We start from the raw sequence: 54037 nt of genomic DNA, 5'->3' as shown, positions 1-54037 counted from the left end.
CGGCAGATCGTCTTCGGCGAGTTCCAGCAGGGGGATGGCGCGGAGCTCCAGCAGGGGGCGCTGTTCCACGCGGCGCCGGCGGGCCAGTCCTCGTTCCTCACGGCGGCGCTGCGGGCGGGGAAGCTGGCCCGCGGCTGGGGCTTCAACTCGGCGGGCAACGCCACCGACCCGCTGGCCAGCTATCCGGCGACCGACCGCCCGTTCGACGGCTGGTACCGGGACCTTCTGACGCGGTCAGGCGCCGTGGAGTAGTCACACCAAAGAGCCGTCACGGACAGTATTCAGCGATTACGGAGCGTGCGCATAATGGAATCACGCCGACCAGAAAAGGCCCAAGCGCCACAGTAAGAGCGTCGACTCCACCAGCCTCGCCCTCCTGGCAGAGGTCATCCGCTCTCGTCGAGAGCACCTGTTGGAGCGGAGGATCCCCCATGCCCCGTGATGATCCGTTCGTCCTCCCCGTCCCGTACCAGCCCGCTCCTGCCCGCCTCAGCCCGCACGCCGACGCCGCGCACGCCCACTCCACGACCTGGGCCAGGACGACGGGCCTGCTCGACTTCGTGGACGGGCGAGGGGTGCGGGTCTGGGACGAGGACCGGTTCGTGTCCATGGCGATCCCGCTGCTGGCCGCGTACGGCCATCCGGACGCCGCCCCTGCGGAGCTGCGGCTGGCCTCCGACTGGTACGTCTGGGCGTGCTGGTTCGGCGACCACTTCACCCAGGTGTTCAGGCGGCCGGGCGCCTACCGGCAGGCGAAGGCGTACCTCCACCGGCTGCGTCGCTTCACCCCGCCGGGCTCCCCGCGCACGCCGCGCCCGGCGAACCCGGCCGAGCGCGGGCTCGCCGACCTCTGGCCCCGTACGTTCGCCGGGGCCTCCCCAGGATGGCGGCGCAGGTTCGCCGCCGGCACGCAGGGGCTCATGCAGGGCTGCCTGCGCGAGCTGGAGAACGCCAGGAACGGCCGTGTCCTCAAGCCCATCGAGCACATCCGCCTGCGCCGCGTCTGCGGGGGTGCCCCGTGGGTCGCGGATCTCGTCGAGCGGGTCGCCGGCGCCGAGGTGCCCGAGAAGGTCGCGGGCACGCGGCCGGTCAGGGTGCTGCGCGACACGTTCTCGGACGGGGTGCACCTGCTCAACGACCTCTACTCCTACCGGCGGGAGGCCGTCGAGGAAGGGGCGCACGACAACGGGGTGGTGGTGCTGCGGCGGTTCCTGGGCTGCGGGGCGCAGGAGGCCGCCGACCGGGTGAACGACCTGCGGACGTCCCGGTTGCGGCAGTTCGAGAGCGCGGTGCTGACGGAGCTGCCGCCGCTGGTGGAGGAGTGCGGGCTGGATCCGGAGGAACGGGGCAGGATCGCCCGGTACGTCCAGGGCCTGCGGGACTGGCAGGCCGGGGCGTGCGCATGGCATCGGCGCTCCGGCCGCTACCTCGGCCTCGGCCCCGCCTCCCGGGCGAGCTGGCGGATCGAGATGCCGGCGGGGCACGCCAGCGCGGCGCCCGCGCCCAGCGATCAGGGCGTGCAGCGCGAGCCCCTCTGAGCCGCCGGCGCGCCCGCCATCCTGTCCGGGCGGGCGTGAGAGCCGGCCGTGACGCTGGTCCGGGCGGGCGCGAGGGTCGGCCGTGACGCCGGCCCGGGCGGGCGCGAGGGCCGGCCGCGATCCTGGTGCGGACAGCGCGAGGCCCCGGTCCGACCAGGAATGGACCGGGGCCTCGTGGCGTCGTGCCGCCGGCTCGACCAGGATTCGGGCCAGGGCGCCGTAGCCCCCCTAAGGGGGCGTTTCAGCCCGGCCGCGAGGGAGGATGCGGCCGGGCTGCTTGTGGGCGGTCATGAGACGAGGAACCGGGCGAGGACCGAGCGGTTACGGCGCTCGGCCGGCCGGCTCTTGCTCGCCTCGCGTACGCGCCGCTGCTCGGCCGCGGCCTGGCGCAGCTCGGCCGCGTGGTGCTGCATCACGGAGTATTCGAGTTCGGCGTTCATCCGACTGCTCCCTTGTCTCGTTCCCTGCACTCTCAAGGTTCGTCCTAAGGCCCCCTCCGGCACATCGGGCGTATGCCTTATCTCTCGGCATAAGCGCAGATAGGGAGGTACTTAGGCGGGCGCACCGGATGACTAAGGCGCAGGTGAGGGTGCTTAGGGCTCGTCGGTGAACTTGACCGTGACCTTGGTGAAGCCGAGCGATTTCAGCATGCCCGACAGCATGGCCTTGGTGTTGGCGTCGGCCCTGGCCCGCAGGTCGCTGGCCACGGCGGCCTCGGTGATCTTCTTCTCGGCCAGGAGGTAGAGCTCCCGCTGGTCGGTGGGGGAGCCCGACAGGAAGTCGCTCACCCGGTCGAACAGGCCGCGCTGCTGGGCGAAGACGTAGGAGCGGCTGTTGTCGAGGTTCGGTTTCTCGAGCTGGGCGCGCGGCACCAGTACGGTCGCCTGGGTGCGGTCCTCCGAGACGGTCACACCGTTCGCCGCCAGACCGGAGAAGTCCACGTAGGCGTCCACCCCGCCCGCCCCCACGAACAGCGTGCGGGTGCCCTTGATCGCGTCGGGCAGGAAGTTGGCGTCCTTCTCCAGGTCCACGACCACCTGGAAGGTCCCCGTCGCGGCCTCGAACCGGCTCAGGTCCTTGATGGACTGCAGGAGCACCGGCTGGCTGCGGTCGATGCTCTGCTCGCCCAGCGGGTTGACCCAGGACCAGGCCAGCCGGCCGCCCACGACGAGCAGGACCGCCAGCACCAGGAGGCCCGCCAGATATCGCCACCGGCGGCGCCGCCCGGGGGTCACCTCGGGCGACGCCGTTTGGGAAGTCGTCATGCGAGCATGACTACCCGTCAGGCGATCATCAGTGCCAGCCCTTTGGTGACATCTTCGCTCCCCAACCGTGGCCGTTTCCTTGCGGACCGCGCGCCGGGTGCTCGTGGGAGGCGGGGGCCTGCTCGGCCGCCCCCGCGGTTTCGGGAGCCTGTGCCTGCTCGGAGTCCTGAGGCTCCGCCTGCGCCGGCCCTTGACCCGACTCCTGCGCGGGCCCCCGTGCCGGCGCCTGTTCCGGCGGGGCCTCCCCGGCGGCCTGCGCCGGGACGGCCTCCTGCGGCCCGGGATCGAACACCGGCCAGCTCACCCCCGACGTGTCGGGAGTCCACCGGTCGGCGGCGGCTTCCAGGGGCTGTGCCGGCGCGGAGCCCGACACCGGCGTGCCCGGCGCGGAGCTGACCGACGTGGTGCCACCGGGCCCCGGGTACACCGGGTAGACGTGGCTCTGCTCGGGCATGGACCGCGCCTGCGGCGCCACCTGCGCGTGCGAGGGGCCGCCGCCGAAGTGCGTGCTCGACAGCCGGCAACCCTGGAAGTCGCTGTAGAACATGCGCAGCCACTCCCTGCGCTGGTGCTCGCTCCACGAGGAGAACGACGTCGTCGCGTAGTGGTGCTCGGGCAGCGGCGTGCCGGGCAGCGGCTCACCGCGCAGCCAGGCCACCACGATCTGCCGGTAACCCTCCGTGACCGCGCTCTGGCACCTGGGGGCCAGCGCCTCGATGTACTCGTGCGCCGCCTCCTCCGCGAACCCGGCGGACAGGTCCGGCACGTGCACCGGCGCGAGCCCGTTCGACGGCTTCAGCGGGTCGTCCAGCGGGCGCTGCTCCACCCGCGTGAACGCGGCGGGGGTCCCGGCGAGCCGCGAGGCGATCTGTGTGAACGCCGCCCCCAGCTCGGTCAGCCCCGCCTGCATCCCCGGGTGCACGCAGACCGTGATCGGCCACTCCTGGCAGGTGTAGGCGATGTCCACGGCCGCGGCCGGCTTCGGCTGGGCCAGCACCCGCGACACGCCCATCCCCGCGGCCAGCACTGCCAGCAGCGCGCACGCCAGCACCAGGGCCTGCCTGGTGACCAGCGCCGCCCAGCCGAGCAGCAGCGCCGCCGTGATGCCGAGCAGCCAGATCGTCTGGTCGAAGAACGGCGCCCCGTTCAGCCCCTGGAACAGGTCGTACGGCTCCCCTGTGCCCGGCGCCAGCTTGTCGGCCCACCCGCGGTCGTCGGCCAGCCACGAGAACAGCCCGTAGCAGGCCAGCCCGGCCAGCGGCGGGGTGAACGGCCGCGGCAGCACCCAGCCGGCCACCCACCCGATCACCGAGTACAACGCCAGCCCCGCCATGCCCATGGCCAGCCCGGTCAGGCTCAGCCTGCCCGCCTGGTCGGTGAGCACCGTCTTGACGGCCAGCACCAGCACCGTGGCCCCGAACGAGCCCACGACCACCATCACGATCGCCAGCGGCGCCTTGAGCGCCCGCCACGTCGTGAGCGAGCGCCCGCGCAGCGCCCGGCGCTTGCGCAGCGCCACCCAGGCGGCGAAGGCCGCCGCCACCGGCCCGGTCAGCCGGAGCGATCCGATGACCGCGGCCACGATGTTCTCCCACGCGTCCACGCCTGGAATCAGGACGTTCCACGCCGCGAACAGGCCGACAGCCAGCAGCACGGCAACCGTGACGGCCGCGCTGTGCTTCAGCTCCTCTCGTGAAACGCCCGCGTGCTCACGCACCCTTTTCCCCGTTGAAGTTCATCAAGCGCACCCCCCGTGCCCCTCGGTGATGCGGAACACGCGCGGTCCCGGCCGTCCCCACGGCCGCTGGACTTGGCATCCGCGTCACCATACGTAGGAGAACCATAACTGAGCGTGATGATTGATGTCCGGATTCTTGGTCAAGCGAAGAAGCCTGTCGCAGAGAGTGACCAGACGAACCGGGACGAGAGGCGCGCTACCGTAGCGCTGTGTCGCAGCCGAAGCCGCTCAACCTGCCGTTCGACCCGATCGACCGCGCCGCGGAGAGCTGGCGTGCTCACTTCGGGCCCTCCGCCGCCATGGCGGCCGTTACCTCGATCATGAGAGCGCATCAGATCCTGCTGTCGCAACTTGACTCGCTCCTGAAGCCATACGACTTGACCTTCGCGAGATACGAGGGATTGGTCCTGTTGACCTTCAGTAAGACCGGCGCGCTGCCCCTGTCCAAGATCGGGGAACGTCTCATGGTTCACCCCACCAGCGTCACGAACACGGTGGACAGGCTGGAGAAGTCCGGGTTCGTCCGCCGGCTGCCCAATCCGCGCGACGGCCGCGGCGTGCTGGCCGAGATCACCGAGGCGGGCCGCGACGTCGTACGGCGGGCCACCGCCGACCTGATGGCCGCCGAGTTCGGCCTCACGATGTACGCCGAGGACGAACTCCACCAGATGTTCGACCAGTTGCGCACCCTCAGGGTGGCGGCGGGTGACTTCCCGGCCTCGTCCATGCGGCAAGATGAAGGGCATGGCGGACTTCTCTAGACCCGGGTCCCTCTACGGAGCGGTGGACCTGGGCGCGCGCAAGCAGGCTCTGGAGGCGCAGGCCCGGCGGGAGGCGGCAGGTCCCCAGGCGGCCTCGTCGGCCTCCGTCGTCGACGTGACCGAGGAGACGTTCACGACCGACGTCATCGACCGGTCCATGACCGTGCCGGTGGTTCTCGACCTCTGGTCGCCCAGGGCGCCCGGCAGCGCCCAGCTCAGCCCGGTGCTGGAGAAGGTCGTCGGCGACCTCGGCGGCAGGGTCGTCCTGGCCAAGGTCAACGTCGACGCCAGCCCGCAGATCGCGCAGGCGCTGCGCGTGCAGGCGGTGCCGACGGTGCTGGCGATCTTCCAGGGGCAGGCCGTCACCGGCTTCCAGCAGGTGCTGCCCGAGCAGGAGGTGCGCCGCTGGCTCGACGAGCTGATGGGCGCGGTCGAGCAGTTCTACCAGGCCAACCCGGGCGCCCGGCCGCCCGGCGCCGAGCAGGACGGGCAGGAGGAGCCCGCGGGGCCGCCGGCCGACCCCGACATGGTGGCGGCCGAGCAGGCCATCGACCGGGGCGACTTCGACGCGGCGATCGCGGCCTACCAGCGGCTGCTGGCCCGCGCGCCGGGCGACGAGGACGCCAAGATGGGGCTCGCGGGGGTCAACCTGATCAAGCGCACGGCCGAGGCCGACCCGGCCGACGTGCAGCGGCGCGCCCAGGACCCGTCCGACATCGACGCGCAGCTGCTCGCCGCCGACCTGGAGATGTTGTCCGGCGCGGTGGACGAGGCGTTCGCCCGCGTCATCGCCGTGGTCAAGCGCACCTCGGGCGACGATCGCGACAAGGCCAGGAAGCACCTGCTCGGCCTGTTCGAAGCGTTGCCCGCAGAAGACCCATCTTTGGCGAAAGCGCGCAGAGCTTTGGCCAGCGCTCTGTTCTAACCTGGAGATATGCGGGTCGTCACCATATCGGCGACATACGGCACGGCCGGCAGCCAGATTGGCCCGGCCGTCGCCGAGCGGCTCGGTGTGCCCTTCGTCGACCGCGCGATCCCCAGCGCCGTGGCCGAGGAGCTGGGCTGCTCACTGGAGGAGGCGCTGGCCTACGACGACCGGGCCGAGCACGGCCTGGCCCGGCTGTTCTCGGGCGCCGTGCGGCTGCCGACGGTCACGTTCGGCGGCGTGGACATGTACGTCCCGGGTGCGATGCCGCTCGCTCCCGAGGAGTTCGTCCGGCGCACGGAGCGCATGCTGACAGAGATGGCCCGCAACCAGGGCGGCGTGTTCCTGGGCAGGGCCGGCGCGGTGGTGCTGGCCGATCATCCGGGCGCGCTGCACGTCAGGCTCGACGCCCCGCTCCAGCGCCGCGTCCGGCAGACGGCCACGCTGGGCGAGCTCAGCGAGCGTGAGGCCCGCCGGATCATCGAGGACAACGACCGGGCCCGCAGCGCGTACGTGCGGCACTTCTACCGGGCCGATCCCGCTGATCCCTGTCGATATCACCTTGTTGTCGACAGCACGACGATCCCGGTGCCGGCGTGCGTCGAGCTGATCGTTCTGGCGGCCGAGGCGCTCGATTGACCGAGCGCCGAGTCAGGCCACGGTCAACAGCCCCTAACATGGATGCATTCTTGGTCAGTCCCGAAGGAGCGATTGACGTGGCGACCGTCCCGAGTGTGTCGTACTCCATCACCGTGCGTCTCGAGGTGCCGGCCGGCGGCAAGGCCGTCAGCCAGCTCACCCACGCCGTAGAGTCGGCAGGGGGCGTCGTGACCGCCCTAGACGTCACCAACGCGGGGCACGAGAAGCTCCGCATCGACGTCACCTGCGCGGCCAGGGACACCGACCACGCCCAGGCCATCGTCGACCAGCTCGAGGCCGTCGAGGGCGTCGTCATCCACAAGGTGTCCGACCGCACGTTCCTCATGCATCTCGGCGGCAAGATCGAGATGAAGTCCAAGGTGCCGCTGCGCAACCGCGACGAGCTGTCCATGGCGTACACGCCGGGCGTGGCGCGCGTGTCGATGGCGATCGCCCGCAACAAGGAGGACGCGCGGCGCCTGACCATCAAGCGCAACACCGTGGCCGTGGTCACCGACGGCTCGGCCGTCCTGGGGCTGGGCAACATCGGGCCGGAGGCGGCGCTGCCGGTCATGGAGGGCAAGGCGGCGCTGTTCAAGCGTTTCGCCGGCATCGACGCGTGGCCGATCTGCCTCGACACGCAGGACGTCGACGAGATCGTCCGTACCGTGCAGGTGATCGCGCCCGGCTTCGGCGGGATCAACCTGGAGGACATCGGCGCGCCGCGCTGCTTCGAGGTGGAGCGGCGGCTGCGCGAGCTGCTCGACATCCCGGTCTTCCACGACGACCAGCACGGCACGGCGATCTGCGTGCTGGCCGCGCTCACCAACGCGCTGCGCGTGGTGAACAAGAACATCGAGAACGTCAAGATCACCATGGCGGGCGCGGGCGCGGCGGGCAACGCCGTGCTGCGGCTGCTGCTGGCCGCCGGCGCCCGCAACGTCGTCGTCTGCGACTACCTCGGCGCCGTGCACAAGGGCCGCGACGACCTCGACGAGTCGCTGCGCTGGATCGCCGACCACACCAACGCCGAGGGTTACTCCGGCGACCTGCGCGGGGCGGTCAAGGGCGCCGACGTGTTCGTGGGGGTCTCCGCCCCGGGCATCCTGACCGGCGACGACATCGCCACGATGGCCACGGACGCGGTGGTGTTCGCGCTGGCCAACCCGGAGCCCGAGGTGTCGCCCGACGACGCCCGCGAGCACGCCGCCGTGGTCGCCACGGGCCGCTCCGACTACCCGAACCAGATCAACAACGTGCTGGCCTTCCCCGGCGTGTTCCGGGGGCTGCTCGACGCGCAGGCGAGCGGGGTGACGCAGGAGATGCTGCTGGCCGCCGCGAACGCCCTGGCCGCCGTGGTCACGCCCGAGGAGCTGGGCCCGAACTACATCATCCCGAGCGTCTTCCACCCGGATGTGGCCACCGCCGTGGCGGCGGCGGTCCGCGAGTCCGCCGGTGGCCGGGCGCGCGGGTTCACCGAGGCGTAGAGCCCTCAGGGCAGCAGAGCAGCAGGCCCCCGCCGGAACACCTCCGGCGGGGGCCTGCTGTGGTTTTGGGGTGTTCCGCCGCCGGACGGGGAGGTGAGAGCCCGGGCTACCACCCCCGGCGCTCTCACCTCCCGCGAGCTGACGGCTCAACATGCTCGGCAAAGAGGCTGGAGCATCAGCACTCCCATCGAACCCCATCGGCGGCGCGACCCGGGACGAGGGTCGAATCGGGGAGGGAAGACTCGTTCCCGAGTGGTAAGAAACACCCTCTGGGCGGAAGTTCGTTTTCTCCGGGTGGATGAATTTTCTCCTCCGGTGATTCTGTGCCATGGCGGATTTGCCGCGCCTTCCGGCTGGTCGGGGTTGATATTTCGGGACCGTCCTGTCGCAAACGACTGATTTCTGGCGTGAATCCCGCCCTGGCCTTAAGGTCTTCCTGTGCGGGCTCGCTACCAAGTCCAGAAAAAATGAAACATGCTCGGCAAAGAGGCGAAATGGAGGACAAATGCGAGATCAATTTACCATTGTCATCGGTGCTCTCGTGGCCGCAGCCCTCATGGGCGTCATCGGCCATGCCGCCGTACGTCTGGCGAAAGCGGCTCCAGGTGCCGTGGTGCGCGCGCTGCTCGCGCTCGCCGTCGCGCTCGGCGCCATCCCGGCGATCCTGTACGCCCTCTACGGCTCCTAGGCCATGTCCATGGATCGCCTTCCTCCCCAGCGTGCGGGCCAGGTCAACTTCTGGCGGCACCTGCCGAAACTCGAGCGGGACGCGCTCACGCGCGTAGGAACCGAGCGCTCCGTCGAAGCCGGCGAGGCCGTACCGGTGCGTGACGAACCCGGCATCACCGTCGTCACGGCAGGCGCCTGGATCCGGCTTCAGGCGGGAAGCGCACGCGCCAGCCGCAGCATCATCGACCTGGCCGCGCCGGGCGATCTCGTCAGCGCCCTGCACCCGACCGATCCGGCGGGCCCTCAATGGCTCGGTGAAATGGCCGACATTCATGGAGCCGTGCTCGCGCGGGGCAGAATTCTCGAGGTCGCCCAGGAGATGATCCCGATCGTTCTCGGGGATCTGCCTCATATCCAGAATCTCATCAGGACGATACAGGCCGAGCAACTGCACTTCGCCAGGCAGTTGCAGGCCGTGCGGCGGCTCAAGATAGACGTACGCCTTTCACGTCTGCTGCTGAGCCTGCTTCACCGGTTCGGCGAGCGGCCCGTGGCCAACCGCAACGTTCTCGCGCCGCCGCTGTCACAAGCGGATCTGGCGGCGTGGGTCGGGGCCAGCGAGACCTCCATCGGGCGGATCCTCCGGCAGTGGCGCGATGACGGCCTCGTGCGCAGCGGCTACTCGTGGGTCTCCATCGAGGACAGAAAGTCCCTGCGCGACCTCGCGAACTCCTCGGCCGTGCCCTACGCCAGGTATCCCGCGCCCGGGAGACGGAGGATGACGTCCGGCTCCGCCGCCTCCGCGCAGAGGAGGATCACGCCCCGGATGGCCGGCCTGGACCTCGCCGGCGACCTGCCGCCCGGGCTGCACGCCCCGGAGCGGGCCGAGGGGTATCGCGGGTGAACGGCGCGGGGCCGCCCACCTGTCATGCGGCGCCTACGACGTGACGTTCGACGCGGTGATCGCGGGCATCAGGCGGTAGCTCTCCTGGAAGACCAGGTTGTGCGCGTCGCCGGCCGCGATCACCCGCAGCGTGTCGAGCTGCCCGGCCGCGTCCGACTCGTCGAAGACGTTCAGCGGCCAGTCGCCGACCGTGTTGCCGCGCAGGTGCGGATGGTGGAAGTCGCAGCCGAAGTGGGCCACCACCGCGATCGGCTGGACGCCGCTCTCGCGCTGCTGCGGCCACGTGAGCGACCACATCGCGTTCAGGCCGCCCTCGCGCGACCGGGTGACCCCGCTGGCCACCACCTCCCCGGTGCCGAGCAGCAGGTCGGCGTTGGCCTCGTCGAGCGCCCGGCGCGCCACGGGGTCGAGGAGCTCGACGGCCCTGGCGAACACGCGTTCCTTGTCCTCCCGCGTGACGGCGTTGCCGTGGTCGCCGTCGCGCAGGTCCGTGAAGTGCCTGAGCAGGGCTTCGTTGATGGGAGTGCGCATGCCCACCCCCTGCCCAGGCTGAGCGCCTGGCCACCTCCCCACGCGAGTCAGGCCAGCAGCGCCGCGATCCTGGTGCGCACGTCCTGCGTGTCGAGGCCGCGCACGGTGAGCGTGGTGCGCCGGCGTACGACGTCGTCCACCGTGGCCGCCCACTCGTGGTCGCGGGCGTAGACCGCCTGGGCCCAGATGTCCGGCCCGCCGGGGTGGATGCGCTCGCCGAGCGCGGGGTCCTCCCTGATGAGCCGGGCCAGCTCGAACGCGATCGACCCGTAGTGCGTGGCCAGGTGCCTGGCCACCAGGGGGTCCATGCGCGTGCCCGGGTCGCGGTCGGTCCACAGCCGCATGGCGACCGCGTCGGGGCTGGCCAGGCCGGGCAGGGGTACGGCCGGCAGGATGTCGGCCAGGTCGTCGCCCAGGGGCCGCCCCGGCAGGTGGGCGAGGATGTCGAGCACGTGCTTGCCGATGTGCCGGTAGGTCGTCCACTTCCCGCCGGCCACCGACAACATGCCGCCCGAGCCGCGGCTCAGCACCGTCTCGCGCTTGGCCGCCGTCACCTGCCCGGGGCCGCCGGGCAGCACGCGCAGGCCGGCGAAGGCGTAGGTGATGTCCTCGCGCCGGAGCTGCTCGTCGCGTACGGAGTGGCCCGCCTCGTCGAGGATCTGCGCGAGGTCCGCGTCGGTCGGGCTCACGGCGCCGGGATCGCCCTCGTACGGCTCGTCCGTGGTGCCCAGCAGCAGGTGGTCCTCCCACGGGATCGCGAACGACACCCGGTACTTGTCGATCGGCGTGGTCAGCGCCGCCTTCCACGGCTCGTGCCGGCGCAGCACCAGGTGGGCGCCCTTGGACAGCCGGATGCTCGGCGCGGCGTCCGGGTCCTCCATCCGCCGCAGGTGGTCCACCCACGGGCCGGTGGCGTTCAGCACGAGCCGGGCGGACACGCCGAACTCCGCGCCGTCGAGCCTGTCGCGCAGCTCGGCGCCCGTCACGCTGCCGGACGTCTTGCGCAGCCCGACGACCTCGGCGTGGTTGAGCACGGTCGCGCCCGCGTCCACGGCCGCCCGCACGGTCATGACCGCGACGCGGCTGTCGTTCATCTGGTGGTCGCCGTAGACGGCGGCGGCCCGCAGACCCTCCGTACGCAGCGCGGGCACCTTGGCCAGCGCCTGATGCGGCGTGATCACCTTGCCCATGCCGTCGCCGAACACCGACAGCGCCGAGTACAGGAACACGCCCGCGCCCAGCTTGGCGGCCCCGTGCGGCCCGCCCTTGTAGATCGGGACCAGGAAGGTCAGCGGCTTGACCAGGTGCGGCGCGATGTCGGCGGCCAGGGCACGCCGCTCGCGGTGGTTCTCCGCCACCAGCTTGACGTTGCCGGTCTGCAGGTAGCGCAGGCCGCCGTGGACGAGCTTGGAGGAGGCGCTGGAGGTGGCCCCGGCGAAGTCGCCGGCGTCCACCATCGCCACCCGCAGTCCCGCCTGGGCGGCCATCCAGGTCACCGACGTGCCGAGGATGCCGCCCCCGATCACGAGCAGGTCGTAGGCGGTGGTGGACAGCTCCTGCCGGACCTCCGCCCGGTCGGTGCCGATCGCGGTCGTCATCGCTGTCATCCCTCCTGCTCGACCCAGCCCAGGGTGCGGGCCACGGCCTTCTTCCAGTTGCGGTACTCGCGTTCGCGAGCCGCCTCGTCGATCGTGGGCCGCCACTCGGCGGCCTTGTGCCAGTTGGCGCTCAGGGTGTCGAGGTCCGGCCAGTAGCCGGTGGCCAGGCCGGCGGCGTACGCGGCGCCGAGCGCGGTCGTCTCGGCCACCATGGGCCGGATCACCGGCACGGCCAGCACGTCGGCGAGCGTCTGCATGAGCAGGTTGTCGGCGGTCATGCCGCCGTCGGCCCGCAGGGTCGTCAGGTCGAGCCCCGAGTCGGCGTTCATGGCGTCCACGACCTCGCGCGTCTGCCACGCCGTGGCCTCCAGCACGGCCCGCGCGATGTGCCCCTTGTTCACGAACCCGGTCAGCCCCGCGATCACCCCGCGCGCGTCCGAGCGCCAGTGCGGCGCGAACAGCCCGGAGAAGGCCGGGACGAAGTAGCAGCCGCCGTTGTCGTCGACCGTCTTGGCCAGCGTCTCGATCTCGGCCGCGCTGGAGATCAGGCCCAGGTTGTCGCGCAGCCACTGCACGAGGGAGCCGGTGACCGCGATGGCGCCCTCCAGCGCGTACGTGGCGGGCCCGTCGCCGATCCGGTAGCCGACGGTGGTCAGCAGGCCGTGCTTGGAGACGACCGGCTGCCGGCCGGTGTTCATCAGCAGGAAGCTGCCCGAGCCGTAGGTGCTCTTGGTCTCGCCCGGCGCGAAGCAGGTCTGCCCGAACAGCGCCGCCTGCTGGTCGCCGAGCGCCGAGGCCACCGGGACGCCGGCCTCGGTGTGGCCGTAGACCTCGGCGGACGGGCGGATCTCCGGCAGCATCGCGCGCGGCACGCCCATCGCGGCGAGCAGCTCGTCGTCCCAGGCCAGGGTGTGGATGTTCATCAGCATCGTGCGGCTGGCGTTGGTCACGTCGGTGATGTGACGGCCCGTGAGGTTCCACAGCAGCCAGCTGTCCATCGTGCCGAACAGCACCTCGCCGCGCTCGGCCCGCTCCCGCAGCCCGTACGCGTCGAGCAGCCAGCGGATCTTCGGCCCGGCGAAGTAGGTGGCCAGCGGCAGCCCGGACCGGTCCTTGAACAGGCCCTCGTGCTCGGCCAGCGCGCGCGTGAGCGCGTCGGTGCGGGTGTCCTGCCAGACGACCGTGGGGCAGACGGGGCGGCCGGTGGCGCGGTCCCACAGGACGGTGGTCTCGCGCTGGTTGGTGATGCCGAGGGCGGCGATCTGGGTGTCCTCGATGCCGGCCCCGCCGACCGCCTCGGTCAGGACGGTCCGCACGTTCTGCCAGATCTCGTCCGCGTCGTGCTCGACCCAGCCCGGCTTGGGGAAGATCTGGCGGTGCTCGCGCTGGGCGACGGAGATGATGTTGCCGGCCTCGTCGAACACGATGCACCGGCTGGACGTGGTGCCCTGGTCGATGGCTGCGACGTAGTGCGGTCGAGGCACTGGGCTCCTCGCAAGGCTCATGGTTCGACAATGCCGAACGAATGGTATGTGGTCCGTCGAAGCTTGTTCAAGTGTCATCGGGCGAGGTCGCGGGTGATGGCCCGGGCGGCGTCGCGTACGTAGGAGACGAACTCCATGTTGAGCCGGCCGTCCGTGGCCAGCCGCTCGACCGCGCCGCGGATGCCGATGGCGCCCACCACGAGGCCGCGCGGGTCCTTGATCGGGGCGGCGATGGCCACCTCGCCCTCCGTCAGCTCCTCCATCTCGGCCGCCCAGCCCCGCGCCCTGACCTGGTCGAGCTCCGCCTCCAGGGCTGCCGGGTCGACGATCGTGCGCCTGGTGCAGGCCTCCAGCGGCGGCGTGCCCTCGCCGTACGGGTCGTGGGCCAGCAGGACCTTGCCCAGGGCGCTGGCGTGCGTCGGCAGATACGTGCCCACCTGCAGCGTCTGCATGCTGTCGTCGGGCCGGAAGACGTGGTGGATGACCAGGACGTGCCCCTCGTGCAGGGTGCCGATCCAGGCACTCTCCCTGCTGCGGCCCGCCAGCGCGTCGGCCCAGTTGATGGCGCGGGTGCGCAGCTCGTTGACGTCGAGGTAGCTGCTGCCCAGATGGAGCAGCGTGGCGCCGAGCCGGTACTTGCCCGTGGCCGCGTCCTGCTCGACGAAACCCACGTGGACCAGGGTGCGCAGGATGCCGTGCAGCGTCCCCTTCGGCAGGCCCAGAGCCCGGGCCAGCTCGGCCACCCCGAGTTGCCGTGGACCGGAGGCGAGCAGCCGTAGGATCGCGGCGGCGCGCTCCACCGATTGAATCGTCTCTCCCACAACGGGAACCCTAACGCAGTTCGGCAATGCCGAACACCTGCCTTAACGGGAAAAGTGTGCCGCTAATATGTCTGTTGCGAGAAGGAGACTTGATGGACCAACTTTCCCGCTCGGCGGGAACCGTGCGGCCGGGGGGCCGCACAGCCCGGGTGCGCGCGGCCGTCCTGGAGGCGACCCAGGACGAGCTGGTCGAGCGCGGCTTCCACGGCCTGACCATGGATCAGGTCGCGGCCAGGGCAGGCGTCGGCAAGACCACCGTCTACCGGCGCTGGGGGAGCACCCCCGGACTGGTGGCCGACCTCATGAACGAGCTGGCCAACCAGTCCTCCGACCACGCCGACACGGGGAGCGTCGAGGAGGACCTGCGCGCCAACGCGCTGGCCGTGCTCGACGCGCTCAACGACGGGCGGCTCGGGGTGACGTTCCAGGCGGTCATCGCCGCCGCCACCTCCGACGAGCAGGCGGCCCAGGCGTTGCGCGCCTTCTACCTGCGCCGCATCGAGGAGTGGGCCAAGGTCGTGGACCTGGCCGTGCGGCGGGGCGAGCTGCCCGAGGGCACCGACGGCGGTGAGGTGATCAGGGCCGTCTCGGCCCCGCTCTACTACCGGCTGGTGGTCACGAGGGAGCCGGTGACGCGGGTGGTCGCCGAGCAGTCCGTGGCCCGCACGCTGGCCGCCGCCAGGGCCGGCGCGTTCGTCGTGGCGGCCCCGCCAGGCTGAAGCGGAGCCTGAGGGGCCATGGCAGGACCGGCCTGGCCGTGCGCGACCCGCGCGACCTGCGTGACCTGTGCGGCGACCTGCGCGGCGACCTGCGCGGCCGGCGTCACATGCTCGATCGGGGCCAGATCGAGCCGTACCACCACAGGATCCCGCCCATCACCACGAGGCCGCCCGCCGTGGCCAGCTTTCCCATCAGGTCGGCGGGCGGGCCCGTGTAGGGCAGGTGGCCGTGGCGTCGATGGCCCCAGGGGCAGTCGTTGTGGACGTGGCTGGAGTCGATCAGTGTCTCCGGCTCGTGGTCGCTCACCGAGTACGCCTCGATCTCGGCGCCGCTGCCCCTGCCCACCGGCACGTGCCGGACGATGGTCTTGCGGGCCGGGATCGAGCCGCTCGCCACGCTGGTGCCGTCGGCCTTCAGGTCGAAGCGGGCGAGCTGGCGGGTCTGGTTGTGCAGCCGTACGGCCACCTTGCCCGAGCGGCAGCCCACGTCGTCCACGGTCATCGTGAACGGGTCGCCGCCGTCGTGCCGGGGCCAGGGCCAGTCGCGCGACTGGGCGTCGGAGACGGAGGGGAGCAGCGCGATGGCGCCCAGCGGCAGGGCGGCCAGGATGAGGCGAATACCGGTACGCATATGATCCCCCAAGCGCGATTTTCGCTACCTAAAGTTCCCAAGCGTGCACGAAAAGTAACATCGGCACGCTGGGGGAGCGCGCACCCCTGCAGGTACTTCATGATGGATGTATGGCGGAAGCGATCTACGTCGGCGGGTTGCTGGTGGCGACGCCACTTCTCGACGACCCCAACTTCCGGCGTAGCGTCGTGCTGATTCTCGAACACGACCACGACGGCGGCACCCTGGGCGTCGTGCTCAACCGGCCCAGTGACATCTCGGTGACGCAGGTGCTGCCTGTGTGGGATCCCCTCGTGACCGGCCCCTCGGTGCTCTTCGAGGGCGGGCCCGTGCAGACCGACAGCGCGCTGGCGCTGGCGGCGGTGCCGAGCGGGGAGGAGCCGCTGGGCTGGCGCCGGCTGCACGCCGGCACCGACGCCGTGGCCCGGCTGGGCACGGTCGACCTGGACGCGCCGCCGGAGATCCTGCAGGGGGAGATCGCGCAGATGCGCATCTTCGCGGGGTACGCGGGCTGGACGTCGGGCCAGCTCGAGAGCGAGATCGCCGAAGGCGCCTGGTACGTCGTCGACTCCGAGGTCGGCGACACCTTCCACGCCGACCCGGCCTCGCTGTGGCGGCAGGTGCTCCGGCGCCAGCGCGGCGAGCTGGCCTTCGTGGCGACCTGCCCCGACGACCCCACGATGAACTAGCTACAGGTCCCAGCCCGGCCGCAGGGAACGCTCGGCCAGGGCGATGCTCTCCGCCATCCGCTGCCGGACCTCCGTCATCGTGCCGTCGTTGCGCGGGCACTCGAACCCGACGCGCATGGTGGACATCGCGAACGCCACGATCAGGTGCGTGAGCTGATCCTGGTCGGGGTCGACGCCCCTGCGCGCGGCGATCACCTCGGCCAGGTGCCGCTCGGTCTGGGCGCCCCTGGCCGCCGACAGGCCGACCAGGCGCGGGTGTTCGTCGAGCAGCCGGCGCAGCTTCAGGAATCTCTCAGCGTCCTCGGGTGTCGCGCTCTCGAGGTCGGCCAGCACGGCGCGATTCGCCTGCATCAGGCAGGTGAAGGGCGGCTCGTCCGGCGGCCGGGCCGCCAGGGCCTCCAGCATGAGGTCCTCGGCGTGGTCGTGGAACAGCAGTACCAGGTGGTCCTTGCCGGTGAAGTAGCGGAAGAAGGTGCGCGGGGAGATCTCGACGGCCCCCGCTATCTGCTCGATCGTGGTCGACTCGTATCCTTGTTCGAGGAACAAGTCCAGCGCCGCGTCGAGGATTGCCAGGCGCGTCTTCTCCTTCTTGCGTTCCCGAAGACCCACTGCGGTCACTCCCTCGAAACCTTTCTGTCACAGTGTGCCATAAGTCATAGGACGACGAATAAAAGTCGTTTGTCACACGTCACAGGCTGACAGTAGATTACCCGAGGCTTACGAGATCTATGCCCCGGTGTGGGGCGATACGGGTACTTGAGGGGGATTCATGGCTGATACGAAGGCGGTGGCCGCACCGTCCTCGTCTGGCCCTGGCAAGCCGGGGACGGGGGGCAACCCGTGGCTTGTGCTGCTGGCGGTGAGCCTTGGTGTGATCATGGTGATGCTCGACGGCACGGTCGTCGGCATCGCCAACCCGGTCATCCAGGCCGACCTGAAGGCGACACTTTCCGACCTGCAGTGGGTGACCAGCGGTTACCTGCTCGCGCTCGCGGTCTTCCTGATCACCGCCGGCAAGCTCGGCGACCTGTTCGGGCACAAGCGGGTGTTCCTCATCGGTGTGGCGGGCTTCGCCCTGACGTCTGTGGGCATCGGGCTCAGCGCCGAGCTGGCCGCCATCATTCCCGGGGTCTCCCCGATCGGCGCGCTGATCGGGCTGCGCGTGCTGCAGGGCCTGTTCGGCGCGCTGCTCCAGCCTGCCGCGCTGGCGCTGCTGCGTGGCGCGTTCCCGGGCGAGAAGCTGAACCAGGCGATGGGGGCCTGGGGCGCGATCATCGGCCTGTCCAGCGCCGCCGGCCCGATCGTGGGTGGCGTGCTGGTCGAGAAGGTGAGCTGGGAGTCGGTCTTCTTCATCAACGCGCCCGTCGGCGTCATCGCCCTGATCATGGGCGTGCTGCTGATCAAGGAGAACCGCTCGCAGACGTTCGCGCGCATCGACTGGCTCGGCGTGGTGCTGCTGTCCGGCGCGATGTTCTCGCTGGTCTGGACGATCATCAAGGCCCCCGAGTGGGGCTGGGGCGACAGCACGACGCTGACCTTCGTCGGGGCGTTCGTGGTGCTCCTCGCCGCGTTCGTCTTCTGGCAGAGCAGGGCCAGGCAGCCGCTGGTGCCGCTGTCGCTGTTCGCGAACCCGTCCATCTCCATCGGCACCTTCCTGATGATGATGGTCGCGTTCGCGATGTTCGGCGCGATGTTCTTCCTGGGCTTCTTCTTCCAGGGCGTGCACGGGCTGTCCCCGTTGCAGGCCGGCCTCTACATGCTGCCGATGAGCGCGGGCATGATCGTCGCCTCGCCGCTGGCGGGCATGGCGCTCGGCAAGCTCGGGCCGAAGGTCACGATGGCCGCCGGTCTGCTGATCACCGCGCTCGCGATGTTCCTCATGTCCCGGCTCGGCATCGACGCCACGTTCATCGAGAGCGGCATCCCATTCGTGCTGCTGGCCTTCGGCCTCTCGCCGGTCTTCGTCGGCGCCACGGAGATCATCGTGGGTAACGCGCCGGTCGGGCTGAGCGGTGTCGCGGGCGGCCTGCAGCAGTCGGCCATGCAGGTCGGCGGCGCGCTCGGCACCGCGATCCTGGGCGCCGTGATGGCCGCCGAGATCTCCGGCACGCTGCCGGGCCACCTCGGCCCCGCCGCGGCGCAGATCCCGCCGGAGCAGCTGATGCTCCTGGAGAAGGCCGCCGCCTTCGGCCAGGCCCCTCCCGGGCTGCCCGAGCAGATCGGCAACGCCGTCCACCTGTCGTTCATGGACGGCATGCACCTCGCCTTCCTGGTGAGCACCGGCATCGCGGTGCTGACCGCCGCGCTGACGCTCTTCGTCAGGGCCGGCAGGAAGACCGAGGGCGCGCCGGTCCACATGGGCTGACAGGGCGCTTCCCGCACGGCCTCCGCTCATCCGGGCGGGGGCCGTACGGCGTTGCGGGGGGCGGTCGCGGGCGGGCATAAACTCAATGGGGTGAGCACGAAGATCCTCCCAGAGCAGGAGACCACTCCGCGGACGTCGCACGGCGACGGCGATCACGAGCGGTTCGCCCACTACGCGGACAAGCACAAGATCACCGAGAGCATGGTGACCGGCACGCCCATCCGCGCCCTCTGCGGCAAGGTCTGGGTGCCCAGCCGCGACCCGAAGAAGTACCCGGTCTGCCCGGAGTGCAAGGAGATCTACGAGGGTCTGCCCCAGGGTGGCGGCGAAGGCGACGGCGACAAGCAGTGAGTGTTGCTGTGCGGTAATCCTCCTGCGTGGAGCTACGGTCTGTAGCCAGACCAGCTCGTAACGTAGTGGGAGGACCGCACATGGTCCGGCGCGTGACCGCCGTCTCGTTGGCATGCCTGCTCGCGGCCGGGTTCGTCCCGCCGCTCCAGCCCGCCGCCCTGGCGGCCGGTTGCGAGGCGGTGACACCGCACCCTGCCGCCCGCGCGCACGGGCCCGTTCCCGCGGCTCGCACGCGGGGCCACGGGTCGTGGCAGGTGCCGGGAGGGCCGGGGCCGCGCTCGCCCAAGCCGCAGGACGTCGCCATGGTGATGGCCGAGCTGGGCAAGCGGTTGAGCGGGGTCACGCCGCCGAGCGAGATCACCGTGCCCACGCGGGTGCACGTCATCTCGCCCGGCCCCGACCGCCGGGTCTCCGACCAGGCGGTCCAGGCCCAGATCGACACGCTCAACTCCGCGTACGGCGGCAGGTTCGGCGGCGTGGACACCGGCGTGCGCTTCCGCCTCGACGGGATCTCGGTCAAGGAGCAGGCGGCCTGGTTCAGCGACCCCGTCGGCCATGAGAGAGCCATGAAGAGCACCCTGCACCAGGGCGGGGCCGACACGCTCAACCTCTACATCGCCCAGCTCAGCGAGCTCATGCTGGGCTTCGCCAGCTACCCCTACTGGTACGCGGGCGCCCCCGCGCTCGACGGCGTGGTGATCGACTGGCGCAGCCTGCCCGGCGGGGCGCTGAGCGACTACAACAAGGGCTTCACCGGCGTGCACGAGATCGGCCACTGGCTCGGCCTGTTCCACACCTTCGAGAACGGCTGCCAGGCGCCCGGCGACGGCATCGACGACACCTCGCCCGAGGCCAGGCCGACCGAGGCGTGCCCGCAGGGCAAGGACACCTGCCCCGGGCAACCGGGCCAGGACCCCGCGCACAACTACATGGACTACGCCCATGACCGGTGCATGTGGGAGTTCACGGTGGGGCAGGCGGACCGGATGCACGAGATGTGGGCGGCATACCGCAACACGCCCGCTGCCTGACATGTCGGGCCCGTCTACGATATGTAGGTGACAGCACCAAAGGCACTCGACGCTCCCCACAAGCCCCCGGGAATCCTCGGCCCCGAGTACCGCACCGCCACCTTAGGCATCCTGCTGGTCGTCACGCTGATCGCCTTCGAGGGCATGTCCGTCGGTGTCGTCATGCCCGCCATCGCCGAGGAGCTCGACGCCCTCGACCTGTACGGGCTCAGCTTCTCCGCCTTCCTCATCGCGAGCCTGTTCATGAACGTGGTGGCCGGGCTCTGGTCGGACCGCCGCGGCTACCGGGTGCCGTTCCTGGCGGGCGTGGTGCTCTTCGCGATCGGCATGGCGCTGGCCGGCGCGGCCGGCTCCGCCGAGCTGTTCCTCCTGGCGCGGGCCGTGCAGGGGCTGGGCGGCGGAGCCTCCATCGTGGCGCTGTACGTGATGATCGCCCGGGTGTACGCCATGGAGGTGCGGCCCAAGGCGTTCGCCGCCGTCTCGGCCGCCTGGGTGGTGCCCGCGATGGTGGGGCCGTCGGTGGCCGGGTTCGTCGGGGAGCAGTGGGGCTGGCGTTACGTCTTCTACGGGATCGTGCCGCTGGTCGTGCCCGCGCTGGTGATGCTCGTGCCGGCGCTGCGGATGGGCTCGGCCGCCGATGCCCAGCCCGGCAGCGGGCCGCGCTCCAGGCCGGTCGAGATGACGCTGGCCGCCACCGCGACGGCCGGCGGGGCGGGGCTGCTGCTGCACGGCGTGGACCGGCTGCAGGTCAAGGCCGGGGAGGCCGGCGTGGAGACCGTGGTGGGGCTGGCCCTGCTGGTCTACGGCCTGTACCGGCTGCTGCCGCCCGGCGCGCTGCGGTTCCGGCGCGGGCTGGCCACGACCGTCCTCATGCGGGGGCTCTTCTCTGCCGCCTTCTTCGGCGTGAACGCCTACATCCCGCTGGCGTTGCAGCACGTGAAGTCCTTCGACACCACGTCAGCCGGCATCGCGCTGACGACCGGGGCGCTCGGCTGGTCGGCGGGATCGTTCCTGCAGAGCAGGCGGGCCGGGGAGGCGCACACGCGGATCCGGCTCGGCGCCGGCTGCGTCACCGCCGCGATCCTGGTCTGCCTGCTCTCCGTCGTGCCCGGGGTGACGGGATGGATCTCCGTGCCCGCGTGGATCGTGGCGGGCTTCGGGATGGGGTTCGGCCTCACCACCATCAGCGTCACGGCCATGAGGCAGTCGCCGGTGAACGAGCAGGGGGCGAACTCGGCCGCGCTCTCCGTCACCGACCAGCTCGGCTCGGCGCTGTCGATCGGCATCGGCGGCGCGCTGGTGAACGTGATCGGGCACTCCTCCTCCCAGATCGCCACCGGGTTCCTGGTCATCTGCGGCCTCATGGCGGTCATCTCGCTGAGCGCGACCCTGCTCGCCGGCCGCGTCCGCTGAATTCCGTCCCTCCCGTCACAGCGATCACGGTTCTCCTGATCGTCGTGGCGAGGAGTGATAGGACAGCGGGCAAGGAGGTGCCATGGAGGGTGATCACCGGGTCTGGCCCCCTCAGCCGGGGCCCAGGCATCGCCGTACTCCTCCAGAGGACACGGAGCCCGCGTGGGGCGCGCGCCGTGACGAGGGGCCGCGACGGGAGGGCGCGAGCATCCCGGACGCGGAGCAGGACCCGACGCGCGGTTCAGCACGTTCCCCGGCGCCGGACCCGACGCGGGGTACAGCACGTTCCCCGGCGCCGGACCCGACGCGAGGTCCTGCACGTTCCCCCGCGCCGGACCCGCCGTGGGATCCGGCACGTTCCCCCGCGCCCGGCCCGCCTGGGGATCCGGCGCCGGATGCTGCGGAGCCCGGCTGGGGCCGCCCTCCCGAGCCGCCACCGGCGTGGGGGCGGCGCGGCCGGCCGTATGCGGAGGAGCCCGGCTGGGGACCACCGGCACCGCCTGGCCGGATCCCGCGGGGGCGGCGGCCGCATCCGCTGGACCTGGGGCCGGAGCCGAGGCCGGAGCTCGACGAGCCCGAGTGGAACCCCCGGATCCGCAGGGCCGCTCCCCGCGACCTCGGGCCCGCCGGAGGGCAGGAAGATCCGTGGGACGACGCGCTCCCCCCGTCCGCCCGCCTCCACGGCACTCCACGCGACCCCGGGGCGCGCAGGGGACAGCCCGGCGGGGGACGGCTGTGGCGGCGCGCGGGACTCGCGCTGGCGGCGCTGGCGGCCGGCGCGGGGCTGGTGGCCGGCGCGGCGGCGGTGGCACTGCGGCTCACCGCGCCGGCGGGCGACACGGGGACGCTGAGCGACGCGCTGGCCGGGGTGGCGGCGCCGCTGCCGCAGGGCTGGAGCGCGGGCGCGGTGCCGCCCGTCACGGGGTTCACCTCGGTCGTACGCGACGGCCACGGGGGGCTCGTGATGGCCAGGCCGGTGCCGGGGCCGGTGAAGGACGCCGAGCAGGCCACGGAGGAGGCGGCGGAGCTGTACTCCAGGCTCCTGCTCAGGGGCGACCGCGTGACGGTCGTCGAGGACCGGCGGCTGCCCGACGGGCACACCCGTGCGCTACGAGCGGAATACCAGGACGTGGTGAACCGCCCGGCGTACCTCAGAGTGATGCTGCTCACCCGGGAGGCCCGCCCCGTCCTGCTGGTCGGGCTGCTCCAACCCGAGGAAACCAGCCGCAGACAGGCGCTCGACGCGGTGATGACGAGCCTCCGATAAGCCGCATAGCACGTGAGGAAGACCTTGGCCAGAATCCTCGGCTCACGGCACGTCTTGTCGGTGGGCCCGATTACTCTTGGGTCACTGTGAGAGAGCGAAGCACACGAACCCCAGAGGTGATGCGGTGAGCACCTTCGCCGCGTCCCACCTTTCGCCTTCCTTTCCCGACCGGGCCGCGTGGGGCACCGCGCCCAAGTTGCGCGCCTGGCAGCAGGAGGCGTTCGACCTCTACTTCAGGCGCGAGCCGCGTGACTTCCTCACCGTGGCGACGCCGGGCGCGGGCAAGACGACCTACGCCCTGCGCATCGCCAGCGAGCTGCTCGCCAACGGGGTGATCAGGGCCGTCACGATCGTGACGCCCACCGAGCATCTCAAGCGCCAGTGGGCCGACGCGGCCGGGCGCGTGGGCATCGCCATCGACCCCGAGTTCAAGAACAGCCAGGGCGCCACCTCACGCGACTACACCGGGGTGGCGGTGACGTACGCGCAGGTCGCCATGCACCCCGCACTGCACAGGGCCCGCACGGAGAACCGCAAGACCCTGGTCATCTTCGACGAGATCCACCACGCGGGCGACGCCAAGTCGTGGGGCGACGGCGTGCGCGAGGCGTTCGAGCCCGCCACGCGCCGCCTCCAGCTCACCGGCACGCCGTTCAGGTCCGACGACAACCCGATCCCGTTCGTGGCCTACGAGGAGGACGCGGAGGGCTTCAAGCGCAGCGTCGCCGACTACTCCTACGGCTACGGCCCGGCGCTCGACGACAACGTCGTGCGGCCGGTCATCTTCCTGGCCTACTCCGGCGAGATGAAGTGGCGCACGCGGGCCGGCGACGAGATCGCCGCCACGCTCGGCACCCCGCTCACCAAGGACCAGCTCTCCCAGGCGTGGCGGGCCGCGCTCGACCCGAAGGGCGACTGGATCCGCCAGGTCATGCAGGCCGCCGACCGCCGGCTCACCGAGGTACGCAGGGGCGTGCCCGACGCGGGTGGCCTGGTCATCGCCACCGACCACGAGACCGCCCGCGCCTACGCCCGCCACCTGCGCAACATCACCGGCGAGGGCGCCACGGTGGTGCTGTCCGACGATCCCGGCGCGTCCAAGAAGATCAAGCAGTTCGCGGCGTCCGAGGACCGCTGGCTGGTGGCCGTGCGCATGGTGTCGGAAGGCGTCGACATCCCCCGCCTGTGCGTCGGGGTCTACGCCACCTCCACCTCGACCCCGCTCTTCTTCGCCCAGGCCGTGGGCCGCTTCGTGCGCGCCCGCAAGCGCGGCGAGACCGCCTCGGTCTTCCTCCCCTCGGTGCCCACGCTCATGGGCCTGGCCAACGAGATGGAGGTCGAGCGCGACCACGTGCTCAACAAGCGGCCTCCGGAGGACGGCCTCGACGACTCGCTGCTGGAGCAGGCCAACCGTAAGCAGGACAATCCAGACGTCCTGGGTGACGAGCTCCCGTTCGAGACGATGGAGACCTCGGCCACGTTCGACCGGGTGCTGTTCGACGGGGGTGAGTTCGGCACCGGCGCGGAGATCGGCTCCGCCGAGGAGGAGGACTTCATCGGCCTGCCCGGCCTGCTGGAGCCCGACCAGGTGGCCCAGCTGCTGCGCAAGCGGCAGTCCGACCAGCAGGCGGCCAAGCGCAAGCAGCAGGTGGAGGCGCCCAAGCAGGAGCTGGCGCCGCACGAGCAGATCGCGGAGCTGCGGCGCGAGCTCAACGGCCTGGTCGGCGCGTGGAACCACCGCACCGGCCAGCCGCACGGGGTGATCCACTCGGAGCTGCGGCGCGCGTGCGGCGGCCCGCCGATCGCCCAGGCGACGGCGGAGCAGATCCAGGAACGCATCGCCACGATCCGCCGCTGGGCCACGCAGCGCCGCTGAGCGAGAACGCGAGCACGCCCCCGGGCCCGGCGCGGCCGGCCCGGGGGCGTAATTCCGTGCGCTGAACTTCGCCTGGATTCGGTGAATGAGGGTAGAGAGGGGCCCATTCAGCTTCATTTCCCGGAAAAAGGTACGCGCTTGCTCGCTCGATCCATTGATACGCAAGGAATCGGGCCATGGGCGCGGCCGGCAGGAGGAAGAAAATGCAGGCGCTGTCCCTCGCATTCGCGGCGGGGATCTTCACGGCCATCGACTCCAGACAGGTGTCCCTCGTCATCCTGACCGTCCTGATCGGACTGACGGTGGCCGCGATGCGCAAGATGTTCCGCCATACGCATGTGGTGATGGTGGTCGGCGGCACGAGCGTCCTGCTCGGCGTCCTCGCCGTCCTTACCCTCGCGTACTTGGTCACCTATCGGGCGGTATGACGGCGCAGGCCCGGTGACGTGCGTTTCCCCAGGTCAAAGCGTATGAAACGGTCGCCGGGCCGGTGATTACGATGCGTGACTCTGCGCATTTGGACACAGAGCAGTGGCCTTCTGTTAGAAGCTCGACGGGAGTGGCAACAACCACTCTTGGCTGTCTTGCGGATATGCAGAAGGACTTTGCCCATGTCGTCTGAGGCCACCGGAAAGTCGACGCTCGCCGTCACTTCCGGCCTCTCTCGAAACGCCATCATCATCAGGCTCGAGGGCGAGCTCGACGTCGACGCGCTGCCGATCCTGCGGGAGCACCTGCAGCGCATCTGGGAGCTGCCGCCCAAACCCTTCCTGATCCTGGATCTCGGCGAGGTCTCGTTCTGCGACTCCATGGGGATGAACGAACTCGTCGACATCATGCAGCGGTGCGAGTCCAGGGATACGAGGCTGCTGCTCGGCGGGGTCCAGGGGGTGATGGCCCGGGTCTTGTCGATCACCGGATTGCGGCACGCGTTCGAGGTGTTCGCCCTGTTCGACGACGCGCTGCGGATGGCCATCGCCCACCCCTGAACTCCTCTCGTCCCCTCTTACGTGGCTGATCCCGGGATGGGCCGGCCGCTGCGCCCGTCCGCCGGGACGTAGCGGGCCTTGCCGTGGAACGGGACCTTCAGCGACGCCGTGCCGTCCTGGACGCGGACGGGCAGCGTGAGCACGCCCCCGCGGGCCTCGTGCTCCCCGGTGCGCTGAACCGTGCGCAGCCAGATGAGCAGCTTTCCGTCCCGGGCGAGGAGCGTGACCTCGGCGCGGTCGCACTCGCGCGATGCCGCCGGCCAGCTCAGCAGCAACTCCCCGCCGGCCTTCGCCTCGGCGGTGCGGGGCACCTGGGCCCGCTCGTCACAGGAGGCGGGCATCGGGGCGCCGCCGGCGGTGCGGGCGGGCGGGGCCGGCAGGATGTGGGCGGCGGCGGGCTGGACGGGGACGGCGGGGTGGAGGAGGGCGTTCATCGCGATCGTCCCGGCCTCCAGCAGGGCTAACGTCACGATCGCGCCCGCGCGCTCGGTGTTGCTGCCCCTGATCAGCAGCCACAGGCAGAGGGGGGCGAGAAGGAGCCAGGCCATGCCGAGGGAGAGGGGCAGCATGAGGAACCTCCACTGATGGGAAGAGTTGTCACTCTCCGTGTTACTCCGCCTTCGGAGTGAGTTCGCCCTCTTCGATATCACATGACCTGAGCGTTGCCCAGTGTGCACACTTCGTGATCGGCTGCCCTCAGCCCAGGGCAGGCGCTCCCCGAAGGACGGCGCCTGCCTCGCGCAGCTCCGCCAGCGCCGCCTCCGTGGTCGTCGGGGCGACGCCGGCCGTCAGGTCCAGCAGCACCCGCACCGCCAGCCCGTGCTTGACCGCGTCGAGGGCCGTGGCGCGCACGCAGTGGTCGGTGGCGATGCCCACCACGTCGACCTCGCGCACCCCGCGCTCCCGCAGCCAGTCGGCCAGCGGCACCCCGTCGCCGGACGTGCCCTCGAAGCCGCTGTACGCCGCCTCGTACGCCCCCTTGCTGAAGACCTCCTCCACCGCCGACACGTCGAACGACGGGTGGAAGTCGGCTCCGGGCGTGCCGGCGACGCAGTGGGCGGGCCAGGTGGAGACGTAGTCGGGGGCGTCGGCGAAGTGGGTGCCGGGGGAGATGTGGTAGTCGCGGGTCGCCACGACGTGGTCGTAGCCGTGGTCGGCCACGTGGCGGGTGATCCCCGCGGCCACCTCCGAGCCCCCGGCCACGGCCAGGCTGCCGCCCTCGCAGAAGTCGTTCTGCACATCGACGATGATCAACGCGGTGCCCATAGGTAGCACGATACGTCAGGAGAATTCGGTGGGGATCGCCGCGTACCCGCGGCCGAGGTGGAGGGCCTCCTGGGGAAGGGTGGCGACGGCGGCGGCGTGCCGGTCGCGGGCGGCGGTCAGGGGTTCGCGGCCGACGACCTCGCCGTCGCGCACCAGCTCGTGCAGCAGGGGGATACCGCCCTCGGGGACGAGGCCGCCGGTGGTGATCAGCTCGGTCTCGGCGTGGCCCTGGTCGTCGAGCAGCCGGTACGCCTCCTTGCGGCCCCCGCGCGACGGCTTGCCCACCGACCGCTTGGCCACGGCCTCCAGCTTGCCGGTGGCCGTCTCCCGCGCCACCAGCTTGTACACCAGGGCCGCCGTCGGCACGCCCGAGCCGGTCACCAGGGAGGTGCCGACGCCGTAGCCGTCCACGGGGGCGGCGGCGAGCGCGGCGATGGCGTACTCGTCGAGGTCGGAGGTGACCAGGATGCGGGTGTCGAAGGCGCCGAGCGAGTCGAGCTGCTCGCGCACCTCCTGCGCCGCGGCGGCCAGGTCGCCGGAGTCGATGCGGACCGCGCCCAGCTTGGTGCCGGCCAGCTCCACGGCCGTCCGTACGGCTGCGGGCACGTCGTAGGTGTCCACCAGCAGCGTGGTCTCCGGCCCCAGCGAGGCGATCTGGGCCTCGAACGCCGCCCGCTCGGAGTCGTGCAGCAGCGTGAACGCGTGCGCCGCCGTACCGGCCGTGGGAACCCCGTACAGGCGCCCGGCCATCAGGTTGGAGGTCGAGGCGAACCCGGCGATGTACGCGGCCCTGGCGGCGGCCACCGCGGCGGCCTCGTGCGTGCGGCGGGATCCCATCTCGATGAGCGGCCGCTTGCCGGCGGCGTTGGTCATGCGGGAGGCGGCGGAGGCGATCGCGCAGTCGTGGTTCAGTATGGACAGCGCGACGGTCTCCAGCAGCACGGCCTCGGCGAACGTGCCCTCCACCACCATGATCGGGGAGGCGGGGAAGTAGAGGTCGCCCTCGCGGTAGCCGTAGATGTTCCCGGAGAAGCGGTAATCGGCCAGAAACGCCAGAGTGGTCTCGTCCACGACTCCGCGCTCGCGCAGATAGGTGAGTTCATCGTCACCGAAACGGAAGCGTTCAAGCTCGTCCAGGACACGTCCGGTACCGGCGACAACCCCGTAGCGGCGGCCACCTGGCAGGTGGCGGGCGAACACCTCGAAAACCGCGCGCCGGTGGGCCGCGCCGCTTCGCAGAGCGGCCTGCAGCATCGTCAGCTCATAGTGATCTGTGAGCAACGCAGTGCTCATGGTCATTGTCACGACTCGAAGACTACGGCCCAGATAGGGCAGACTCGGGGATGTGGGTAGCACCGCTCCAATCACCGTCGAGCGTCCGTCATCGGACGTCCGGCCCGATCTGCCATGGGTGACCATCGTCTGGAATGACCCGGTCAACCTCATGTCCTACGTGACCTATGTCTTCCAAACGGTCTTCGGCTACACCCGGGAGAAGGCCGAGAAGCTGATGATGGACGTGCACCACAAGGGCAAGGCTGTCGTGTCCAGTGGCACGCGCGAGGAGATGGAAAGGGATGTGCAGATTCTCCACTCCTACGGCCTGTGGGCGACGCTCCAGCCGGACTCGGTCAAGTGAATCGCATGAGGTCAGTGAGGCGGCACCGGTGAGCTCGGGGTTCTCGCGGGGCAGGAACGGCGGCGTCGTGGCGGTGTTCGAGGCCGCCGAGGTCTCGCTGCTGCGCTCGCTCGTCTCCATGATGCTGGGCATCGTCTCGCCGGGGCAGACCAGCGACGACCCGCTGGAGCGGGCGCTGGGCATCGGTGACGGGGCGGCGCCGTCGGATCCGGTGCTGGCCAGGCTGTTCCCCTCGGCGTACGAGGACGAGAAGGAGTCGGTGGAGTTCCGCCGCTACACCGAGGCCACGCTGCGCGACGGCAAGCGGGCCGACGCGCAGACCGTGCACGAGACCGCGCGGTCGGGGCGCTTCGAGCTGTCGCCCGAGGAGGCCCAGGCGTGGCTGCGCTCGCTCAACGACCTGCGCCTGACGCTCGGCACCAAGCTCGACGTGACCGAAGAGGTGCACGACGAGATCGCGATGATGTCCGAGGACGACCCCCGTTACCCGGCCTACGTGACCTACGACTGGTTGACCTACCTCCAGGACAGCCTGGTCCGGGCGCTCTGGTAATTTCCGGGCATGCTGTCGATCTCGCAGGAACTGGTGGACAAGATCGTCGCCCATGCCCGGGCTGATCACCCGGACGAGGCGTGCGGCGTCATCGCGGGGAAGAACGGCGTGCCCGAGCGGTTCATCCCCATGGAGAACGCCGAGCGTTCCCCGACCTTCTACCGCTTCGACTCGATGGAGCAGTTCCGGGTGTGGCGGGAGATGGACGACCTGGACGAGGAGCCGGTCGTGATCTACCACTCCCACACCGCCACCGAGGCGTACCCGTCGCGCACCGACATCTCCTACGCCTCCGAGCCCGGCGCCCACTACGTCTTGGTCTCCACCAGGGACGAGAACGAGGTGGAGTTCCGCTCCTACCGCATCCTCGACGGTGTGGTCACGGAGGAAGAGGTAAGGTTTCTCCCATGATGGTCAGGCCGGTGCAGAGCTTCCTCTTCGCCCACACTCCTGCTGTCGTCGTCTACGACTGTCGCTGACTCGGAATCCGCATCCAGCCATCGGCGTTGCATGCCGATGGGACGACGACCTGACCTGAGGAGACTGACCGCGATGGCCATCGAGGTTCGCATTCCGACCATCCTGCGCAACTACACCGACGGCGCCAAGGCCGTGAGCGCCGAGGGCGCCACGCTCGAAGAGCTGATCAGCAATCTCGAGGCCGCTCACCCCGGCATCAAGGAGCGCCTGGTCGACGACGGCAGCCTGCGCCGCTTCGTCAACGTCTACCTGAACGACGAGGACGTGCGCTTCCTCGGCGGTCTGGGCACGCCGGTGTCCGACGGTGACACGGTGACCGTGCTCCCCGCAGTCGCCGGCGGGTGACATGCGTTTCGATTCACTGATCGACTCGGTCGGCCGCACCCCCCTGGTGGGGTTGCCGAGGTTGTCGCCCTCTGCCGACGTGCGGATCTGGGCCAAGCTGGAGGACCGCAACCCCACCGGCTCGATCAAGGACCGGCCGGCCCTCTGGATGATCCAGGAGGCCGAGAAGGACGGGCTGCTCACGCCGGGTTGCACGATCCTCGAGCCGACCAGCGGCAACACCGGCATCTCGCTGGCCATGTCGGCCAAGCTCAAGGGCTACCGGCTGATCTGCGTGATGCCGGAGAACACCTCCGAGGAGCGCCGCCAGCTCCTGCGCATGTGGGGCGCCGAGATCATCTCCTCGCCCGCCGCCGGCGGCTCCAACGAGGCCGTGCGGGTGGCCAAGGGGCTGGCCGCCGAGCACCCCGACTGGGTGATGCTCTACCAGTACGGCAACCCGGCCAACTGGCGCTCCCACTACGAGACCACGGGCCCCGAGATCCTGGAGGACCTGCCCACGGTCACCCACTTCGTGGCCGGGCTCGGCACGACCGGCACGCTGATGGGCGTCGGGCGGTTCCTGCGCGAGCGGGTGCCGGGCGTGCAGATCGTCGCCGCCGAGCCGCGTTACGGCGAGCTGGTGTACGGGCTGCGCAACGTGGACGAGGGGTTCATCCCCGAGCTCTACGACGAGTCGGTGCTGACCACCCGCTTCTCGGTGGGCTCGGCCGACGCGCTGCGCCGCACCCGCGAGCTGCTGGCCTCCGAGGGCATCTTCGCCGGCGTCTCGACCGGGGCCGCGCTGCACGCCGCGCTGGGCGTGGCCAGGAAGGCGGCCAAGGCGGGCGAGCGCGCCGACGTCGTGTTCGTGGTGGCCGACGGCGGCTGGAAGTACCTGTCCACGGGCGCCTACGAGGGCACCCTGGAAGAGGCCGAAGAGCGCCTGGAAGGCCAGCTCTGGGCCTAGCGGGCATGAGGGCGGAACATGAAGGAAGGGCGGCCGGTCCTCGTCGACCGGCCGCCCTTTCGTTCTACCGCCCTCAGTTGAACAGCAGCCGCAGCGAGAACGTCGCCTCGGTGTCGGTCTGCGTGCCGCTCAGCCCGACGGCGCGCAGCACCTGGGCGTTGGCCTTGTCGTCGCCCTCCATGGAGGCCAGGTAGAGCTTCTCGACCTTGTCGAGGTCCACGAAGAGCGCGTAGTTCACGTCGGCCGCGTTGGGGATCGCGGTCTGGAACGTCTCGGAGTCGCCGAGCGTGCCCTCCTCGGCCAGCTTCTTGGCGTACTCGTCGGTCGTCGCCACCGTGAAGACGCCGTCACCGGAGACCTTGGCGATCTGCGGGGCGGTCCCGCCGTTCTGCGTGAGCGCCGCCTGGACCTTGTCCAGGACCGCCTGCGCCTTGGCCGGGTCGGTCATCACGCGCACGCCGCCCTTGACCTGGTCGCTGTCCAGGCCCTCGCTGTCGAGGGCGACCGTGAAGTTCTTGCCGAAGACCGTGGCCAGGTCGCCGGGCAGCTCCAGGCCGAACTGGGTCTTGGCCTGCTGGAGCATCTGGCTGATCTCGGTGCCGCCGGCCGCCGTGGCCTGCTTCTCGATCTCGGCCCACTGCTTGGTGACCACCTGGTCGAGGCCGGAGATCGACAGCGCGCCGGCCGTGGAGGCGGGCAGGGTGCCGAGGTCGGCCTTGGGCAGGTCGCCCTGCGGGGCCATGCCCTTGGCGCCGCGCACGATGCCGGCGAGCTCGACGTAGGCGCTGTCGAAGCGCAGCGCGCCGGCGAACCTGGCATCCTTGACCTGCTCGACGGCCGCCTGCTGGTCGGCCGGGATCTGCTTCTTGGCCAGCTCCATCAGGCCGCCCATGTCGGCCCAGAACGACAGCACGCCCTGCTCGCCGACCGCGCCCATGTCCTCGCTGAACTCGGCGTTGTCGGTCAGGCTGCCCTCGCCCTGGGCGTACTTGTCGGCCAGGGCCTGGGTGGAGCTCAGCAGCGCGTAGTCCTCGCGGAAGGCCAGGCCGTACTTGTCGCCCTCCATGAGCTTGGCGATGCCGGCCTTGGCCAGCTCCTGGTCCTTGACCTGCACCGCCACCGCGAAGTCGGGCTCCTCCTTGCCGGAGGGGACGGCGGCGAAGCCGACCCGGCTGCCCAGCCACGGGTCGACGTCCTTGGCGAAGTCCAGCTTGCTGTCGGAGTCCTGCTCGTTGACCAGGTCGAACAGCGCCTTGCGCGGGTCCTCGCCGGAGAAGGAGTCCTTGGTGACCGTGAACTTCCTGGCGAGCTGGAACAGCGCCAGCTTCTGGTTCGCGGCCGGGTCCAGGTCGAGGCGGGCGTAGGCGATCGAGTCGGCGGGGAGCACGTCGTTCGGCTGCGTGCCGCCGCCGCCGAAGGCGCCCACGGCCCAGACCGCGCCGCCGCCGAGCAGGACCACGGCGAGTGCCGCCGCGATGGCGATCACCCAGCTCTTGCGGCCCTTCTTCGGCGGCTCCTGCTGGCCGAAGCCGTCGGGGCCCTGGTGCTGCCAGCCGACCTGCTCCTGCTGCCAGCCCTGCTGGGGCTGCTGTTGCTGCTGCCAGCCGCCTTGGTCCTGTTGCCAGCCCTGCTGGGCCTGCTGGCCGCCGTACTGGGGCGCGCCGCCGTAGGAGGGCTGCTGCTGCCCGTGCTGGGGGCCGTAGTCGGGCTGCTGGCCGTAGGACGCCTGCTGACCGTAGGCACCCTGACCTTGAGCGTCGTACTGCGGCTGGCCGTACTGCTGCTGCTGGTACGGCTGCTGCGGTGGGTAGGGCGGGCCCGGATACTGAGCCGTCGGCTGCTGCTCCGGCTGCTGCCCCTGGTTCCAGTTGTACGCCGTGGTCCGGTCAGGATCCTGGCCATAGGGGGGATTGTTCGCAGACATCACTCAACTCACAATGTGGACTTTTGACCACAGAGAAAGTATCTGATGTTGCTAGACGGGCGCTTGCAATGTGCTGAAGTTGGAATTAGACGCGGTTCAGCTCTTTTCTCAGGACATCGATGTGGACCTCCCCGTCTCCGTAGTCCAGGACGTGCTCCCACGGCACGAACGTGCACCCGGCGTAGACCATCCGCGCCAGCGTCCGCGAGACCCAGGCCGATCGGCCCTGGCGATCACGGGTGAGGCCGAGCAGGAGCGGAGCGCGGCGGCTGGAGACGACGAGGCCGTAGACCGTGTGGCTCTGCTGGAGCTCGCCCCTGTGCTTGACCACCCGGATGTCCACCACGAAACCGACCCACACCCCGTTGGAGTCCCAAACGGACTGACCGATGAGTTCGGTGACACTTGCCATGATCAAACGTTGTCAGCCGAATCACGTTTTCGCAGGTAGGCGCGCTGAGGGAAGAATGCTCTAGAGTGTCTAGAACATAGTTCCAGATGTGAGGCAGGGCGGATGACCAAGTTCGACGAGGCCACGCAGGCGATCAGGGTGGACGAGAACACCTATGACGTGTGTCTCGACCCTGGATACGCGATCGGCGGCCCGCTCAACGGCGGCTACCTGATGGCCGTGATCCTGCGCGCGGCGGTGGACGCCTCGCCGTTCGAGCATCCCGTGAGCCAGACGGCGCAGTTCCTGAAGGCGCCGGTCGCCGGGCCCGCGCAGGTCAGGATCGAGCCGCTGAAGGCGGGCAGGACGGCCGCGTTCGCCAGGGCGACGCTGGTGCAGGACGGCGTGGCGCAGATCGAGGGCCTGATCACCACGGCCACGCTGCAGGACGTCGAGCCGGTCTACACCGATGAAGCAGCACACGGCATGCCGCCGATCGAGGACTGCGCCAAGCTCCCCGACCCCAAGCCAGAGTCGGGCATGACCCTGAACGCCCAGATGGACCTGCTCTTCGACCCGCCCACGATCGGCTGGCTGAAGGGCCAGCCCACCGGCAGGCCGGAGTCGCGGGCGTACTTCAGGATGGCCGAGCCCCAGGACCCCGACCCGTACGTGCTGGCGCTGGCCGTGGACGCGCTGCCGCCCGTGGTGTTCTCCGCCGGAGGGCGCGGCTGGGCGCCGACCGTGGACCTCACCTGGCACCTGCGCGCCCTGCCCGCGCCCGGCTGGCTCACGCTGCTCGGCAGCGGCCGGCTGGTCTCCGACGGCTGGTTCGACGAGGAGGTCGAGGTGCGCGACTCCACCGGCCGCCTCGTCGCCCAGTCACGCCAGCTCGCCCGCGTCGGAAGAGGCTGAAATATCGCGCTAAATGCGCGCCTTCTGTGAGCAAGGCAACAACGTTTCCCGCTCCACGTGTCGCAGTGTGAGCATTCTTACGCAGTGTTGATCGTGCAGGTCGCCTACCCTCTAGAGCGTGCCGGACGCGAGTATTGGGATCTTCGACAGCGGGGTCGGCGGCCTGACGGTCGCACGCGCGATCATCGATCAGCTGCCCCAGGAATCCATCACCTACGTGGCCGACACGGCCCATCAGCCGTACGGGCCCAAGCGCCTCGCGGAGCTGCGCGCCTACGCCCTGGAGGTCATGGACCACCTGGTCGAGCAGGACGTCAAGATGCTCGTGATCGCGTGCAACAGCGCCAGCTCCGCCGTGCTGCGCGACGCCCGCGAGCGCTACGACGTGCCCGTCGTCGAGGTGATCATGCCGGCCACCAGGCGCGCGGTGCGCGCCACCCGCAACGGCAGGGTCGGGGTGATCGCCACCAGGGCCACCATCGACTCCATGGCCTATCACGACGCCTTCACCGCGGCGCCCGACGTGCAGCTCACCGGCGTGGCCGCCCCACGCCTGGTGGAGTACGTCGAGCGTGGAGAGACGATGAGCGACGAGCTCATCGAGGTCGTGCGCGAGTACCTGGAGCCCATCAGGGCCGCCGGGTGCGACACGCTCATCCTGGGCTGCACGCACTACCCGCTGCTCACCGGCGCGATCTCCTACGTCGCCGGTGAAGGGGTCACGCTCATCTCCAGCGCCGACGAGACGGCCAAGGACGTCTACCGGATCCTGCACGACCGCGATCTGGCGGCGGGAAGCGAGGCCACCCCCCGGCACCGCTTCCGCGCCACCGGCGACTCCCTGCTCTTCGCCCGGCTCGGGCGACGGTTCCTGGGCCCGGAGATCGATGTGGTCGAAGTCGCACCAGCGGGGGGTACTACCTATAACGGGAGGCCCACATGAAGGTGACCATCGTCGGCTGTTCCGGGAGCTACCCCGGGCCCGACAGCCCCGCATCCTGCTACCTCCTCGAAGCCGACGGGTTCAGGCTGCTGCTCGACCTCGGCAGCGGGTCGCTGGGTGCGCTGCAACGCCACATCGGCCTGTACGACGTGGACGCCATCTGCCTATCGCACCTGCACGCCGATCATTGTCTCGACATCTGCGGCTACCACGTGGCGCGGACGTACGGGCCCGCGGCGCCGTACCCCGTCGTGCCGGTCTACGCGCCCGCCGACGCGCCCGCCCGGCTGGCGGCCGCGTACGGCATGCCGGAGGAGCCGGGGCTGGAGACCGCCTTCGAGTTCGTGGCGCTGACGCCGGGCTCGTACGAGATCGGGCCGTTCACGCTCACCGCCGGCCTGGTCAACCACCCGGTCGAGGCGTACGGGTTCCGGGTCGCCAACGGCGGCAGGAGCATCGCCTACTCGGGTGACACCGGGGAGTCGAACGAGCTGGTCAAGCTGGCCGCGGGCACCGACCTGCTGCTGTGCGAGGCGTCGTTCGTCGAGGGCCCCGACCTGCCCCCCGACCTGCACCTCACCGGCCGCCAGGCGGCCGAGCACGCCGCCAAGGCCGACGTGGGCAGGCTCGTGCTGACCCACCTCGTCCCGTGGAACGACCAGGCCACCGTGCTGGAGGAGGCCTCGGGCGGCGGTTACGCGGGGCCGGTGGAGCTGGCCCGCAGCGGCGCCGTGTACGACCTGGCCTGACGCGGTGTCAGGCGTTGGCCTGGAGCTCGGTGTAGTCGCGTACGCGCGGCAGCGGCGAGAACAGCAGCGGCACGAACGCCCCCATCCGGCCGATCATCAGCAGCCACAGCGCCTCCCGCACCCCGATCTGCTGCGCGACGAGCCCGCCGACCAGCGCGCCGACCGGCATCACGCCCCACGTCACGAAGCGCACCGACGCGTTGACCCGGCCGAGCAGGTGGTCGGGCGTGACGGTCTGCCGGTAGGTGGTCTGGCCGACGTTCGACATGGTGGCGGCCCAGGAGATCATGATCGAGGTGATGACGAAGCACACCACCCGCCAGTCGGCCTGCGTCAAGGGCAGGAGCAGGCCGGACGGGGCGCCGACGATGATGGCCAGCAGGGTCGCCCTGGCGCTGCCGAGCCGCCTGGACAGCCAGCCGCCGGTCAGCCCGCCCAGGATCCCCCCGATCCCGCCGGACATGAGCAGCGCGCCGACCGCGCCCGGCGACAGCTTGACGGTCTCGGCCAGGAACAGCACCGACAGGCCCAGCACGCCGCTCACACACAGGTTGTTGATGCCCGACGAGGCCACGAACGCCCGTAACAGGCGGTCGCGCCACACGTACGCCAGGCCCTCGCGGATCTCCCGCAGCAGCGGGCCGCGCCGGACGTCGGCGGGCGGCTTGTCGGGCACCTTGATGGACAGCAGCAGGAACACCGAGGCCAGCGCGCCGAGCGCGGTGGCGACGACCGTGCGCGGCGCGCCGAACAGTTGCACCAGCGCGCCCCCCACCCCCGGCCCCGCCAGGAACGCTCCCGACCGCACCACCTCCAGCTTGGCGTTGCCGTCGCTGAGCAGCGGCGTGCTGATCAGTTGGGGCAGGTACGTCTGGTCGGCCACGTCGTTGAAGACCTGCGACATCCCGACCAGCAGCGCCACCGCGAACATCATCTCGATCGTCAGCACGTCGAACGCGACCGCCACCGGGATGCTCCCCAGCATCACGAACTTGATCACATCGGACGCCATCATCACCCGGCGCTTGCGCATCCGGTCGACCCACACCCCCGTGGGCAGGCCGATCAGCAGGAACGCCGCCGTCTGCAACGACGACAGCACCCCCACTTCCGCGGGCCCCGCGTGCAGCACCAGCACGGCTACCAGCGGGAGGGCCACGCGTGAGATATTCGCCCCAAGTTCGTTCGCCACATGCGAACTGAGGAACCGGAGGAAGTCAGGGTTTCGCAACACCCCCGTTGTCATTGCGTAAGGATCCATGTGGCGGACACAGTTGGTCAAGAGTGTCGCGGCTCGGAGATAGGGTGATCTGCATGTCCCGACAGGATGGCCGCAACCCTGACCAGCTACGTCCCATCACCATCACCCGGCGATGGCTGACGCATGCGGAAGGGTCCGTGCTGGTCGAGTTCGGCGGCACGCGCGTGTTGTGCGCCGCGTCGGTGCAGGACAGCGTGCCCCGCTGGCGCAGGGGCAGCGGCCAGGGCTGGGTCACGGCCGAATATGCCATGCTGCCGCGAGCGACCAATACACGTAACGATCGTGAATCGGTCCGCGGCAAAATCGGCGGCCGCACTCACGAGATTTCCCGGTTGATCGGGCGTTCGCTGCGCGCCTGCGTCGATTACAAGGCGTTGGGCGAAAACTCCATTCTGCTCGACTGCGACGTGCTGCAGGCCGACGGCGGCACCAGGACCGCCGCCATCACCGGCGCCTACGTCGCGCTGGCCGACGCGGTCGCCTGGATGCGCGAGCGCCGCATGTGCCCCGGCGACCCGCTCATCGGCTCGGTCTCGGCCGTCTCCGTCGGCGTGGTCGGCTCGGTGCCGATGCTCGACCTCTGCTACACCGAAGACGTCGCCGCCGAGACCGACATGAACGTCGTGATGACCGGCGAGGGCACGTTCGTCGAGGTCCAGGGCACGGCCGAGGGCGCGCCGTTCGACCGCGGGGCGCTCGACCAGCTCCTCGACCTGGCCGTGGCCGGCTGCGAGGAGCTGACGCTGATCCAGCAGGAGGCCCTGGAGTCATGAAGATCGTGCTGGCCACCCGCAACGCGGGCAAGATCGCAGAGCTGCGCCGCATCCTCGCCGGGTTCGACATCGTCGGGCTCGAGGAGTTCCCCTCGATCGGCGAGATCGCCGAGACCGGGGTCACGTTCGAGGAGAACGCCCTGCTCAAGGCGCACGCGGTCGCCCAGGGTTCGGGGCTGCCCGCCGTGGCCGACGACTCGGGGCTCTGCGTCGACGTGCTCAACGGCATGCCGGGCGTCTTCTCGGCCCGCTGGGCGGGCCGGCACGGCGACGACAGCGCCAACCTGGAGCTGCTGCTCGCCCAGGTCGCCGACGTGCCCGCCGAGAAGCTCACCGCCCACTTCGCCTGCGCCGCCGCGCTGGCGCTGCCGTCCGGGCAGTTCCGGGTGGTGGAGGGCACGCTGCCGGGCAGCCTCGTCCGTACGCCCCGGGGGTCCGGAGGGTTCGGGTACGACCCGATCTTCGTGCCCGAGGGCGAGTCGCGCACCACGGCCGAGCTGGCTCCCGAGGAGAAGGACGCCATCAGCCACCGCGGGCGGGCCTTCCGGGCGCTGGCGCCCGCCGTGCGCGAGCTGCTCGGGTCGTAACCCCCGCGTAAGAATTGCGCTGCTCGGGGGACGTAGCGTCGTTCTTGTGCAGAGGAATACAACGGTCCCCGCGTGGGCGGGGGCTCTGGCGGGATTGACCTGCGGGGGCGTCGCCCTCGGGGTCGCGCAGCTTGTCGCCGGGGTCGTCGGGCCCACGACGTTTCCCGTGGTGGCCGTCGGCGACGCGACCGTCGATCTGACGCCCGCCCCGGTCAAGGACTTCGCCATCAGGGCGTTCGGCGAGAACGACAAGGCCGTCCTGCTGGGCGGCGTGCTCGTGGTGCTCGCCGCCGTGGCCGCCCTCATCGGGCTGCTGTCCCGCCGCCGGCTCCTGTTCGGTCATCTCGGGTTCGTGCTGTTCGGGGTGATCGGCGTGCTGGCGGTGGTCACGCGACCGGACGCCAGGGCTCTGGACGTGGTGCCGACCGTGGTGGGGGTGGCCGCCGGGGCCTGGGCGCTGGGCTGGCTGCTACGGCGTGCGACCGGCGGCACCGCGTCGCGCACGCCTGCCGCCGCGCCTGCCGAGCCCGCCCCCTCCGGCGCGCCGCGACATGACGGCGCCGCTCAAGGGCATACGGGCGCTCAAGGGCCTACGGCCGCTGGAGAGCCGGAGGGCGCTGGGAAGCCGGATGCCGAGGCTGGTGCTGGGGTGACGCAAAACCGGGGTGCGGTGGAGCGGCCCGCGGTGATGCAGGCAGGCGGCGAGGCGCCGGCGTTCGACCGGAGGCGCCTGCTGACCGGCGTCGCCGGAGGTGTGGTCGTGGCCGGGGCGGGAGCGGTGCTGGGGCAGCAGCTCGGCGGGCGGCGGGCCGTGGACGCGGCGCGGGGCGGGGTGACGCTGCCCAGGGCGGCGACCCCCGCCAGGCCCGTCCCGGCCGGCGCGGACCTGCGGATCGGCGGCCTGTCGCCGTTCGTCACCCCGAACAGGGACTTCTACCGCGTGGACACCGCCCTCGTCGTCCCCCAGGTGGACCCGGCCGACTGGACGCTGCGCATCCACGGCATGGTCGACCGCCCCGTCGAGCTCACCTTCGCCGACCTGCTGAAGCTGCCGCTCACCGAGGCGGACGTCACGCTGACCTGCGTCTCCAACGAGGTCGGCGGCCCCTACGTGGGCAACGCCCGCTGGCTGGGCGCGCGGATGGCCGACGTGCTGCGCCGGGCCGGGCTGCGGGCCGACGCCGACATGCTGCTGTCCACCTCGGCCGACGGCTTCACCTGCGGCACCCCGGTGGACGTGGTGATGGACGGCCGCGACGCGCTGTTCGCGGTGGCGATGAACGGAGAAGTGCTTCCGGTCGATCACGGCTTCCCCGTGCGGCAGGTGGTGCCCGGCCTGTACGGATACGTCTCGGCCACCAAGTGGGTCGTGGACATCAAGGTGACCAGGTTCGACCGGGACCAGGCGTACTGGACCCCGCGCGGCTGGTCCGCCATGGGCCCGATCAAGACGCAGTCGCGCATCGACGTGCCGAAGCAGGGCGGCTCACTGAAGGCGGGCCCCGCCACGATCGCCGGGGTGGCCTGGGCGCAGCACACCGGCGTGGACGCGGTGGAGGTGCGGGTGGACCGCGGGCAGTGGCGGGAGGCGAGGCTGGCCGAGGTGCACGGGCCCGACACGTGGCGGCAGTGGGCGATCGACTGGGCGGCGACCCCCGGCGAGCACACGATCGAGGTGCGGGCGACCGATGCCTCCGGGCGTACCCAGACCGAGCAGTCCGCCCCGCCCGCGCCCGACGGCGCGAGCGGCTGGCACACCGTCACCGTGCAGGTGGCCTGAGCCCTGGTTTGAGGCATTTTCGCAGGTAAAGGCCCCGGCGAGCGCGGAGAATCTCCGCCGAGTTCGCCCCTTTGACACGGCGTCGCCTCTACGATCGTTCGTCGAGCATGACAGGAGGCAGGCCGTGTTCCGCGAGCGCAAGCCGAGTGTCCGATGGGCCCTTCAGAATGGGCACTACAACCCCGTGGTGGCCGACGGCGTGCGGTGGCTCGATTACGAGCTGGCCGCCGATCCGGCGCGGGCCGGTGACGTGCCCGACGCCGGCCGGGCGCGGGACGGTGGCCCGGAGCTCGGCGTGCCTGCTGCCGAGGAGGACTGGTTCGACGGGCCGCGGCGGCCGCCCAGGCTCGCCGACAGCCGCCCGTACGGGGTGCCCGGCGGGCTGGCCCAGCCGGACCCGCAGGTGGAGCGGGACCTCGCCGAGGCGTTGCGGCCCGGCGCCCGCTTCCCCGACCCGCGTGGCACCTGGGTGCGCCTGGTCAACGGCGGCGGCCCGGCCGACGACCCGTTCCGGTCGTCCAACGCCGCCGACTGCGCGCTGGCCGTGCTGTCCACCTGGCACGGCGAGCCCGCGACGGCCGCGCCGAGACTCCCCGAGTACGACCGGATCGGCCGGCCGGTGCTGACCGGCGAGGAGGGGAGCGTGGCCAGGATCGAGCGGTGGGCAGGGCATCGCCTGCAGTACGCCGGTCAGGGCCGGCACGCCTACCCGCTGATCGCGCGGCGGCTGCTCGACGCCGGGCACGGCGCCGCGGCCGTCATCGTGGTGCGCTGGCCCGGCGGCGGCTCCCACGCCTGGAACGCGGTCAACTTCGACGGCGAGGTCATCTGGATCGACGCCCAGCGGGGGCACATGTCGGTCGAGCCGCCGTACCGGACCGTGACCGGGGTGTTCTGCGTGATACTCGATCGCCGGGGGCGGCCGCGATGAACCTGGAGGAGGCCAGGGCGCTGGCCGAGGAGTACTACAACGGGGTGCGGGCGCCGGAGGAGGCGCTGCCGGTGGGGGTGTTCGGGTTCGACGGCGGGTACGTGGCGTGGATCCGCGACCTGGAGCCCGACGATCCGGCCAGGCTGCCGGAGACGGCGGGGGGCGGATGCGTGGTGATCGACCGGGCGACGGGCGAGGTGGTGGCCCGGCCGCTGCTCGACCCGGAGACCGTGGCCGAGCTGTGGCCCGGCCGCACGCCCCGCTGAGCGCTGGGCGCGTGGGGCCGGCCGCACGCCCCGCTGACCGCTGGAGGGGCCGGCCGCACGCCGCGTTGTACCGCAGGGGCTGTGGGCCCGGCCGCACGCCCCGGTGACCGTCGGAGCGAGGGCCGGGCCGTGTGCTCTGCCGGCCGCCGGAGCGGAGTCTGGCCGAACGCCCCGCTGGCGCGCGGCAGAGCAAGGCCGGGCGCCGCCCCCATAAGACGCCCGACCCACAGATACCCTCTATCCGGGTTTTCCGGATTTATTCGACTTCGGGGCGTCTGTCCGGGGTCACCCCGTGGCCAGGGAACCGACGATCGAGGCCCGCGCGGCCCGCCGGGCAGGCAGCACCGCCGCCAGCACCCCAGCCAGCCCCGACAGCACCACGTACAGCGCGATCTGTGCCACCGGCGCCGCGAACAGGGCCCCGCTCAGCATCGCCCGCATCGCGGCCCAGCCGAAGACGACACCCAGCACCACCCCGACCAGCGCCCCGATCAGCCCGAGGACCAGCGCCTCGACCGACAGCATGCGCCGGAGCTGCGGCCGGGTGAGGCCGAGCGCCCGCAGCAGCGCGGACTCCCTGGTCCGTTCGTGGACGGAGAGCGAGAGCGTGTTCGCGATGCCCAGCAGCGAGATCAGGATCGCCAGCCCGAGCAGCCCGGTGATGATCATGAGCAACATGTCGAGGGTCTCGTCGAACTGCCCGCGTACCTCTGTCGAGCTGGTCACCTGCACGTTCGGGTAGGGCGCCGCGGCGGCGTCCACGACCGCGCGTGCCTTGTCCGGGGGCACGCCGTCCGCGATGGTCACCATCACGCGCGAGTCGGGCACAGCGCCGAAGTACGACTCGAACGGCTGCTCCGCGACCGTGACCGGCGGCAGCGTCGACTCCGTGCTGTCGAGCACCGCGACCACCTTCAGCGACACGGTGCCCGCGTGCTCCGTCCGCATCGAGACCGTGTCGCCGACCCGGGCGCCGAGCCGCTCGGCCGTGACGTCGTCCAGCGCCACCTGTCCCGCGCCGAAGCCCCGCATGGAGCCGGCGGCGACCTGCGGCTCCATGCCGCCGCTGAACGTCCCCGCGTCCACGCGCCTGCCGTCGACCGTGGTCTTGACTTCGCGGATCTGCGCCACCGACGCCAGCTCAGGCCGGCCGCGCAGCTCCCCGGCCACGGACCTGGGGATGACGGAGTCGCGCTCCTGGCTGGCCAGCAGGTAGTCGACGGGGAACTGCTCGTCCAGCTTGACCGTCATCGTCAGCCTGGTGGACGCGGTGACCACCGTGATCAGCGTCATCAGCGTCACCCCGATCGTCAGCGCGACCGTGGTGGTGGCGGCCCGCTTGGGGTTGCGTCCCGAGTTGTCCACCGCCAGGCGGCCGGGCACTCCGAACAGCCGCCGCGGGACCCAGCCCACCAGCGCACTCAGCGGCCTGACCAGCACCGGGCCCAGGATGAGCACCGCCAGGAAGGTCAGCGCGCCCCCGGCCATGACGACGAAGAGCGAGGTTTCGCCGGGTTCGAGCGCGAACGCGCCGGCGCCCGTCGTGCCCAGGCCCGCCACCAGGAACAGCGCCGCGAAGCCGGCGCGCACCAGTCCCGCGCGGAACGTCTGCTCCTCCGCCTGGCTGCGCAGTGCCGCGATCGGCGGCACGCGGGTGGCGGAGCGGGCGGGCAGCAGGGCCGCGCACACCGTGACGACCAGCCCCACGGCCAGCCCGATGGCGATCGTGGGCGGGGTGAGCGAGACCGCCGCGTCCGTGGGCAGCGGGGCGTCGAGCGCGCCGAGCACGGTCAGTGTGAGCGCCGCCAGGCCGTACCCCATGAGCAGGCCCAGCGCGGAGGCCAGCAGGCCCACGACGGCCGACTCCAGCACGATCGAGCCGAACACCTGCCCGCGCGTGGCCCCGATGCAGCGCAGCAGCGCCATCTCGCGCGTGCGCTGGGCGACGAGGATGTTGAAGGTGTTGTAGATGACCAGCGCGGCCACCATCATCGCCACGACGCCGAACAGCAGCAGGCCCAGCGTGAACATCTGGGTCTCGACGCCGGCCGCGGCGGCCAGGTCGTCGGCCAGCTCGGCGCCGGTCTTGACGGTGTACGAGCCGCCGGCGGCCGCCGCGACGGCCTGCTTCGACACGGTGCCCGCCACGTCGATCTCGGCGTACCCCTTCGCGCCCGTCATGCGCTGGGCGACGGCGGGGGTGAAGCCGACCGCGCCGGTGTAGGCGAGCATCTGGTCCACGCCGGTGTCGATCAGGCCGACCAGCCTGAACTGGTGCCGCCGCTGGTCGTGGTCGAGCACGGTGATCGTGTCGCCGAGCCGGAAGCCCTGGGCCCTGGCGGTGTTCTCGTCCAGGACGGCGGCGCCGTCGTCGGTGCCGGGGCCGGTGCCGGAGACGACGGCGGTGCGGTCGAGCGGGCCTCGGGTGACCGACAGGGCGGTGGTGGGGAAGTTGCCGACGACCTTGCCCTGCTTGCCGAGGACGGGCGCGCTCGCCCTGATCAGGCCCTGGGCCTCGGTCACGCCGGGGAGCGCGCGCACGCGCTCCAGCACCTCCTCGGGCACCGTCCCGTCGGGCTCGGCCGGCAGCACGGCCACGTCCACCTTGCCCGCGTCGGCCGTGACCCGCTGGGCGAAGCCGGCCTGGACGGTGTCGTTGAGCACGAACGTGCCCGCGATGAACCCCACCCCGAGCATGATCGCCAGCGAGGTGAGCAGCAGCCTGAGCCGGTGCGCGCGCAGCCCGGCCAGCGCGGTCCTGAGCACCTCACGCCTCCAGCCGGACGAGGGTGTCCAGCACGCTCTGCGGCGTCGGCGCGGCGAGCTCGGTGACCAGCTCGCCGTCACGCAGGAACACCACGCGGTCGGCGTACGAGGCCGCCACCGGGTCGTGCGTGACCATGACGATGGTCTGGTCCAGCTCGCGCACGGAGATGCGCAGGAAGGACAGGACCTCGGCCCCGCTGCGGGAGTCCAGGTTGCCCGTGGGCTCGTCGGCGAAGATCACCTGCGGCTTGCTGATGAGCGCCCTGGCCACCGCCACCCGCTGCTGCTGGCCGCCGGACAGCTCGGTCGGCCGGTGCGAGAGCCGGTCGCGCAGCCCGACGGTCTCGATCACCCGGTCGAAGAGCACCTGGTCGGCCTGGCGGCCGGCGATGTCGAGGGGCAGGCGGATGTTCTGCTCGGCGGTGAGCGTGGGCAGCAGGTTGAAGGCCTGGAAGATGAAGCCGATCCGCTCCCGGCGCAGCAGCGTGAGCTGCTTGTCGGTCAGCCCGGTCAGCTCCACGTCGCCGATGTGCACCGTGCCGGAGGTGGCGGCGTCGAGGCCGGCCAGGCAGTGCATGAGCGTGGACTTGCCGGAGCCCGACGGGCCCATGATGGCGGTGAACGCCCCGGTGGCGAACGACACGTTCACCCCGCGCAGGGCGTGCACCTGGGCGTCGCCCTGGCCGTACACCTTGGTCAGATCGGTGGCCACGACGGCGGGCGGGGCCTGGCGCCGGGTCTCAGTGAGCGTCACTTTCACTCCTTGTCGCGATTTACAGCCGCGACTCACGCTAGGAGTGGAAATTTCGGATTTTGTGGGCCTTGAGGAGGGACTTCGCGTGCGCCGGTGGATGACCCCCGTCAGACTTTCGGCCGATGCGAGGGCACGACCAGCCCGGCCTCGTACGCGAAGACCACCACCTGCGCCCGGTCCCGCAGCCCCAGCTTGGCCAGCACCCGTCCCAGATGCGTCTTCACCGTCGCCTCCGCCACCTCCAGGCGCGCCGCGATCTCCATGTTGGACAGGCCGCGCGCCACCATGAGCAGCACCTCCCGCTCGCGCGGCGTCAGCTCGCCCGCCGCCGACGCCAGCGGGGCGTCGGCCGGGAGCTGCGCGGCGAAGCGGTCCAGCATCCGCCGCAGCGTGGCCGGCGAGACCACGGAGTCGCCCGCGTGCACCACCTTGATCGCGTTGACCAGGTCGGCCGGCGGCACGTCCTTCAGCAGGAACCCGGCCGCACCCGCCCTGACCGCCGCGAAGGCGTACTCGTCGAGGTCGAACGTGGTCAGGATGAGCACCTTCGGCCCGTCGACGTGCCTGGTGGCCTCCACGCCGTCCATGCCGGGCATGCGGACGTCCATCAGCACCACGTCCACCTCGGTGGTCTTCAGGATCTCCAGCGCCGCGGCGCCGTCTCCCGCCTCCGCCACCACCTCGATGTCCGGCTGCGCGCCGAGCACCATCCTGAACCCGGCCCGCAGCAGCTCCTGGTCGTCGACCAGCATCACCCGGATCATCTACGCCGCCTTCGCCATCGGCAACCTGGCCAGCACCTCGAAGCCGCCGCCCTGCCGGGGGCCCGCCGACACGGCGCCGCCGTACATGCCGACGCGCTCGCGCATGCCGATCAGGCCGTGCCCGTCAGGACTTTCCTGGGCCGCCGCGCCCCGGCCGTTGTCGGTCACGCGGACGACCAGCTCGGCGCCCAGGTAGTCGATCTCCACGGCGGCCTCCACGCCGGGGCCGCCGTGCTTGAGCGCGTTCGTCAGCGCCTCCTGGACGATGCGGTAGACCGTGAGCTGCTGCCCCTCGGGCAGCTCGGCCGGCGCGCCGCCGACCCGCAGGCTGGCCGGCACGGCGGAGCCGCGTACGAGCTCCTCAAGCTGGCCCAGGCCCGGCTGGGGCGTGTAGTCGGTGCTCGCGGCCTCGTTCTCGCGCAGGACGCCCACCAGCCTGCGCATCTCGGCGAGCGCGGCGCGGCCGGTCTTGGAGATGTTCTTGACGGCCAGGCGGGCCTGGTCGAGGTCGCTGTCCAGGGCGTAGCCGGCGCCGTCGGCCTGCACCACCATGACGCTGACGTTGTGGGCCACGACGTCGTGCAGCTCCCTGGCGATCCTGGCCCGCTCGGCCGCCGCCGCCATCCTGGCCTGCTGGTCCCGCTCGCGCTCGGCCCGCTCGGCGCGCTCCTCCAGGCCCTCCAGGTAGCGGCGGCGCGTGTTGGCGTACAGGCCGGTCAGCCAGACCGTCACCACGAAGATCGTGCCGCTGAAGAACATCCCGAACGTGGCCAGCTCCCAGTTGAGCAGCGCCAGGAACACCCCCAGCTCCGCCACCAGGCACGCGGCCAGCGCCCACCGGAACGAGCACTGGTAGGCCACCCCCCACAGCGCGACCAGCACCGCGATGTTGGCGGGCTGCAGATCGACCTGCGCCAGCCACTGCCCGAAGCTGACCAGCGACACCACGGCGAATGAGGTCAGCGGCCGGTCCCGCCACCACAGCGGCACGATCAGCGCCGCCGCGAGCCCCAGGTAACCGGCCAGGTGGAGGAGGACGCTCGCGTCCGGTGGGGCCGTCGACGCGTACGGCACCACTGTGAGGGCGCACAACAACGTCAGGGGGCCCACCCGGAGGACGCCCGCCAGCTTCGTGTGGCGCCTGGACCACGCCCGTACCCTGCCGAACACATCATCACGATATGCAGCCCAAGCGGGACATTGGTCCGCCTGGAGGCGGAAGTGGGAGTACGACCCAGGTCTTACATGGATTTGCTCTTACATGGGGCTTACGGTGGCTTTGGCATCCTCTATGACTGGGAGCGCCCCCGGTGGGGGCGAGTAAAGGGAGATCGTGATGGCGGATCATGATCGCGACGCCGGGTCGCGCGGCGAAGAGGAAGCGCCGCGCGACCCGACCCCGTCGCCGGAGCCGACCCGGGAGCTGCCCGAGCCGGGCCCACTCAAGTACGGCGAGCAGGCCGGCCGCGCCTACGCCTACATCCCGCCCACGCAGCCGAACCCCGCCTCATGGGAGCGCGGGTCGTCCCCCTTCGGCGACTTCCTGCGCCGCAGGCGGACCCAGGTCATGAGCGCCGGGATGGTCGGGCTCCTCGTCGGCGGCCTGCTCGGCGGCGTCACCGTGGCGGCCTTCAACGACCTCGCCCACGACCACGACAGCCATGAGATGTGGATGCGGGCTCCGGACCGGTGGCAGCAGCATCGCGGCTGGGAACCCCGGCTGCGAGGGCCGGGGTGCTACACAGGTGAGGACCACGGCTACTGCGTGCTGCCGCCGCCTGCCGAGAGGATCCCCGGCGGATCGGCGGAGTATCGGGAACCGGAGCCGGCCTACAGGGGCTGACAGGTGTGCGGGCGGGGGGACTCGAACCCCCACAGTGTCTCCACCAACAGGACCTAAACCTGCCGCGTATGCCATTTCGCCACGCCCGCGCCTTCCCCGCCGCAGCGGGCCGCACACAAGTTTAGCGCTCCGCATGCGAGCCGGAAGCGTTTGCGCGCACGAGAAGACGATCGTCCGGGCCCTCCTGGACGGAGGGCCCACCGGCGGTCAGGACAGGCCGAGCTTCTTCTTCAGCGAGGCCACGTGTCCCGTCGCCTTCACGTTGTAGAGCGCCTGCTCCACCTTCCCGTCGCCGTCGATGACGAACGTCGACCGGATCACCCCCACGACTTCCTTCCCGTACAGCTTCTTCGTGCCGTACGCCCCGTACGCCTGGTGCACGGCCAGGTCGGGGTCGGACAGCAGCGGGAAGGTCAGGGCGTCACGCTCGGCGAACTTGGCGAGCTTCTCCGGCTTGTCCTTCGACACGCCGAGGACGGCGAAACCCTCGGCCGTGAGCTGGCCGAGGTTGTCGCGGAAGTCGCAGGCCTGCTTGGTGCAGCCCGGAGTCATCGCGGCAGGGTAGAAATAGAGGATCACCCGCTTGCCGCGAAAGGTGTCGAGCGAGATGGTGCCGCCGTCGGCGGTGGGTAGCGTGAACTCCGGCGCGGCGTCGCCGGGCGTGAGTCTGGTCTCGGTCAATGGGCCCTCCTACGTTCTTCCCGCCAACCTACCGGCCCGGCCGTTGTGCCGTCCGGCGCGCCGACCTGACAGACTGATCACGACCAGAACGGACGGAGCCCGCTCGGAACGCGGCGCGGGGCACGCGTACGGTCGAAAGGAGAGCCATGGCTGACACCGATCCCGACGAGCTGGAGCGGCGGATCGCGCGGACGCGCGCGGAGTTGGCGCAGACGGTCGACGCCATTGCCGACCGGGTGAGCCCCAAGCGGGTTGCCGAGCGTACGGTGGCCGACGTCAAGAGCAGGGCCGGTCACTTCGTGGCGTCCGTGGGCGACGCGCTGGGGGTGACCCCGCGGCCGGTCGAGTACGGGGACGATCCCGAGCAGGTCTGGGAGGACGAGCGGCCTGAGCTGGGGGCGCTGCTGATCGGGGTCGGCGCGGTGCTGGTCGTGGGGGCGGCCGTCGTGCTGTGGCGCCGCCGCAGGCGCCGCTAGAGGCCCTGGTCCCTAGAGGAACGTGCGGCCCTCGCCCCGGTACGTCGGGACCGGCTCCACCACGGTGTCGCCGTCGACGAGGTGGAGCGCGTCGAAGTGCTCGCACAGCTCGCCCGCCTTGGCGTGCCTGAACCACACCCGGTCGCCGAGCCGCAGGTCCTCGGCCGCCTGGCCGAGCAGCGGCGTCTGCACCTCGCCCGCGCCCTCCTCGGGCGCGTAACGCAGGCCGGCGGGCAGGTACGGCTGCGGCGCGCGGGCCGGGCCCGCGGGGCCGGAGGCGAGGTAGCCGCCGCCGAGCACGGTCACCGTGCCGGGGCCCGGGCGGCGCACCACCGGCAGGGCGAACAGCGCGGCCGGCCGCCCGGTGAAGCGGCGGTAGAAGTCGAACAGCCGCGGATGGAAGAAGCCGGAGCCCGCCGCCAGCTCCGTGACGGCCTTCTCGCGCGTGGTGAGCTCCACGGAGCCGGTGCCGCCGCCGTTGACGAACTCGAGGTCGGCGAGCCGGCGCACGGCGTTCACGACGCGGCCGCGGCGCAGGATGAGCTCCCGGGCCGAGAGGGCCTGCATGAGCCGGATGAGGCGGGCGCGGGCGGCGTTCGAGGGCGGGGCGTCGCCGACGCCGGCGATCTGCGCCTCGTAGGCCAGCAGCCCCACCAGCCGGAAACCCGGCCGCTTGGCGATCTCGGCGGCCAGGTCGGCGGCCTCGTGCGGCTCGCGGACGGGGGAGCGCAGGGCGCCCGCCCTGCGGCCGAAGGCGACGTACGCGGCGTCGAGGTCGAGGCAGAGCCGGATCTCGGCGCGCGGGCGGACCGCGGCGACGGCCGCCTCGATGTAGTCGAGGTGGGCGGCCGAGTCGACGGTCACGGTGATGTGCCCGGCGGCGCGCGCGTCCCCCGCCAGGGCGGCCAGCGCGTGCCGGTCGGCCGTGGGGTAGGCCACGAGGATGTCGGTGATGCCGTTCCCGGCCAGCCAGAGCGCCTCGGGGAGCGTGTACGACATGACGCCGCGGAAGCCGTCCATGGCCAGGATGCGTTCGAGCAGGGGGCGGCTGCGGATGGACTTGCTGGCCACCCTGATCGGCTTGCCCGCGGCCCGGCGGACGAGGTCCGCCGCGTTGGCCCGCATGGCGGCGAGGTCGACGATCGCGAACGGTGGTTCGAGAGCCGCTGTGGCGCGGTCGTAGCGCTGGCGGTCATCCATACCGGCAGCGTAACCGCATAACGGACAAAGAATATGAGCCTTGTTCGCGTTAGTCGCCGTCCCCGTAATGTTCGGGCAAATCGGCGGCGAGGGCGCGGTCCAGGCCGTGCGGGGTGCATGTACGTCTGTCGTTGTGATGACCACGCTTCAGCAGATTCTGCCCGGCGCCGTCGTCGCCCCGCGGGACACCGGGCTGCGCCGGGCGCGCAGGGTGCTCAGGCCGGCGCGTACCGTCCCTGGAGCCCTGGTCGCGCTCACGCTGGCCGCCGGGCTGGGGGCGACCGCGGCCGAGGTGGTGTCGGCGCTGCTCGGCGCGCCGCTCGGCTGGGTCCCGGTGAACGAGGTGGTCGAGCTCGCGGGCAGGACCACCTGGCCGGACACGGCCACCGCGGCCCTGGTGTCGGCGGGGACCGGCACGCTCATGCTGCTGCTGGCGATCGTGCCGGGCCGTACGAGGCTGGTGCCGGTGGAGACGTCCGACCCGCTGATCGTCATCGGCATCACCCGCTCGGGCCTGCGCCGCACGCTGTGCGCGGCGGCGCAGCAGGTGGCGGGCGTGGACAAGGCCCGCGTACGCCTGCGCCGGCGCACCATCGAGGTCACCGTCACGACCGGCGCGGAGAGCACCGGCCAGATGCTCAGGCAGGTCGGGACGGCCGTGGGCGACCGCCTGGCGGGCGTCGGCACGCTGGGCACGGGCGAGGTCGTGGTACGCCTGCGCAGGAGGGCCGCGTGATGCCCCGCCGCTCGCCTCGCACGCCGAAGCGCCGCACGCCGGCCGGGAGGGGGCTGTGATGCGTCAGTACGCCGGCAACCGCGCCGGCCTGGCGGTCGTCGGGGCGACGCTGCTGGGCGCGGGCGGGTACGCGTGGCTACGCGGCCACGACCGCTTCTTCGACCTCCCGCCCACCGCCAAGGTCCTGCCCGCCCAGGCGCACCGCGCGCTGGCGGAGGACCCGTGGCCGCTGTGGTTCCTCGCGCTTGGCCTGCTGCTGCTGGCCCTGGTCGCGCTGCGCTGGCTGCTGGTCGGCCTGGGCTGGGGCCGCCGCGGCACCCACAACGGCACGGGCACGGCCATGCTGTTCGTCGGGCTCAAGGGCGTGGACGGGCTGAGCAGGACGGGCGTGCGGGTCGCCGAGGACGGCCTGCGCATCGGCCTGACCTGCCCGGCGGCGGCCGACGTGGGCGCGGTGGTGAGCAAGCTGGACCAGGACATCGTGGGCCGCATCCGGCGCGAGGTCCGCGACGACGACACCCCCACGGTGGTGCGGCTCCACGTGCGGCGCTAGCACTCGATCACGTTGACGGCCAGGCCGACTACATGGTCCGCACCGGAAGGGGTTCCTACTCGTAGTGGTAACGGGCCTGCAGGACGACGATCTCGTCGTCCGCGGGAAGGTACACCAGGCGGTGCTCCTCGGTGATGCGCCGGGACCACGCGCCTGCCAGCGCGTACTTCAGCGGCTCGGGCTTGCCGATGCCTTCGAAGGGGTCGCGCAGTGCGTCCTCGATGAGCCGGTTGATCCGCTTGAGGATCTGCCGGTCGGCCGTCTGCCAGTGGACATAGTCTTCCCAGCCCTGACTGGTGAAGGCAACCTTCACCGGGGAGCCTCGTCGTCCAGCAGTTCGTGCCGCTCGTGGCGCCCCTCGACCGCCTCCCGGTACGACTCGATCAGACGGCGGGCATTGGCGGGGGAACGCAGCAGGTAGGCGGTTTCACGGAGGGCTTCGTACTCTTCCGCGGCCACCAGGTAGGCGTTTCCGTTCTTGGAGACGATCTCCACGGCGGTGCGGTCGTTGTTGACCTCTTCGATGAGCGGGAAGAGGCGACGACGCGCCTCGCTGGCAGTGATGGACATGGCCTTCCCTTCGAGTGGTACAACGTTACGGTACCACTCGAAGGTGGCTCAGCACTCGATCACGTTGACGGCCAGGCCGCCGCGCGAGGTCTCCTTGTACTTGTCGAGCATGTCCCTGCCCGTGTCCCTCATGGTCTTGATGGCCTTGTCCAGCGCCACGTAGTGCTTTCCGTCGCCGCGCAGCGCGATGCGTGCGGCCGTGATGGCCTTGTTGGAGGCCACGGCGTTGCGCTCGATGCACGGGATCTGGACGAGGCCGCCGATCGGGTCGCAGGTCAGCCCCAGGTTGTGCTCGATGCCGATCTCGGCGGCGTTCTCCACCTGCTCAGGCGTGCCGCCGAGCACCTCCGTGAGCGCGGCGGAGGCCATCGAGCAGGCCGAGCCCACCTCGCCCTGGCAGCCCACCTCGGCGCCCGAGATCGAGGCGTTCTCCTTGAACAGCACGCCGATCGCGCCGGCCGTCAGGAGGAAGCGGACCACGCCGTCGTCGTCGGCGTGCGGGACGAAGCGGGTGTAGTAGGTCAGGACGGCCGGGATGATGCCGGCGGCGCCGTTGGTGGGGGCGGTGACGATGCGGCCGCCGGCGGCGTTCTCCTCGTTGACCGCCAGGGCGAACAGCGTGACCCAGTCCATGGCCTGCAGCGGGTCCTTCTCCGGCGGCTCGGACTGCAGGCGGCGGTGGAGCTGGTTGGCGCGGCGCTTGACCTTCAGACCGCCCGGCAGCACGCCCTCCTTGGAGATGCCGCGGCGCACGCACTCGGACATGACCTGCCACAGGCGCAGCAGGCCCTGGCGGATCTCCTCCTCGGTGCGGCCGAACGCCTTCTCGTTCTCCAGCATCAGCGCGGAGATCGACAGGCCGGTGTTCGAGCAGTGCTTGAGCAGCTCCTCGCCGGTGGTGAAGGGGTAGGGCAGTACGGTGTCGTCGGGCTTGATGCGGCCGGCGCCGGTGGCCTTCTCGTCCACGACGAAACCGCCGCCGACCGAGAAGTAGACCTTCTCCCTGAGCCGCTCGCCGGAGGCGTCGAAGGCGGTGAAGCGCATGCCGTTCGGGTGCTCGGGCAGGGAGATCTTGCGCTCGAAGACGAGGTGCTCGCCGACGACGAAGGGGATCTCGCGGGTGCCGTACAGCTTCACTGTGCCCGACTCGCGCATCGAGGCGATGCGGGCGTCGACGGTGTCCACGTCCACCAGCTCGGGCTTCTCGCCGGACAGGCCGAGCAGGACCGCCTTGTCGCTGCCGTGGCCCTTGCCGGTCAGGCCGAGCGAGCCGTACAGGATGGTCTCCACGCGCGCCACCCGCTCCAGCAGGCCGTCCTCGTGCAGGCCGCGGACGAACTTGTGCGCCGCCGCCATGGGGCCGCCCGTGTGGGAGCTCGACGGGCCGATGCCGATCTTGAAGAGGTCGAAGACGCTGATCGCCATTGATGTGCGCCCTTCTTGAGAGGCCGGGGCCCGCGCGGGGCCCCGGCGGTTAGGTCAGGACTCGCCCGAGGTGAGAGCGGTGTACTCCTCAGGCGAGAGCAGGTCCTCAGGGTCGCCTTCCACGCGCACCTTGAACATCCAGCCCTCCCCGTACGGGTCGCTGTTGACGAGGCCCGGGTCGTCCACGACGGACTGGTTCACCTCGGTGACCTCGCCGCCGACCGGGGCGTAGATCTCGTTCACGGACTTGGTCGACTCCACCTCGCCGACGGAGTCGCCCTGCTCGACGTTCGCGCCGACCTCGGGAAGCTGCACGTAGACGACGTCACCAAGGGACTCGGCGGCGAAGGCCGTGATGCCGATCGTCACGGTGGCGCTGTCGTCCAGCCCGGCAACCCACTCGTGCTCCTTGGTGTAGCTCAGGTCGTCAGGGATGTTGCTCACTTGTTCCTCCTGTAAAAGGGCAGCTCAACCAGGTCCATAGGTTCATGGCTGCCCCGGATGTCCACGGCCAGGCCTGATTCGGCGCCGGTGTCCACGTAGGCCATCGCGATGGGCTTTCCCAGGCTCTGGGAGGGCGCACCGCTGGTGACCTCGCCGACGACGACGCCGTCCTTGGTGACCGGGTAACCGTGGCGCGGCACCCGGCGGGTCCGTGCGACGAGGCCGACGAGCCTGCGCCGGGGCGTGTCGTCCTTGACCGCCTCGAGCGCCGACCTGCCGACGAAGTCGCCCGGCTTGTCGAATTTCACCACCCTGCCCAGGCCCGCGTCGAACGGAGTGAGCTCCGCGCTCAGCTCGTTGCCGTACAGCGGCATGCCGGCCT

General features: G+C 71.1%; 61 protein-coding genes and 1 tRNA gene (2 of these 62 cut by a window edge). 35 read left to right on the top strand and 27 right to left on the bottom strand.

The window, feature by feature from the left end:
• Positions 1-252: the 3' end of a hypothetical protein gene (locus tag AB0I79_RS22110; protein ID WP_357875720.1), read on the top strand. It extends 1170 nt beyond the left edge of the window; the window shows 252 of its 1422 coding nt (coding positions 1171-1422); the start codon falls outside the window, past its left edge; the stop codon is at positions 250-252.
• 179 nt (positions 253-431) lie between these two features.
• The gene (locus AB0I79_RS22105; protein WP_357875718.1) at positions 432-1538 is read left to right on the top strand and encodes a hypothetical protein; all 1107 of its coding nucleotides are present in this window, start codon (positions 432-434) and stop codon (positions 1536-1538) included.
• A 287-nt stretch (positions 1539-1825) separates the two neighbouring features.
• Here the strand turns inward: AB0I79_RS22105 and AB0I79_RS22100 are convergent, their stop codons facing one another.
• The 3 genes from AB0I79_RS22100 to AB0I79_RS22090 all read right to left on the bottom strand — a co-directional run bounded on the left by AB0I79_RS22100 (position 1826) and on the right by AB0I79_RS22090 (position 4520).
• Positions 1826-1978, bottom strand: a complete 153-nt coding sequence (locus AB0I79_RS22100; protein ID WP_357875716.1) for a hypothetical protein — start codon at positions 1976-1978, stop codon at positions 1826-1828.
• 153 nt (positions 1979-2131) lie between these two features.
• Positions 2132-2803: a DUF4230 domain-containing protein gene (locus AB0I79_RS22095; RefSeq protein WP_357875714.1), complete on the bottom strand. Its 672-nt coding sequence runs from the start codon at positions 2801-2803 to the stop codon at positions 2132-2134.
• A gap of 28 nt (positions 2804-2831) precedes the next feature.
• Positions 2832-4520 carry a hypothetical protein gene (locus tag AB0I79_RS22090; RefSeq protein ID WP_357875712.1) on the bottom strand — a complete coding sequence of 563 codons (1689 nt, stop codon included), beginning with the start codon at positions 4518-4520 and terminating at the stop codon, positions 2832-2834.
• A gap of 230 nt (positions 4521-4750) precedes the next feature.
• Between AB0I79_RS22090 and AB0I79_RS22085 the strand changes: the two genes are divergently transcribed.
• The 6 genes from AB0I79_RS22085 (at position 4751) to AB0I79_RS22060 (ending at position 9926) form a co-directional block, all read left to right on the top strand.
• Positions 4751-5302, top strand: a complete 552-nt coding sequence (locus AB0I79_RS22085) for a MarR family transcriptional regulator (RefSeq protein WP_357875710.1) — start codon at positions 4751-4753, stop codon at positions 5300-5302.
• Entirely contained in the window at positions 5286-6227 is a 942-nt protein-coding gene (locus AB0I79_RS22080) for a tetratricopeptide repeat protein (protein ID WP_357875708.1), read from the top strand. The genes AB0I79_RS22085 and AB0I79_RS22080 overlap by 17 nt, the downstream gene beginning before the upstream one ends.
• 9 nt (positions 6228-6236) lie before the next feature.
• Complete coding sequence (locus tag AB0I79_RS22075; protein WP_357875706.1) at positions 6237-6866, top strand: cytidylate kinase-like family protein; 630 nt, start codon at positions 6237-6239, stop codon at positions 6864-6866.
• A gap of 77 nt (positions 6867-6943) precedes the next feature.
• Positions 6944-8353 carry an NAD-dependent malic enzyme gene (locus AB0I79_RS22070; RefSeq protein WP_357875704.1) on the top strand — a complete coding sequence of 470 codons (1410 nt, stop codon included), beginning with the start codon at positions 6944-6946 and terminating at the stop codon, positions 8351-8353.
• A 505-nt stretch (positions 8354-8858) separates the two neighbouring features.
• Complete coding sequence (locus AB0I79_RS22065) at positions 8859-9041, top strand: hypothetical protein (RefSeq protein ID WP_357875702.1); 183 nt, start codon at positions 8859-8861, stop codon at positions 9039-9041.
• 3 nt (positions 9042-9044) lie between these two features.
• Positions 9045-9926: a Crp/Fnr family transcriptional regulator gene (locus tag AB0I79_RS22060; protein ID WP_357875700.1), complete on the top strand. Its 882-nt coding sequence runs from the start codon at positions 9045-9047 to the stop codon at positions 9924-9926.
• Between the two features lie 33 nt (positions 9927-9959).
• Here the strand turns inward: AB0I79_RS22060 and AB0I79_RS22055 are convergent, their stop codons facing one another.
• The 4 genes from AB0I79_RS22055 to AB0I79_RS22040 all read right to left on the bottom strand — a co-directional run bounded on the left by AB0I79_RS22055 (position 9960) and on the right by AB0I79_RS22040 (position 14360).
• Complete coding sequence (locus AB0I79_RS22055; protein WP_357875698.1) at positions 9960-10457, bottom strand: hypothetical protein; 498 nt, start codon at positions 10455-10457, stop codon at positions 9960-9962.
• A 47-nt stretch (positions 10458-10504) separates the two neighbouring features.
• Positions 10505-12055, bottom strand: a complete 1551-nt coding sequence (locus tag AB0I79_RS22050; RefSeq protein ID WP_357875696.1) for a glycerol-3-phosphate dehydrogenase/oxidase — start codon at positions 12053-12055, stop codon at positions 10505-10507.
• Positions 12056-12060: 5 nt separating this feature from the next.
• Positions 12061-13539, bottom strand: coding sequence for a glycerol kinase GlpK (glpK, locus tag AB0I79_RS22045; protein WP_357875694.1), 1479 nt, complete (start codon positions 13537-13539; stop codon positions 12061-12063).
• A 74-nt stretch (positions 13540-13613) separates the two neighbouring features.
• Positions 13614-14360, bottom strand: a complete 747-nt coding sequence (locus AB0I79_RS22040) for an IclR family transcriptional regulator (RefSeq protein WP_357875692.1) — start codon at positions 14358-14360, stop codon at positions 13614-13616.
• Between the two features lie 92 nt (positions 14361-14452).
• On the opposite strand from AB0I79_RS22040, the gene AB0I79_RS22035 reads away from it, so the two are divergent.
• Complete coding sequence (locus AB0I79_RS22035) at positions 14453-15079, top strand: TetR/AcrR family transcriptional regulator (protein WP_357875690.1); 627 nt, start codon at positions 14453-14455, stop codon at positions 15077-15079.
• A 103-nt stretch (positions 15080-15182) separates the two neighbouring features.
• Here the strand turns inward: AB0I79_RS22035 and AB0I79_RS22030 are convergent, their stop codons facing one another.
• Positions 15183-15710: a hypothetical protein gene (locus AB0I79_RS22030; protein ID WP_357875688.1), complete on the bottom strand. Its 528-nt coding sequence runs from the start codon at positions 15708-15710 to the stop codon at positions 15183-15185.
• A gap of 110 nt (positions 15711-15820) precedes the next feature.
• On the opposite strand from AB0I79_RS22030, the gene AB0I79_RS22025 reads away from it, so the two are divergent.
• Positions 15821-16399 carry a YqgE/AlgH family protein gene (locus AB0I79_RS22025; RefSeq protein ID WP_357875686.1) on the top strand — a complete coding sequence of 193 codons (579 nt, stop codon included), beginning with the start codon at positions 15821-15823 and terminating at the stop codon, positions 16397-16399.
• Here AB0I79_RS22025 and AB0I79_RS22020 read toward each other — a convergent pair whose 3' ends face one another.
• Complete coding sequence (locus AB0I79_RS22020) at positions 16400-17008, bottom strand: TetR family transcriptional regulator (protein ID WP_357875684.1); 609 nt, start codon at positions 17006-17008, stop codon at positions 16400-16402.
• 160 nt (positions 17009-17168) lie between these two features.
• Here AB0I79_RS22020 and AB0I79_RS22015 point away from each other — a divergent pair, with 160 nt between their 5' ends.
• The 8 genes from AB0I79_RS22015 (at position 17169) to AB0I79_RS21980 (ending at position 25691) form a co-directional block, all read left to right on the top strand.
• Positions 17169-18764, top strand: a complete 1596-nt coding sequence (locus tag AB0I79_RS22015) for an MFS transporter (protein WP_357875682.1) — start codon at positions 17169-17171, stop codon at positions 18762-18764.
• A 90-nt stretch (positions 18765-18854) separates the two neighbouring features.
• Positions 18855-19115 carry a DUF3039 domain-containing protein gene (locus tag AB0I79_RS22010; protein WP_357875681.1) on the top strand — a complete coding sequence of 87 codons (261 nt, stop codon included), beginning with the start codon at positions 18855-18857 and terminating at the stop codon, positions 19113-19115.
• 80 nt (positions 19116-19195) lie between these two features.
• A complete protein-coding gene (locus AB0I79_RS22005; protein WP_357875679.1) occupies positions 19196-20146 on the top strand; it encodes a zinc metalloprotease in 951 nt (316 codons plus the stop codon).
• A gap of 27 nt (positions 20147-20173) precedes the next feature.
• Complete coding sequence (locus AB0I79_RS22000) at positions 20174-21559, top strand: MFS transporter (protein WP_357875677.1); 1386 nt, start codon at positions 20174-20176, stop codon at positions 21557-21559.
• A gap of 82 nt (positions 21560-21641) precedes the next feature.
• Complete coding sequence (locus tag AB0I79_RS21995) at positions 21642-22826, top strand: hypothetical protein (RefSeq protein ID WP_357875675.1); 1185 nt, start codon at positions 21642-21644, stop codon at positions 22824-22826.
• Positions 22827-22950: 124 nt separating this feature from the next.
• Positions 22951-24702 (top strand): DEAD/DEAH box helicase, encoded by a 1752-nt coding sequence (locus AB0I79_RS21990; protein WP_357875673.1) that lies wholly within the window; start codon positions 22951-22953, stop codon positions 24700-24702.
• A 176-nt stretch (positions 24703-24878) separates the two neighbouring features.
• Entirely contained in the window at positions 24879-25130 is a 252-nt protein-coding gene (locus AB0I79_RS21985; protein ID WP_357875671.1) for a hypothetical protein, read from the top strand.
• Between the two features lie 183 nt (positions 25131-25313).
• Positions 25314-25691 carry an STAS domain-containing protein gene (locus AB0I79_RS21980; protein WP_357875669.1) on the top strand — a complete coding sequence of 126 codons (378 nt, stop codon included), beginning with the start codon at positions 25314-25316 and terminating at the stop codon, positions 25689-25691.
• A gap of 17 nt (positions 25692-25708) precedes the next feature.
• On the opposite strand, the gene AB0I79_RS21975 is transcribed toward AB0I79_RS21980, so the two are convergent.
• The 3 genes from AB0I79_RS21975 to AB0I79_RS21965 all read right to left on the bottom strand — a co-directional run bounded on the left by AB0I79_RS21975 (position 25709) and on the right by AB0I79_RS21965 (position 28256).
• Positions 25709-26260 (bottom strand): hypothetical protein, encoded by a 552-nt coding sequence (locus AB0I79_RS21975; protein ID WP_357875667.1) that lies wholly within the window; start codon positions 26258-26260, stop codon positions 25709-25711.
• A 127-nt stretch (positions 26261-26387) separates the two neighbouring features.
• A complete protein-coding gene (locus AB0I79_RS21970) occupies positions 26388-26957 on the bottom strand; it encodes a nicotinamidase (RefSeq protein WP_357875665.1) in 570 nt (189 codons plus the stop codon).
• Positions 26958-26972: 15 nt separating this feature from the next.
• On the bottom strand, positions 26973-28256 hold the full coding sequence (locus tag AB0I79_RS21965) for a nicotinate phosphoribosyltransferase (RefSeq protein ID WP_357875663.1): 1284 nt from the start codon (positions 28254-28256) through the stop codon (positions 26973-26975).
• A 46-nt stretch (positions 28257-28302) separates the two neighbouring features.
• Between AB0I79_RS21965 and clpS the strand changes: the two genes are divergently transcribed.
• From clpS to AB0I79_RS21940, 5 genes are all read left to right on the top strand, one after another.
• On the top strand, positions 28303-28596 hold the full coding sequence (gene clpS / locus AB0I79_RS21960; protein WP_225272180.1) for an ATP-dependent Clp protease adapter ClpS: 294 nt from the start codon (positions 28303-28305) through the stop codon (positions 28594-28596).
• A gap of 28 nt (positions 28597-28624) precedes the next feature.
• A complete protein-coding gene (locus AB0I79_RS21955) occupies positions 28625-29149 on the top strand; it encodes a DUF2017 domain-containing protein (protein ID WP_357875661.1) in 525 nt (174 codons plus the stop codon).
• Between the two features lie 9 nt (positions 29150-29158).
• Complete coding sequence (locus AB0I79_RS21950) at positions 29159-29560, top strand: M67 family metallopeptidase (protein ID WP_357875659.1); 402 nt, start codon at positions 29159-29161, stop codon at positions 29558-29560.
• A 141-nt stretch (positions 29561-29701) separates the two neighbouring features.
• Positions 29702-29974 carry a MoaD/ThiS family protein gene (locus AB0I79_RS21945; protein ID WP_253750202.1) on the top strand — a complete coding sequence of 91 codons (273 nt, stop codon included), beginning with the start codon at positions 29702-29704 and terminating at the stop codon, positions 29972-29974.
• Between the two features lies 1 nt (position 29975).
• Complete coding sequence (locus tag AB0I79_RS21940; RefSeq protein WP_357875657.1) at positions 29976-30923, top strand: cysteine synthase; 948 nt, start codon at positions 29976-29978, stop codon at positions 30921-30923.
• Positions 30924-30996: 73 nt separating this feature from the next.
• On the opposite strand, the gene AB0I79_RS21935 is transcribed toward AB0I79_RS21940, so the two are convergent.
• Both AB0I79_RS21935 and AB0I79_RS21930 read right to left on the bottom strand, forming a co-directional pair.
• Positions 30997-32847 carry a DUF3352 domain-containing protein gene (locus tag AB0I79_RS21935; RefSeq protein ID WP_357875655.1) on the bottom strand — a complete coding sequence of 617 codons (1851 nt, stop codon included), beginning with the start codon at positions 32845-32847 and terminating at the stop codon, positions 30997-30999.
• An 85-nt stretch (positions 32848-32932) separates the two neighbouring features.
• Positions 32933-33259 (bottom strand): hypothetical protein, encoded by a 327-nt coding sequence (locus tag AB0I79_RS21930; protein ID WP_357875653.1) that lies wholly within the window; start codon positions 33257-33259, stop codon positions 32933-32935.
• Between the two features lie 102 nt (positions 33260-33361).
• Here AB0I79_RS21930 and AB0I79_RS21925 point away from each other — a divergent pair, with 102 nt between their 5' ends.
• From AB0I79_RS21925 to AB0I79_RS21915, 3 genes are all read left to right on the top strand, one after another.
• Positions 33362-34153, top strand: coding sequence for a thioesterase family protein (locus tag AB0I79_RS21925; protein ID WP_357875651.1), 792 nt, complete (start codon positions 33362-33364; stop codon positions 34151-34153).
• A gap of 118 nt (positions 34154-34271) precedes the next feature.
• Positions 34272-35096, top strand: coding sequence for a glutamate racemase (gene murI / locus AB0I79_RS21920; RefSeq protein WP_357875649.1), 825 nt, complete (start codon positions 34272-34274; stop codon positions 35094-35096).
• Positions 35093-35845: an MBL fold metallo-hydrolase gene (locus AB0I79_RS21915; protein WP_357875647.1), complete on the top strand. Its 753-nt coding sequence runs from the start codon at positions 35093-35095 to the stop codon at positions 35843-35845. Before murI ends, AB0I79_RS21915 begins: the two co-directional genes overlap by 4 nt.
• 7 nt (positions 35846-35852) lie before the next feature.
• Here the strand turns inward: AB0I79_RS21915 and AB0I79_RS21910 are convergent, their stop codons facing one another.
• Positions 35853-37091 carry an MFS transporter gene (locus tag AB0I79_RS21910; protein ID WP_357875645.1) on the bottom strand — a complete coding sequence of 413 codons (1239 nt, stop codon included), beginning with the start codon at positions 37089-37091 and terminating at the stop codon, positions 35853-35855.
• A 68-nt stretch (positions 37092-37159) separates the two neighbouring features.
• Between AB0I79_RS21910 and rph the strand changes: the two genes are divergently transcribed.
• The 5 genes from rph (at position 37160) to AB0I79_RS21885 (ending at position 41443) form a co-directional block, all read left to right on the top strand.
• Positions 37160-37879, top strand: a complete 720-nt coding sequence (gene rph / locus AB0I79_RS21905) for a ribonuclease PH (protein ID WP_357875973.1) — start codon at positions 37160-37162, stop codon at positions 37877-37879.
• Entirely contained in the window at positions 37876-38466 is a 591-nt protein-coding gene (rdgB, locus tag AB0I79_RS21900) for an RdgB/HAM1 family non-canonical purine NTP pyrophosphatase (RefSeq protein WP_357875643.1), read from the top strand. The genes rph and rdgB overlap by 4 nt, the downstream gene beginning before the upstream one ends.
• A 46-nt stretch (positions 38467-38512) precedes the next feature.
• Positions 38513-40246, top strand: coding sequence for a molybdopterin-dependent oxidoreductase (locus tag AB0I79_RS21895; RefSeq protein ID WP_357875641.1), 1734 nt, complete (start codon positions 38513-38515; stop codon positions 40244-40246).
• A gap of 124 nt (positions 40247-40370) precedes the next feature.
• Entirely contained in the window at positions 40371-41177 is an 807-nt protein-coding gene (locus tag AB0I79_RS21890; protein WP_357875639.1) for a toxin glutamine deamidase domain-containing protein, read from the top strand.
• On the top strand, positions 41174-41443 hold the full coding sequence (locus tag AB0I79_RS21885; RefSeq protein WP_357875637.1) for a hypothetical protein: 270 nt from the start codon (positions 41174-41176) through the stop codon (positions 41441-41443). The genes AB0I79_RS21890 and AB0I79_RS21885 overlap by 4 nt, the downstream gene beginning before the upstream one ends.
• Before the next feature lie 285 nt (positions 41444-41728).
• Here the strand turns inward: AB0I79_RS21885 and AB0I79_RS21880 are convergent, their stop codons facing one another.
• From AB0I79_RS21880 to AB0I79_RS21865, 4 genes are all read right to left on the bottom strand, one after another.
• Positions 41729-44209 (bottom strand): FtsX-like permease family protein, encoded by a 2481-nt coding sequence (locus AB0I79_RS21880; RefSeq protein ID WP_357875635.1) that lies wholly within the window; start codon positions 44207-44209, stop codon positions 41729-41731.
• A gap of 1 nt (position 44210) precedes the next feature.
• Positions 44211-44963 carry an ABC transporter ATP-binding protein gene (locus AB0I79_RS21875; protein ID WP_357875633.1) on the bottom strand — a complete coding sequence of 251 codons (753 nt, stop codon included), beginning with the start codon at positions 44961-44963 and terminating at the stop codon, positions 44211-44213.
• Between the two features lie 107 nt (positions 44964-45070).
• On the bottom strand, positions 45071-45727 hold the full coding sequence (locus tag AB0I79_RS21870; RefSeq protein WP_357875631.1) for a response regulator transcription factor: 657 nt from the start codon (positions 45725-45727) through the stop codon (positions 45071-45073).
• Positions 45728-46897, bottom strand: a complete 1170-nt coding sequence (locus tag AB0I79_RS21865; protein WP_357875629.1) for a histidine kinase — start codon at positions 46895-46897, stop codon at positions 45728-45730.
• Positions 46898-47063: 166 nt separating this feature from the next.
• Here AB0I79_RS21865 and AB0I79_RS21860 point away from each other — a divergent pair, with 166 nt between their 5' ends.
• Positions 47064-47570, top strand: a complete 507-nt coding sequence (locus AB0I79_RS21860) for a hypothetical protein (protein ID WP_357875627.1) — start codon at positions 47064-47066, stop codon at positions 47568-47570.
• Between the two features lie 6 nt (positions 47571-47576).
• Here AB0I79_RS21860 and AB0I79_RS21855 read toward each other — a convergent pair.
• Together AB0I79_RS21855 and bcp are read right to left on the bottom strand one after the other, a co-directional pair.
• A tRNA-Leu gene (locus AB0I79_RS21855) sits at positions 47577-47659 on the bottom strand.
• 118 nt (positions 47660-47777) lie between these two features.
• Positions 47778-48251, bottom strand: coding sequence for a thioredoxin-dependent thiol peroxidase (gene bcp / locus AB0I79_RS21850; protein WP_357875625.1), 474 nt, complete (start codon positions 48249-48251; stop codon positions 47778-47780).
• Between the two features lie 146 nt (positions 48252-48397).
• Between bcp and AB0I79_RS21845 the strand changes: the two genes are divergently transcribed.
• Entirely contained in the window at positions 48398-48727 is a 330-nt protein-coding gene (locus tag AB0I79_RS21845; RefSeq protein ID WP_357875623.1) for a DUF3618 domain-containing protein, read from the top strand.
• Between the two features lie 12 nt (positions 48728-48739).
• Here AB0I79_RS21845 and AB0I79_RS21840 read toward each other — a convergent pair whose 3' ends face one another.
• Positions 48740-49927 (bottom strand): amino acid deaminase/aldolase, encoded by a 1188-nt coding sequence (locus tag AB0I79_RS21840; protein ID WP_357875621.1) that lies wholly within the window; start codon positions 49925-49927, stop codon positions 48740-48742.
• Between the two features lie 136 nt (positions 49928-50063).
• On the opposite strand from AB0I79_RS21840, the gene AB0I79_RS21835 reads away from it, so the two are divergent.
• Both AB0I79_RS21835 and AB0I79_RS21830 read left to right on the top strand, forming a co-directional pair.
• Positions 50064-50663: a DUF6286 domain-containing protein gene (locus AB0I79_RS21835; RefSeq protein ID WP_357875619.1), complete on the top strand. Its 600-nt coding sequence runs from the start codon at positions 50064-50066 to the stop codon at positions 50661-50663.
• A gap of 58 nt (positions 50664-50721) precedes the next feature.
• Positions 50722-51216, top strand: a complete 495-nt coding sequence (locus tag AB0I79_RS21830; protein WP_357875617.1) for a hypothetical protein — start codon at positions 50722-50724, stop codon at positions 51214-51216.
• Positions 51217-51271: 55 nt separating this feature from the next.
• On the opposite strand, the gene AB0I79_RS21825 is transcribed toward AB0I79_RS21830, so the two are convergent.
• The 5 genes in view from AB0I79_RS21825 to gcvT are tightly spaced (at most 54 nt apart) and all read right to left on the bottom strand, a layout consistent with a single transcriptional unit that may run on beyond the window.
• Positions 51272-51529 (bottom strand): Txe/YoeB family addiction module toxin, encoded by a 258-nt coding sequence (locus AB0I79_RS21825; RefSeq protein WP_350762349.1) that lies wholly within the window; start codon positions 51527-51529, stop codon positions 51272-51274.
• Complete coding sequence (locus AB0I79_RS21820) at positions 51526-51786, bottom strand: type II toxin-antitoxin system prevent-host-death family antitoxin (RefSeq protein ID WP_357875614.1); 261 nt, start codon at positions 51784-51786, stop codon at positions 51526-51528. Before AB0I79_RS21820 ends, AB0I79_RS21825 begins: the two co-directional genes overlap by 4 nt.
• Before the next feature lie 48 nt (positions 51787-51834).
• Entirely contained in the window at positions 51835-53211 is a 1377-nt protein-coding gene (locus AB0I79_RS21815) for an L-serine ammonia-lyase (protein WP_357875612.1), read from the bottom strand.
• 54 nt (positions 53212-53265) lie between these two features.
• Positions 53266-53655 (bottom strand): glycine cleavage system protein GcvH, encoded by a 390-nt coding sequence (gene gcvH / locus AB0I79_RS21810; RefSeq protein WP_357875610.1) that lies wholly within the window; start codon positions 53653-53655, stop codon positions 53266-53268.
• A protein-coding gene (gcvT, locus tag AB0I79_RS21805; protein WP_357875608.1) for a glycine cleavage system aminomethyltransferase GcvT crosses the window boundary here: on the bottom strand, positions 53652-54037 show its 3' portion. It continues 700 nt past the right edge of the window; 386 of the gene's 1086 nt are visible here — the last part of the coding sequence; the start codon falls outside the window, past its right edge; its stop codon occupies positions 53652-53654. The genes gcvH and gcvT overlap by 4 nt, the downstream gene beginning before the upstream one ends.

Origin of the sequence: Nonomuraea sp. NPDC050202, from assembly GCF_040656115.1 — a bacterium.
GTDB lineage: Bacteria > Actinomycetota > Actinomycetes > Streptosporangiales > Streptosporangiaceae > Nonomuraea.
Note: the sequence above shows the minus strand (reverse complement) of the source record. Positions and strands in the feature narration are given on the sequence as shown.

Bases quoted from the DNA above. Each gene is read 5' to 3' on its own strand.
- AB0I79_RS21885 (WP_357875637.1), top strand. From the start codon at position 41,174: ATGAACCTGGAGGAGGCCAGGGCGCTGGCCGAGGAGTACTACAACGGG.
- AB0I79_RS21945 (WP_253750202.1), top strand. From the start codon at position 29,702: ATGGCCATCGAGGTTCGCATTCCGACCATCCTGCGCAACTACACCGAC.
- AB0I79_RS21930 (WP_357875653.1), bottom strand. From the start codon at position 33,259: ATGGCAAGTGTCACCGAACTCATCGGTCAGTCCGTTTGGGACTCCAAC.
- AB0I79_RS22100 (WP_357875716.1), bottom strand. From the start codon at position 1,978: ATGAACGCCGAACTCGAATACTCCGTGATGCAGCACCACGCGGCCGAG.
- AB0I79_RS21985 (WP_357875671.1), top strand. From the start codon at position 24,879: ATGGGCGCGGCCGGCAGGAGGAAGAAAATGCAGGCGCTGTCCCTCGCA.
- AB0I79_RS21935 (WP_357875655.1), bottom strand. From the start codon at position 32,847: ATGTCTGCGAACAATCCCCCCTATGGCCAGGATCCTGACCGGACCACG.
- AB0I79_RS21965 (WP_357875663.1), bottom strand. From the start codon at position 28,256: ATGACCATGAGCACTGCGTTGCTCACAGATCACTATGAGCTGACGATG.
- AB0I79_RS22055 (WP_357875698.1), bottom strand. From the start codon at position 10,457: ATGCGCACTCCCATCAACGAAGCCCTGCTCAGGCACTTCACGGACCTG.
- AB0I79_RS21820 (WP_357875614.1), bottom strand. From the start codon at position 51,786: ATGTCCATCACTGCCAGCGAGGCGCGTCGTCGCCTCTTCCCGCTCATC.
- AB0I79_RS22015 (WP_357875682.1), top strand. From the start codon at position 17,169: ATGGCTGATACGAAGGCGGTGGCCGCACCGTCCTCGTCTGGCCCTGGC.
- AB0I79_RS21975 (WP_357875667.1), bottom strand. From the start codon at position 26,260: ATGCTGCCCCTCTCCCTCGGCATGGCCTGGCTCCTTCTCGCCCCCCTC.
- AB0I79_RS21845 (WP_357875623.1), top strand. From the start codon at position 48,398: ATGGCTGACACCGATCCCGACGAGCTGGAGCGGCGGATCGCGCGGACG.
- AB0I79_RS22080 (WP_357875708.1), top strand. From the start codon at position 5,286: ATGGCGGACTTCTCTAGACCCGGGTCCCTCTACGGAGCGGTGGACCTG.
- AB0I79_RS21815 (WP_357875612.1), bottom strand. From the start codon at position 53,211: ATGGCGATCAGCGTCTTCGACCTCTTCAAGATCGGCATCGGCCCGTCG.
- AB0I79_RS22065 (WP_357875702.1), top strand. From the start codon at position 8,859: ATGCGAGATCAATTTACCATTGTCATCGGTGCTCTCGTGGCCGCAGCC.
- AB0I79_RS21995 (WP_357875675.1), top strand. From the start codon at position 21,642: ATGGAGGGTGATCACCGGGTCTGGCCCCCTCAGCCGGGGCCCAGGCAT.
- AB0I79_RS21970 (WP_357875665.1), bottom strand. From the start codon at position 26,957: ATGGGCACCGCGTTGATCATCGTCGATGTGCAGAACGACTTCTGCGAG.
- AB0I79_RS21860 (WP_357875627.1), top strand. From the start codon at position 47,064: ATGGCGGATCATGATCGCGACGCCGGGTCGCGCGGCGAAGAGGAAGCG.
- AB0I79_RS21910 (WP_357875645.1), bottom strand. From the start codon at position 37,091: ATGACAACGGGGGTGTTGCGAAACCCTGACTTCCTCCGGTTCCTCAGT.
- AB0I79_RS22030 (WP_357875688.1), bottom strand. From the start codon at position 15,710: ATGCGTACCGGTATTCGCCTCATCCTGGCCGCCCTGCCGCTGGGCGCC.
- AB0I79_RS22005 (WP_357875679.1), top strand. From the start codon at position 19,196: ATGGTCCGGCGCGTGACCGCCGTCTCGTTGGCATGCCTGCTCGCGGCC.
- AB0I79_RS22025 (WP_357875686.1), top strand. From the start codon at position 15,821: ATGGCGGAAGCGATCTACGTCGGCGGGTTGCTGGTGGCGACGCCACTT.
- AB0I79_RS22075 (WP_357875706.1), top strand. From the start codon at position 6,237: ATGCGGGTCGTCACCATATCGGCGACATACGGCACGGCCGGCAGCCAG.
- AB0I79_RS21840 (WP_357875621.1), bottom strand. From the start codon at position 49,927: ATGGATGACCGCCAGCGCTACGACCGCGCCACAGCGGCTCTCGAACCA.
- AB0I79_RS21835 (WP_357875619.1), top strand. From the start codon at position 50,064: ATGACCACGCTTCAGCAGATTCTGCCCGGCGCCGTCGTCGCCCCGCGG.
- AB0I79_RS21915 (WP_357875647.1), top strand. From the start codon at position 35,093: ATGAAGGTGACCATCGTCGGCTGTTCCGGGAGCTACCCCGGGCCCGAC.
- AB0I79_RS22105 (WP_357875718.1), top strand. From the start codon at position 432: ATGCCCCGTGATGATCCGTTCGTCCTCCCCGTCCCGTACCAGCCCGCT.
- AB0I79_RS21830 (WP_357875617.1), top strand. From the start codon at position 50,722: ATGCGTCAGTACGCCGGCAACCGCGCCGGCCTGGCGGTCGTCGGGGCG.
- AB0I79_RS22035 (WP_357875690.1), top strand. From the start codon at position 14,453: ATGGACCAACTTTCCCGCTCGGCGGGAACCGTGCGGCCGGGGGGCCGC.
- AB0I79_RS21925 (WP_357875651.1), top strand. From the start codon at position 33,362: ATGACCAAGTTCGACGAGGCCACGCAGGCGATCAGGGTGGACGAGAAC.
- AB0I79_RS22050 (WP_357875696.1), bottom strand. From the start codon at position 12,055: ATGACGACCGCGATCGGCACCGACCGGGCGGAGGTCCGGCAGGAGCTG.
- rdgB (WP_357875643.1), top strand. From the start codon at position 37,876: ATGAAGATCGTGCTGGCCACCCGCAACGCGGGCAAGATCGCAGAGCTG.
- AB0I79_RS21980 (WP_357875669.1), top strand. From the start codon at position 25,314: ATGTCGTCTGAGGCCACCGGAAAGTCGACGCTCGCCGTCACTTCCGGC.
- AB0I79_RS21940 (WP_357875657.1), top strand. From the start codon at position 29,976: ATGCGTTTCGATTCACTGATCGACTCGGTCGGCCGCACCCCCCTGGTG.
- rph (WP_357875973.1), top strand. From the start codon at position 37,160: ATGTCCCGACAGGATGGCCGCAACCCTGACCAGCTACGTCCCATCACC.
- AB0I79_RS21950 (WP_357875659.1), top strand. From the start codon at position 29,159: ATGCTGTCGATCTCGCAGGAACTGGTGGACAAGATCGTCGCCCATGCC.
- AB0I79_RS22060 (WP_357875700.1), top strand. From the start codon at position 9,045: ATGTCCATGGATCGCCTTCCTCCCCAGCGTGCGGGCCAGGTCAACTTC.
- AB0I79_RS22095 (WP_357875714.1), bottom strand. From the start codon at position 2,803: ATGACGACTTCCCAAACGGCGTCGCCCGAGGTGACCCCCGGGCGGCGC.
- AB0I79_RS21870 (WP_357875631.1), bottom strand. From the start codon at position 45,727: ATGATCCGGGTGATGCTGGTCGACGACCAGGAGCTGCTGCGGGCCGGG.